This is a genomic window from Bacteroidales bacterium, from assembly GCA_013141385.1.
Taxonomy (GTDB): Bacteria; Bacteroidota; Bacteroidia; order Bacteroidales; family Tenuifilaceae; genus UBA8529.
On sequence record JABFRB010000043.1, the window covers coordinates 1 to 57,671 of the forward strand.

At 36.2% G+C, this 57,671-nt stretch carries 52 protein-coding genes; 10 read left to right on the plus strand and 42 right to left on the minus strand.

Going from position 1 to position 57,671, the window contains the following annotated elements:
• Positions 1-525 precede the first annotated feature (525 nt).
• The 14 genes from HOO91_19690 to HOO91_19755 form a co-directional block, all read right to left on the minus strand.
• A complete protein-coding gene (locus HOO91_19690) occupies positions 526-720 on the minus strand; it encodes a hypothetical protein (GenBank protein ID NOU19785.1) in 195 nt (64 codons plus the stop codon).
• Between the two features lie 92 nt (positions 721-812).
• Positions 813-1,055 (minus strand): hypothetical protein, encoded by a 243-nt coding sequence (locus tag HOO91_19695; protein ID NOU19786.1) that lies wholly within the window; start codon positions 1,053-1,055, stop codon positions 813-815.
• Positions 1,056-1,261: 206 nt separating this feature from the next.
• Positions 1,262-1,681 carry a putative toxin-antitoxin system toxin component, PIN family gene (locus HOO91_19700; protein ID NOU19787.1) on the minus strand — a complete coding sequence of 140 codons (420 nt, stop codon included), beginning with the start codon at positions 1,679-1,681 and terminating at the stop codon, positions 1,262-1,264.
• Positions 1,662-1,889 carry a hypothetical protein gene (locus HOO91_19705; GenBank protein ID NOU19788.1) on the minus strand — a complete coding sequence of 76 codons (228 nt, stop codon included), beginning with the start codon at positions 1,887-1,889 and terminating at the stop codon, positions 1,662-1,664. The genes HOO91_19700 and HOO91_19705 overlap by 20 nt, the downstream gene beginning before the upstream one ends.
• Before the next feature lie 369 nt (positions 1,890-2,258).
• Entirely contained in the window at positions 2,259-3,425 is a 1,167-nt protein-coding gene (locus HOO91_19710) for a VCBS repeat-containing protein (protein ID NOU19789.1), read from the minus strand.
• Positions 3,426-3,624: 199 nt separating this feature from the next.
• Positions 3,625-4,479, minus strand: a complete 855-nt coding sequence (locus HOO91_19715) for a class I SAM-dependent methyltransferase (GenBank protein ID NOU19790.1) — start codon at positions 4,477-4,479, stop codon at positions 3,625-3,627.
• 981 nt (positions 4,480-5,460) lie between these two features.
• Positions 5,461-5,895, minus strand: a complete 435-nt coding sequence (locus HOO91_19720; protein NOU19791.1) for a toll/interleukin-1 receptor domain-containing protein — start codon at positions 5,893-5,895, stop codon at positions 5,461-5,463.
• 57 nt (positions 5,896-5,952) lie between these two features.
• Complete coding sequence (locus tag HOO91_19725; GenBank protein NOU19792.1) at positions 5,953-7,614, minus strand: tetratricopeptide repeat protein; 1,662 nt, start codon at positions 7,612-7,614, stop codon at positions 5,953-5,955.
• A 10-nt stretch (positions 7,615-7,624) separates the two neighbouring features.
• The gene (locus HOO91_19730; protein NOU19793.1) at positions 7,625-8,671 is read right to left on the minus strand and encodes a radical SAM protein; all 1,047 of its coding nucleotides are present in this window, start codon (positions 8,669-8,671) and stop codon (positions 7,625-7,627) included.
• A gap of 221 nt (positions 8,672-8,892) precedes the next feature.
• Entirely contained in the window at positions 8,893-10,911 is a 2,019-nt protein-coding gene (locus HOO91_19735; GenBank protein NOU19794.1) for a helix-hairpin-helix domain-containing protein, read from the minus strand.
• A 328-nt stretch (positions 10,912-11,239) separates the two neighbouring features.
• Entirely contained in the window at positions 11,240-12,115 is an 876-nt protein-coding gene (locus HOO91_19740; GenBank protein NOU19795.1) for a hypothetical protein, read from the minus strand.
• A gap of 1 nt (position 12,116) precedes the next feature.
• On the minus strand, positions 12,117-12,629 hold the full coding sequence (gene purE / locus HOO91_19745) for a 5-(carboxyamino)imidazole ribonucleotide mutase (GenBank protein ID NOU19796.1): 513 nt from the start codon (positions 12,627-12,629) through the stop codon (positions 12,117-12,119).
• 304 nt (positions 12,630-12,933) lie between these two features.
• A complete protein-coding gene (locus HOO91_19750; GenBank protein NOU19797.1) occupies positions 12,934-13,083 on the minus strand; it encodes a hypothetical protein in 150 nt (49 codons plus the stop codon).
• Complete coding sequence (locus tag HOO91_19755; protein ID NOU19798.1) at positions 13,056-13,640, minus strand: transposase; 585 nt, start codon at positions 13,638-13,640, stop codon at positions 13,056-13,058. The genes HOO91_19750 and HOO91_19755 overlap by 28 nt, the downstream gene beginning before the upstream one ends.
• Before the next feature lie 139 nt (positions 13,641-13,779).
• Between HOO91_19755 and HOO91_19760 the strand changes: the two genes are divergently transcribed.
• Positions 13,780-14,385, plus strand: a complete 606-nt coding sequence (locus HOO91_19760; GenBank protein ID NOU19799.1) for a GNAT family N-acetyltransferase — start codon at positions 13,780-13,782, stop codon at positions 14,383-14,385.
• A gap of 374 nt (positions 14,386-14,759) precedes the next feature.
• Here HOO91_19760 and HOO91_19765 read toward each other — a convergent pair whose 3' ends face one another.
• From HOO91_19765 to HOO91_19775, 3 genes are read right to left on the minus strand one after another with little or no spacing between them, the layout of a single operon-like run.
• Entirely contained in the window at positions 14,760-15,908 is a 1,149-nt protein-coding gene (locus HOO91_19765) for a cytochrome d ubiquinol oxidase subunit II (protein NOU19800.1), read from the minus strand.
• A gap of 5 nt (positions 15,909-15,913) precedes the next feature.
• Positions 15,914-17,479 (minus strand): cytochrome ubiquinol oxidase subunit I, encoded by a 1,566-nt coding sequence (locus tag HOO91_19770; protein NOU19801.1) that lies wholly within the window; start codon positions 17,477-17,479, stop codon positions 15,914-15,916.
• A gap of 9 nt (positions 17,480-17,488) precedes the next feature.
• A complete protein-coding gene (locus tag HOO91_19775; GenBank protein ID NOU19802.1) occupies positions 17,489-17,707 on the minus strand; it encodes a DUF4492 domain-containing protein in 219 nt (72 codons plus the stop codon).
• Between the two features lie 225 nt (positions 17,708-17,932).
• Here HOO91_19775 and HOO91_19780 point away from each other — a divergent pair, with 225 nt between their 5' ends.
• Positions 17,933-19,285 (plus strand): hypothetical protein, encoded by a 1,353-nt coding sequence (locus tag HOO91_19780; GenBank protein ID NOU19803.1) that lies wholly within the window; start codon positions 17,933-17,935, stop codon positions 19,283-19,285.
• Between the two features lie 51 nt (positions 19,286-19,336).
• Here HOO91_19780 and HOO91_19785 read toward each other — a convergent pair whose 3' ends face one another.
• Both HOO91_19785 and HOO91_19790 read right to left on the minus strand, forming a co-directional pair.
• Positions 19,337-20,248: a proline dehydrogenase gene (locus tag HOO91_19785; protein ID NOU19804.1), complete on the minus strand. Its 912-nt coding sequence runs from the start codon at positions 20,246-20,248 to the stop codon at positions 19,337-19,339.
• A 146-nt stretch (positions 20,249-20,394) separates the two neighbouring features.
• Complete coding sequence (locus HOO91_19790) at positions 20,395-21,162, minus strand: 1-acyl-sn-glycerol-3-phosphate acyltransferase (GenBank protein NOU19805.1); 768 nt, start codon at positions 21,160-21,162, stop codon at positions 20,395-20,397.
• A gap of 68 nt (positions 21,163-21,230) precedes the next feature.
• Here HOO91_19790 and HOO91_19795 point away from each other — a divergent pair, with 68 nt between their 5' ends.
• Positions 21,231-21,569: a hypothetical protein gene (locus HOO91_19795; GenBank protein ID NOU19806.1), complete on the plus strand. Its 339-nt coding sequence runs from the start codon at positions 21,231-21,233 to the stop codon at positions 21,567-21,569.
• Positions 21,570-21,677: 108 nt separating this feature from the next.
• Positions 21,678-22,259: a hypothetical protein gene (locus tag HOO91_19800; protein NOU19807.1), complete on the plus strand. Its 582-nt coding sequence runs from the start codon at positions 21,678-21,680 to the stop codon at positions 22,257-22,259.
• 253 nt (positions 22,260-22,512) lie between these two features.
• Here the strand turns inward: HOO91_19800 and HOO91_19805 are convergent, their stop codons facing one another.
• The 21 genes from HOO91_19805 to HOO91_19905 all read right to left on the minus strand — a co-directional run bounded on the left by HOO91_19805 (position 22,513) and on the right by HOO91_19905 (position 46,129).
• On the minus strand, positions 22,513-23,424 hold the full coding sequence (locus HOO91_19805) for an MBL fold metallo-hydrolase (protein NOU19808.1): 912 nt from the start codon (positions 23,422-23,424) through the stop codon (positions 22,513-22,515).
• Positions 23,425-23,700: 276 nt separating this feature from the next.
• The gene (locus HOO91_19810) at positions 23,701-24,681 is read right to left on the minus strand and encodes a lipoate--protein ligase (protein NOU19809.1); all 981 of its coding nucleotides are present in this window, start codon (positions 24,679-24,681) and stop codon (positions 23,701-23,703) included.
• A 110-nt stretch (positions 24,682-24,791) separates the two neighbouring features.
• Positions 24,792-25,355: a phosphatase PAP2 family protein gene (locus HOO91_19815; GenBank protein NOU19810.1), complete on the minus strand. Its 564-nt coding sequence runs from the start codon at positions 25,353-25,355 to the stop codon at positions 24,792-24,794.
• Between the two features lie 4 nt (positions 25,356-25,359).
• Entirely contained in the window at positions 25,360-26,352 is a 993-nt protein-coding gene (gene obgE, locus HOO91_19820; GenBank protein NOU19811.1) for a GTPase ObgE, read from the minus strand.
• 32 nt (positions 26,353-26,384) lie between these two features.
• Complete coding sequence (locus HOO91_19825; protein ID NOU19812.1) at positions 26,385-26,957, minus strand: adenylate kinase; 573 nt, start codon at positions 26,955-26,957, stop codon at positions 26,385-26,387.
• 31 nt (positions 26,958-26,988) lie between these two features.
• Positions 26,989-27,528 (minus strand): hypoxanthine phosphoribosyltransferase, encoded by a 540-nt coding sequence (hpt, locus tag HOO91_19830; protein NOU19813.1) that lies wholly within the window; start codon positions 27,526-27,528, stop codon positions 26,989-26,991.
• Positions 27,529-28,402: 874 nt separating this feature from the next.
• A complete protein-coding gene (locus HOO91_19835; protein NOU19814.1) occupies positions 28,403-29,665 on the minus strand; it encodes a cation:dicarboxylase symporter family transporter in 1,263 nt (420 codons plus the stop codon).
• Between the two features lie 306 nt (positions 29,666-29,971).
• The gene (locus HOO91_19840) at positions 29,972-31,231 is read right to left on the minus strand and encodes an Nramp family divalent metal transporter (protein NOU19815.1); all 1,260 of its coding nucleotides are present in this window, start codon (positions 31,229-31,231) and stop codon (positions 29,972-29,974) included.
• A 6-nt stretch (positions 31,232-31,237) separates the two neighbouring features.
• On the minus strand, positions 31,238-32,515 hold the full coding sequence (locus tag HOO91_19845) for a CBS domain-containing protein (GenBank protein ID NOU19816.1): 1,278 nt from the start codon (positions 32,513-32,515) through the stop codon (positions 31,238-31,240).
• A 386-nt stretch (positions 32,516-32,901) separates the two neighbouring features.
• Complete coding sequence (locus tag HOO91_19850) at positions 32,902-33,297, minus strand: VOC family protein (protein ID NOU19817.1); 396 nt, start codon at positions 33,295-33,297, stop codon at positions 32,902-32,904.
• Between the two features lie 29 nt (positions 33,298-33,326).
• Positions 33,327-34,403 (minus strand): Fic family protein, encoded by a 1,077-nt coding sequence (locus tag HOO91_19855; protein ID NOU19818.1) that lies wholly within the window; start codon positions 34,401-34,403, stop codon positions 33,327-33,329.
• Positions 34,404-34,565: 162 nt separating this feature from the next.
• Positions 34,566-34,958, minus strand: coding sequence for a hypothetical protein (locus HOO91_19860; protein ID NOU19819.1), 393 nt, complete (start codon positions 34,956-34,958; stop codon positions 34,566-34,568).
• Positions 34,959-35,344: 386 nt separating this feature from the next.
• Positions 35,345-35,815, minus strand: a complete 471-nt coding sequence (locus HOO91_19865; protein NOU19820.1) for a hypothetical protein — start codon at positions 35,813-35,815, stop codon at positions 35,345-35,347.
• A gap of 99 nt (positions 35,816-35,914) precedes the next feature.
• Positions 35,915-36,799 (minus strand): hypothetical protein, encoded by an 885-nt coding sequence (locus HOO91_19870; protein NOU19821.1) that lies wholly within the window; start codon positions 36,797-36,799, stop codon positions 35,915-35,917.
• Between the two features lie 34 nt (positions 36,800-36,833).
• Entirely contained in the window at positions 36,834-37,718 is an 885-nt protein-coding gene (locus tag HOO91_19875) for an FRG domain-containing protein (GenBank protein ID NOU19822.1), read from the minus strand.
• 203 nt (positions 37,719-37,921) lie between these two features.
• Positions 37,922-38,596, minus strand: coding sequence for a tetratricopeptide repeat protein (locus HOO91_19880; GenBank protein ID NOU19823.1), 675 nt, complete (start codon positions 38,594-38,596; stop codon positions 37,922-37,924).
• A gap of 17 nt (positions 38,597-38,613) precedes the next feature.
• Positions 38,614-39,984 (minus strand): citrate synthase, encoded by a 1,371-nt coding sequence (locus tag HOO91_19885; GenBank protein ID NOU19824.1) that lies wholly within the window; start codon positions 39,982-39,984, stop codon positions 38,614-38,616.
• Positions 39,985-40,002: 18 nt separating this feature from the next.
• A complete protein-coding gene (gene icd, locus HOO91_19890) occupies positions 40,003-41,274 on the minus strand; it encodes an NADP-dependent isocitrate dehydrogenase (GenBank protein NOU19825.1) in 1,272 nt (423 codons plus the stop codon).
• Between the two features lie 151 nt (positions 41,275-41,425).
• Positions 41,426-43,699 carry an aconitate hydratase gene (locus HOO91_19895; GenBank protein ID NOU19826.1) on the minus strand — a complete coding sequence of 758 codons (2,274 nt, stop codon included), beginning with the start codon at positions 43,697-43,699 and terminating at the stop codon, positions 41,426-41,428.
• Positions 43,700-43,915: 216 nt separating this feature from the next.
• Complete coding sequence (locus HOO91_19900) at positions 43,916-45,238, minus strand: FAD-dependent oxidoreductase (protein ID NOU19827.1); 1,323 nt, start codon at positions 45,236-45,238, stop codon at positions 43,916-43,918.
• 192 nt (positions 45,239-45,430) lie between these two features.
• Positions 45,431-46,129 carry a hypothetical protein gene (locus tag HOO91_19905; protein NOU19828.1) on the minus strand — a complete coding sequence of 233 codons (699 nt, stop codon included), beginning with the start codon at positions 46,127-46,129 and terminating at the stop codon, positions 45,431-45,433.
• A 403-nt stretch (positions 46,130-46,532) separates the two neighbouring features.
• Here HOO91_19905 and HOO91_19910 point away from each other — a divergent pair, with 403 nt between their 5' ends.
• From HOO91_19910 to HOO91_19935, 6 genes are all read left to right on the plus strand, one after another.
• Complete coding sequence (locus tag HOO91_19910; protein NOU19829.1) at positions 46,533-47,675, plus strand: acyl-CoA dehydrogenase; 1,143 nt, start codon at positions 46,533-46,535, stop codon at positions 47,673-47,675.
• 120 nt (positions 47,676-47,795) lie between these two features.
• Positions 47,796-51,167, plus strand: coding sequence for a methylmalonyl-CoA mutase family protein (locus HOO91_19915; protein ID NOU19830.1), 3,372 nt, complete (start codon positions 47,796-47,798; stop codon positions 51,165-51,167).
• A gap of 98 nt (positions 51,168-51,265) precedes the next feature.
• Positions 51,266-52,363 carry a butyrate kinase gene (buk, locus tag HOO91_19920; GenBank protein ID NOU19831.1) on the plus strand — a complete coding sequence of 366 codons (1,098 nt, stop codon included), beginning with the start codon at positions 51,266-51,268 and terminating at the stop codon, positions 52,361-52,363.
• Between the two features lie 394 nt (positions 52,364-52,757).
• Positions 52,758-53,738: a BtrH N-terminal domain-containing protein gene (locus tag HOO91_19925; protein ID NOU19832.1), complete on the plus strand. Its 981-nt coding sequence runs from the start codon at positions 52,758-52,760 to the stop codon at positions 53,736-53,738.
• Positions 53,739-53,988: 250 nt separating this feature from the next.
• Complete coding sequence (locus tag HOO91_19930; GenBank protein NOU19833.1) at positions 53,989-54,366, plus strand: SRPBCC domain-containing protein; 378 nt, start codon at positions 53,989-53,991, stop codon at positions 54,364-54,366.
• Between the two features lie 198 nt (positions 54,367-54,564).
• The gene (locus tag HOO91_19935) at positions 54,565-55,089 is read left to right on the plus strand and encodes a GNAT family N-acetyltransferase (GenBank protein NOU19834.1); all 525 of its coding nucleotides are present in this window, start codon (positions 54,565-54,567) and stop codon (positions 55,087-55,089) included.
• Positions 55,090-55,140: 51 nt separating this feature from the next.
• Here the strand turns inward: HOO91_19935 and recJ are convergent, their stop codons facing one another.
• Both recJ and lipB read right to left on the minus strand, forming a co-directional pair.
• A complete protein-coding gene (gene recJ / locus HOO91_19940; protein NOU19835.1) occupies positions 55,141-56,907 on the minus strand; it encodes a single-stranded-DNA-specific exonuclease RecJ in 1,767 nt (588 codons plus the stop codon).
• A gap of 55 nt (positions 56,908-56,962) precedes the next feature.
• The gene (gene lipB, locus HOO91_19945) at positions 56,963-57,643 is read right to left on the minus strand and encodes a lipoyl(octanoyl) transferase LipB (GenBank protein ID NOU19836.1); all 681 of its coding nucleotides are present in this window, start codon (positions 57,641-57,643) and stop codon (positions 56,963-56,965) included.
• Between the last annotated feature and the right edge of the window lie 28 nt (positions 57,644-57,671).

Consider the following 57,671-nt stretch of genomic DNA (forward strand, 5'->3'; position numbering starts at 1 on the left):
AAGGGTAGCTGCAATTGAGCTACCCCTAGATAACCTTTGGCTTAACTTTTGCCGTCGGTCGTTATTTGGCAACACAAAAATAATTATTCTATTTTACTTGCATATGTCTTAGAATGCTGAGCTCACTACGTTCGGTTCGCAAGCTCAGTTCTAACTATTCAAAACATTATAGTTGTTGAAAAGTTCCTCGTCATGTTGATATAAAGTCTTGTAAATATTGGCTTTTGAAAAAAAAATCCTTCAGATTTTGAATTTGCTGAATCCATTAAACCTGAAGGGTTATGAAAGATAAAGCAATGGCAATTTACATTTTTATCGATGATATTCTGTTTCAAAAAGATGAAGTCGAAGACTTGCCTAGCGGAGAATAAAACATCATCTCTATAAAAAACGAAAACCCTGAAGTATGCCGAAGCAGGGACAACAGGGAATAACACCGCAAGTATATAACATGTTTTGATAAAATATAGCATATTATAGACCTATTTTGTATTATTTTGCATAAAACATCAGGTCAACATGAGATTAATACCTCTTTCTTTTTGGATGTTGCCTATTGTCGAAGAAGTTTAACAGAATGATTTTATCGTCCTTGATTTTATAAAAGAGAGTTATTTGCTTAACAATTACAAAACCTCGAATATTCCTTTCCGCATGTTCCAAACTTCCGATTTCTGGGAATTCAATTAGAATATCAAGAAAATCATATACTTTTTTCACAAAAGCTTTTGTTACAGCCTTACCCCATTCCTTCTAAATATAGTCAATAATTTTATCGAATTTTTTGTCAGCTCTCTTAGACCAATAAATGGTTAAAGCCATTTCTTATGCTTTTTTTGGATTTCGGTATGGGAAATTAGATTCGATGGGTCGTTTGATTCAATATCTGCCCGAATGAGTTCTTCTTGCTCCTCTTTGGTGAGTCTTCCCCAAAGTTTTCCATCGGCTCTCTCATTCGTTCTTGCCATTATTGCATAGAACTTCGATAGTATATCATCATTGTTTATACTATCTATAAGGTGATGGAAATTATTTTTCAGTTCTATGGTAGTCATGTTTTTTTTCCAAATATACAAATCTTGGTTAAAAAAGGCAATTGATATCAGTCATTCAATACGCATTAGCCCATGCTAAAGAGTACTTGTAAACTTAGCACCTACACGGATGCTTGTTTTTATTTGAATTAGTGCGGTTTAAAACCGCTATTTAGAGAAGACAAAGTCGCAGATTTCGCCTAACGAGGAGTTGTGCGTTCTCACATTTATTCTATCATATAGTCAGTCCAATAATCTTTAGGACATAAAATCTTAGTTCCCTTGTATTCATTCATGGTAAAGTCATTGGTATTACCTGTAATTAGAAAATCAGCGTTACAGGTTTCTGCAAGTTCCAGAAGTTTGTTATCGTCGGAATCGCTTATTATTTTTAATCGAATTGTTGGATAATATTTGGTTGCTCTTTTCTCAATATCTATAAGTAAAGCCTGAGCATTTGAGATAAAATCAGGAAATTTTGAGAATTTCTTTCTATTCAGCACATTATAATACTCTGCGAATAGTTCATCAGAAAGGCAAAGTTGAATGTAGTCGTTAGAGAATAATTCCTGAACAATGTGATAAGGATAACTACGCTGAATTAGCGCAGAAACAAGAACATTGGTGTCAACTACGATTTTTTGCATTTTTCCTAACCGCTTTAACTTCTTTAGTGATTTCATCCATTGTCATTCCTGAAAGCCCAAATTTTTCTGCAAGCTTCAAACTTTCATTAAGTCTTTGTTTCGACAACTCTCTGCTTACAATATCCAAAAAGTCAGAAAATGAAAGACTTGACTTTAAACCGAACTTATCGAATTCAAGGTCTGATACTGAAACATTTATTGTTTTCATGATTAAAGCAATTATCGTTATCTTCTAATCCCAAATATACAAATTTTTCAAGATCCTTAATTATTTTGAAAAGCAAGCTTGTGAGTTTAACCATCATATCCAACTACAACCTGCCCCAATAGTACGCCACAGGTGCGCTCCGCTAACCTATGCCAAACCCAATGATTTTTGTTTTAGTTACTTTTAGCCTCTGGCGAACGGGGGGTCTCAACGAGTCTCTTGTAAATAGAAATTCCCTTCAAAACCATAAAAACACTTGTAAAAAGCATTTTATTGTTTTGAGGGGAACCCTTAAAGTTAAACTTACCGTCCCCTAAAAGGCATAACTTTCTATGTATTTCGGCTTGGTATTAACTCTCATTGAACTATTTATTGCCTGCAATCAAGAGAATAGGTACCATCACCTAGCGATTTGGCTGAAAAAGCATATCCCATACCTGATCTGTACATTATAATATCACTATAACCGTCGTTGTTGTAATCTAAAGAAATAATACGATCTCTTAAGTCATGTAAATCAAAACCAGCAATGCCTTCATTATGGTAAACAGTGGTAAACGTTCCATCACCATTTGATTTTAATAGGTAGCAGGCTGAGCCACGAGGCCGATAACACATTATATCGTCTTTGCCATCACCATTATAATCTAACGCAATAGCTTTATCTTGTATTTGGTCAAAATTATAGCCTCCTATACCGTTACCATTTTTATAAATATTTGTAAATGTTCCATCTCCATTAGATTTTTGAATATAAACTGTTGGCTTGCTTCCAGTCCTATAACACATTACATCATCTTTGCCATCGCCATCATAATCTAATGCTATAGCTAAATCCTGAACTTGGTCAAAATTAAAACCAGCCAGACCATTACTACTTTTTAATATTGCTTCGAATGTTCCATCACCATTCCCTTGTAGCAAATATACAGCTTTGTTACCAGGTCGAAAGAACATTAGATCCATCTTTTTGTCTCCATTAAAATCTAATGCAATAGCTCTATCACAACGATAGGTAAAATCATAACCACCCATACCATTATTACTTGTATAAGTGGCTGTAAATGTTCCATCTCCATTCGACCTCTCCAAAACCACTTTTCTTGACCCAGGACTATAGCACATTAAATCGTCTTTACCGTCTCCATCAAAATCAATAGTTATAGCCTGATCATCACTAATAGTTGAATTACCATAGTAATTTGCAAAACTAAAGCCATCTAAACCATCCTTGAGAAAAAATACATTAGTAAAAGATCCATCTTTCAGACTTCTATTCAAACAAACCCTACCCAGGCCCGGACGAAACAATAATATGTCTTTTATACCGTCACCATTATAATCCAGCGAAATTATTTGGTCATTGTCAGCCCATAAAGTAAATGGACCTGAAATTATTCCATTAACATAAGATGATTCGTCTACGATGCTCTTTAACATACGATTGTTCTTAGGGACTTGTTGTAAATTCGGATCTTTTGCACAACTAAAGAAGGTAAGAAAAAAAATAATCCACAAAAAATCCAATTTATTCATACATCAAAATTTAATAAAGTACCTACTCTTACGATTTTTGGTTTTCTCGTCTTACTCTTTTAAGGATTTTCAGAAACCTCCCTTATTCTATGTTAGACTGAATTATTCAAAGGTTAAAAAACATCAAAACGCTAACTTCAAAGTTAGTTCTGAGGATATACTGTGTAGTATCAATTCTAAATGCTCGCTTATTTAATCACTACATTATTTTTTCGAATGATTTCGACACGCAATCAAGGCTAAAATCAACATCATTCAATTCCGTTTCTTTCTCAAATATTACAAAGGTGTGTTTGTTCAATAAATTCTTAGGATTAATATTGGTTTTTAGAAGTTCGGCATATACTTTTCGCTTATATGATTTAGGTATTTCTTTATGCTTTTTAATGTTTTTAAAATATCGCACATAAGAACTTATAAAGATGATAGGGTAGAAAAACAGAAAGAGTAACAGGGAACTCTTACTTAACCGTAAATATTTAATTTCCTTAATCTTAAACCCTGAGAGTTTTGCAATTACTCTTAATTTTTGTAAACCTACTAGGAAAATGTGTCCGTAATAAATTTCCTTAGTTACATTTTTGTCTGACATCCATATATCATCTATTTCGTTTGGCGGCATTAGTTTGGTGTTTTCACTTTCAAACAATAAATAGCTGAATTTGGATGCTAAATTGGAATACGAGGGTGTTGTAATTAGAAGTTTTCCATTCAGTTTCAAAACGCGGTTAAATTCTTTAAATGTCTTTGTTTGATCGCTAAAATGTTCAATGCCTTCTTGACATATTAGCATATCAGCATAATTATTAGTTACAGGAATTTTATCAACAATATCAGCACGCTTACACTCTATATCTTTTAGCATGAAATACTCAGGGAACAAATCATAAGCCTCAACTTTTGCACCATTCTCTAATAATATTTCGGTTGTAGCACCATTTCCCGCTGGTACGTCAATTACAATACGATTTCTTAATTCTTCCCTTATACCATCCAAATATTTTTTTACATAAAATTTTGGACTTTTGGGATTGTTCACATAGTTATCAATCATTTTTTAAACATTTTAATATGAAGTTAATTGTTTTTCTGATTATACAAAACCAGAAGTTGTTTTTTGTCGACTTATAATTTGTTAAAAAAAGTTAATTTAATTGATTCTGCTTCTTAACTACCTCAAAACAATAGGCATTTTATATGAACTGTTAGATTGAATCAATTATCATAAACTTACGCATACTCATTACAACCACCTCGTTATGGGTGCAGGAAAAACAAATTCAATTCTATTCAAAACTGCTAATTTCTGAATTGATTGAAATTTTAGGAACCCATCAAAAAATTTAATTGTTTTTTTGCTATGGTGATAGTCAATAGTTAACCAATAAATTTAGAAACGAACTCTGCATAGCGAATTGCTTTTGTATTCGTTTCCAAATTTTTTAAGCGATAAATTAGAAAATAAAGTTGCAACAACGAATATCATTTGTAATAATGATACTATTCAATCACCACTAACTACCAGATTGGTTGCCTTGTGCAAATGTATATAATTATTCATTAAAACCTCACCCTTATCATCACCCTCAAATCATTCTTTTGGTTGCTGCTGATTAGGTCGAGGCCTTGGCCTATTTCATTAACATCGGAGTAGTAGGTTTGTGACCAACGTAGCCAGCAATCGATACGGCTTGTTGGGCTTTATGTAATAAGAGTTTTTTTATTAACTCGGGTTGGATATCTTTGTTAAAAAAATAAAGTCTCTGTTTTCATTTAGCAGTTGTATTGAAGGTCTTGAGTTATGGCTCAGCCTGCCACAATAGAACGATGCAGATATGCTCCGCTAACCTATACCAAACCCAATGATTTTTGTGTTAGTTGTTTACAGTCTCGGGCAAACGCAGTATGGCTTGTTTTTTTGAATTAGTGCGGTTTAAAACCGCTATTTAAAAACGACGAAGTCGCAGACTTTGCCTAGCGGGGGCGAATTTATGCTCCGCTAAACTTTGTCACAATTGGACTTTATTCTTTATCGTTAAAATATTAAGCATTTAATCCCATTAACAACATTTAACCACCCTTCATCAATAATATTCCAAGTAATAATTGGTTTGCCATCAATTGGTAATGCCTTTAATATACCAAACGGTGCAGTATGCCAATCACACGGTCTAAGAATAATAGGAATTACTCTTGCTTCTTTATTTTCATGCCTCTTCATCGCAATTTCCATTTCAATACCCCAGCAAAAATCAGAATTAATAAAATTTACACTAATTAGTAAGATAATAATATTTGCAGAATTTATATTATCCAAAATGGATTGTTTCCATTCATCTCCTGAATCAATCATTTGATCATGCCATTGAAATAATTTTCCTTGACGTTCAAGTAATTTAATATGCGAGATAAAGGAGTCTTTAAAGTCGCTGTCCTTATGAGAATAACTTATAAATAATTTACTTTTCATTTTACATACTAAATATTTCAACATGAAAAAATATTAATTAGTATTGATAAAAAGCTATTACGGTGTAATAATTTTTGCAATTGCCTCATATTCAAAATATTCTCTTGTAATAATATTCTTTGAAAGTAGGTCATCAATATAAAATGACACCCTTTTTCGAATTTCAATATTTTTATTATCATCGAGATTCTTCTCTTTGGAGCTAATTAAAAGCTCAATTTTTTCAGCCCACCATTTTGCCTCAACCAATTTATAAAGACGTTTAGCCACTTCATAATAATAGTATGTTTCTTGACCATTCTTACTTCTCATAGTGGCAATCCACTCATGACTTTGGGCAATTCGAAAAAAATCTGAAGTGGAAACACCATCCATCATTGCAGAAAAAAAGAATCTTTCTGCATCTTCAATTTGTCCCAATTGAAAATAACACTGACCAATACTTAATGAAATTGAAAAGATTTCTCGAATTTCATCTGCTTCCTTAGCTATGTTTGAAGCTTCTTTTAGCAAAGGCAGAGCTTTAACTGGAAATTTTAAAGCAAGATAAACTTGCGCAATTCTATGTTTTGCATAACCAATACCTCTTAAGTTATCATATTTCAATGAAAGTGACAATCCTTCTTCTGCATGTTTAAGTGCAGATATATAGTCATTTGAAGATATATTACAACTAGAAAGGCTTCCTAATGCTATTCCTAGATGTCGATTAATTTTATTCTTTTCATCTTCATTTTTTTCATATATAGCAAGTTCTCTTAATCCTATTGTAGATTCTGAAATCAAAGTTGTCGCCAAGTCAAAGTTGCCAATTCTCCTATAAGTAGAGCCCAAATTTATTTTTAAATTACATTTGGCTATGATATTAGTTATGTCAATAAGTGCTAAAGATTTTTCATAATATTTAATTGCTTCACGCAGATTACCTTGTTCTTTAAAAATATTTCCAATGCAACTTAAAGATAAGGACAAAAATGTTTTATTGTTATTCTTCTTTGCAATATTGAATGCGTTAATATAATTCTGATAAGCAGCCGTTTGTGCTCCAGTTTTTTGTTGACATTTACCAGTCTCTATTAATAAGGAACATGTTGTATCTTCATCTTCGCTGACTTTTGTTCGTAGTAAACTTTCCAGATAAAACCTTGCAAGTTTATTTTGTCCAATTTTTATAAGTTCCTCTATTTCTGTTTTTTTTGATTTTATATTTAACAAATCAGAAGGCGAGTAAATTTCTCGAATAAAATTTGCACGTTTAACAATTTCCTCTCTAATAGATTTGTATAAATTATTTTTTCGACCATGATCATTAAAATCACTATATATACTTAATCCATAAGGTGGAAAAAAATTTAATCTTCTGAACCAAGAAGAATCATCAATGCTACAATTATAAGCTAAAACAGGAATTATTTCAAGTTTATTATCTTTAAACTTTTTTTCTATTATTGGAAATAGATGTGTCGTAACAAAATCTGAATCCAACCAAAACTGACTAACAATTAAAACTAAAATTCTTGATTCTTCAATAAATCTGATTATAGTCTTAATCTCCTCATCTCCCGGTTTAATATCATTCTCAGAATTTACATTGATTCCTTGAAGTTTAAGTCCTGAAAGATAACCAAGTAGTTCATCATCATTTAAAAAACATCTTTCCGATGAATGACAATGAAAAAATAAATTAATACTACTTGATTTGTTTTTTAATAGATCCATATTAAAAATCTTAAATAAAATCAAATACAATTTCATCCCACACACCATTACTAACACCACCAAGAGGATTTAAAGTTGTTTTAATAAATGGGCAAACGGGAAAAAATTCTTTATATTGAGTATTATATCTTTTGATAATAATTGGGCACATCCCATTGCAATCCTTATTTTCTTCAAACAGGGACTTATCTTTGGGTGATTCACTTAATATGTTTTGATTTTTAATGTTCCATGCAAAAATATTTTCATTTACCAGAAGAGGGCATCGGTAAACATTGCCGGAAGGGAATAAATTAAATGTATCATAATACTTTGAAGGACAATCTATGTTTTTATTTTTAATTTCTAGCACATATTTTAAAGGCATAAAACTTATCGGTGCTCTTAAAAATATTTTTGTCTCTTTTGCAACTGTAAGCCAATCTTTAAATTGAGTAATCCATTCTTCGGGAGATAAAGAAATATTTTTAACATTTTCCGTTTGATGATTAAGAATTTCAAGTCTATGAATATTTATTAAGTTAATATTTTTAGTCTCTGCAAACCTTACTAAAGGGTAGATGTCATTCATATTTTCTTTAGTAATAACTGTTGAAATTCGTATTGGTAAATTAAAAGATGAAGTTTCATCTATTTTCCTTATAACTTCTTCAGTTGCTCCTTTGAATCTATTTGTATCATTTATTTTTGGGTCTAATGAGTCTAAACTAAAAGATATATATACAACTCTTAGTTTGGTCAAATGAAACAATTGTTCCTTAGAAAGTGAACCATTAGTATGAACTATTAAATTGAATCCCAAATCTGAGATTGTTTGCGTAATAATATTAAAATTCTCTAATAAGGCGGGTTCTCCACCAACAAGAGTAACATATCCAACATTTAATTTTTTAAAAATAAGGAGATATTTTACCAACTCATTTAATGGAATGGAATATTTGTTTTTCCTACTCTTACTTGGTAAATAACAATAACCGCAAGATTTGTTACACAAAAGGGATGTACTACAAAACAGATGCTTTATTTCACTAAAATGTGCTCGCGATAGATCATTCATAATCCAATTTTAAAACTAATTACAATCAGAGATTATATTTTAGTTATTTTTTCTTTAAATAATTAACTCATTTATGACCTCACCAAGAGCACGACAGTATAACTAAAAACATATGTTAAACTCCACCCTTGGTCTCATTTACTCTCAAATATAAAGAATTAATCCTAATAATCAAAGGATTGTTTTTCCCCTATCTCCTTGATATAGATAACAACCACACCCTAAAACCTCACCCTTACCATCACCCTAAAATCATTCTTTTGGTTGCTGTTGATTAGGTCAAGGCCTTGGCCTATCTCTTTAACGTCGGAGTAGTAGGTTTGTGACCAACGGAGCCAGCAATCAATGCGGTTTGTTGGGCTATAGGCCAGCATTATGTAGGTGCGGATCCCCTTGGAGGAATAGGCAGGAACGGAGAAGGTGTAGAGCATATCGCTCTCGTAGCTGTAAATTCGGGTGTTCCACGAGTCGGTATCGAATATTGCAAACCGAAACGATACGGAAATTGGGTATTTGGGGTGGGTGTAGCCAATATCCTGCGAAAGGGCATAGCCACGTTCACGACCTGTGCTATCGTTACTAAATTCTGTGAAATCGAAGCGACTCCGAAGCATTAGCCGCTTATCGGGAGCGTAGGTTAACTGAACCCTTGCGGATTGTGAGATTTGGGGAATAACAACCACCATCCTATCGCATTCTGCGATATAGTTCTGCTCCGCTCTCTTTAATCTATAGCGTATCTGCCCTGTAAGCGTTGCGCTAAAGCGATATTCGGATTGTACTAGGTACTCGTGCCCTGTGGAGGGCGCATTTACCCTATACTTCAGCCATGGGAACGAGAAAATATCAACATACCCCGATAGGGTTAACCGTTTAATTGGAAACAGTGTAATGCCTGTGAATATCCCCTTCTCGTTGTATGCCCCGCTGCCCTCGGCAAATGCTGATGTGTAGATATTTGTATAGCCTCGGGTGTAGCTCCTGCCAAGTACCGAGAATTCTACTAATGGTGATAGTTTAAACAGCCCACCAATAAGTACAGCGTGTTCAGAGGTTTTTGGTTCTATGGCTGCTTCGCCAAAGAGGAGGTGATTTTTAATGTATCGCTGGAGGTTGAAGCCAATATTTGTTCTGCCTATGGGCGATGGGCTGTAGAGTTTGTACAGTGAACTATCAACCCTAAAGCCACCATCAATCCTAACATGCGAGATGGTTATTCCGCCATTTATCTTTCGCCCTTTGTAGGATATGTTACCTCCGGCAATCAGCTCGTCCAGTGCGCCCTTGCTCAATAACTCCTTTGGGGTTCGGTGCAACCCCGATTGGGGTAACGAGGTGAAGTATTTTTGACCATCAATTAGAGTATCCTCAGGGCTTGCATCAATTTTTTTGTATGAACCGAAGATTGTAAAATCAAACTTTTTTATTGGAATAGTCACACCAGCACCTCTCAGAAATATATTTTCATTCGCCGAGGAGTGCTTTACCAGCCCACGGGGTCGTTTTCGTATGCCTAGAGGGTTGGATGATTTCCCGGCAGACAGATTGCTCCAAAACGTTAATCCTTGCCCAAATTCGGCATCAAAATCGCCAACAACGAGTTTTTTTATCACCCCAACTTTTGAAAGGGTAAAATAGCCCGATAGGTAATCGAATCCTTTCTGATTTGCGCCCTTAAAGAATTGCTCTCCTGCATCCTTCTCCACTATCAACCCAAACGCTATTCTATCCTTGGCCTGAAAACCATAGCGAGTGTAAAGGGAATATTTACTTCCCAAGTATCTTGATGCTTCGGGTGTTGAAGGGTTTTTATAACCAGCCTGATTTTCGAGGATTGTGCTTGATTTTACACTTACCTCGTGTCTTCCATTTCTTAAAAGATATTTAAGCGGCTCTAAATCGTTAGGGTTACCCAGTTTAATGAATGGGGCAATTCGTTGTATATCCTCACGCTCAAAACCAAATATCAGCTGTAGCTCGTAAATACTCAATAAATTTCCGTTTGTTTGAATATAATCCCAAAGGCTCTTTACCTGAAAATCGGAGAGAAATGCCAATTTGGATAGATCCTCGATGCTGCACTGGTTAATGTTTAGTGGATTTTCGAACAGGTACATCAAATCCTCAACAATTGGAGTATAATCAATCTCCTGATCCGTTTTTGATGACATATCCTCAATAATATCGGATATCAGCTGCTGCGGATCAACCCCAACGCCCTGTGACCAAACCTTTTGCATAGCAAAAAGGAGAATCAGGATAAATGCGATTTTGTATCTATTCAGGCACATAACTTAGTAGTAGTTCCTTTTGGGAGAAAAATATTCGTGTTAGTTTCGATTTAATAGTTCACGCAAAGTCGCAAAGTTCGCGAAGAAGAAAAAACTAAAAGTTTTTTCCCTTTGCGTTGATTAATTGTCAACATTATAAGGTTCTCAATTTTTTCGATAAAACAATATTAGTATGTTTTTACTACTACTTTTCCTATAACCTTTAAAGAGGAAAACCTTAATTTCTTTGCGGCTTTGCGACTTTGCGTGCAAATCTGCTCTATTTTTAATCCAATTCTCATTTCTCAGGCTTATCCTGTTTGCTGGTTTTGCTATTGAATGTATAGGAAACCGATAGGAACGGGGTATACCCCAAAACTTCGTGGTAGGAGAATGCCAAATCGAAATCTACTGATTTTACCTTCCACCCAAGCCCGAATGCCAACGACATAGGATTCGAGGACATCCCCGCCCGAAAATATAAGTTTTTAGCGGGCGAATACTCAAGTCCCGTTCTGAAAACTGGGCTGGATTGGGTGTTGTCGTCACCTTGAAGGGTAATAAGAATGTATTTGGATGGTCTGTATGTCAATCCAATACCAAAAAAAGTAGCGAGTTTCTGATTATTCCCAAGCGACGAATGTGTTGGATTAAAAAGGTAAGCCCCAATCGCAACTTTTTCGAGAGGTTGATAGATGATTCCCCCTTCGGCGGTTAGGCAATTCGAACTGCCGTATCCTCCTGCTAATTGCACCGTGTGATAGTTAAACCCAACACCAGCAGCAATAGTCTTGGTAAGCATCATTCCATAAGAAAGTCCAAATCGTGATTGGCTGTACTGGCTGTAGCCAAAATGGGTAATAGCAATCCCAAAAGTTCCCGGTTTTACAGGAATACAACCACCCAACGAGCTATAATTGAGTTCCTTTACAAAATATCTATTCTCGTGGTAAACGCCAGCCCAGTAATCGCGCTGCCATCCCAACCCAGCCTGATTATTGAATATCGACCAAGAGTCCGTTAGGGCAATTGCGCTATTCCCCAAACCAGAAGCCCGTGCTCCAATAAGCTTATCGGGCTCTGATGAATATGAAAGTAGTGGAAAAAGTAGTGGGATTAGAAAAAGTTTGCTTGTATTGATAAAATCAAAAGGCTTAAATCTGGAAAAAATCATGCTAATTCACTTTATACTCAAACTTAACTTTAGATAATTCCTGATTTGCAGATATTACCTTTTTTGCAAGACTTTGCTTGAACTCAATCATTTGCTTTTGAACCTCGGGTTCGCCAGTTCCAATAATTTGGATGGCAAGAATACCCGCATTGCGAGCACAATCTAGAGCTACCGTTGCCACTGGAATTCCTGATGGCATCTGGAGAATAGAGAGGATTGAATCCCAACCATCAATCGAATTTGACGATTTAACAGGTACTCCAATTACTGGAAGTGGAGTTAATGCGGCAATAACACCTGGAAGGTGAGCGGCTCCGCCTGCTCCAGCAATTATCACTTTAATTCCACGGGTATGAGCATTGCGGGCAAAATCCAAAACCTGATCGGGTGTGCGGTGTGCCGATAGGGCATTCATCTCAAATGGAATCTTCATCTCATTCAGTATCTTTGCAGCCTCTTCCATAATAGATAAGTCGGATGCACTACCCATAATTATGCTTACTTTAGGATTCATTTTATGTTTTTTTAGGATTTTAAGATACAGATTTGTTAACAAACCACCAAATTTCAAAAAAAATAGTAATTGGAAGAATTTTTAAAAAAATGCAGAGTTCGTGCAATTTACATAAAGCAAAAAACCTGAATAAATTAGTATTATAACTGTTTAATTATCATAATGAAACAAATTAGATAACTCCTCTCGATTTTTATTTTGTCCATGAGTACAATAGTGCTTTTTTATTTAATATAACTAGAGTTTTATTCTGCAAATGGCACACACATAACATTATTGTTCAAAACATTTGTCAAAAAAGAAATTACAATCCATTCAAAAAGTACTCTTTGGTTACATGAAACCGATTAAAGACGATAGCTGCACTCGGAAGGTTTTCATTCACCCCAAGGATGAATGCCGGAGACATATCGCAAGAAATCTGTGTTATGCTTTCAGGTGTGCCCTTATGCAGCTTAAGGTCTTCATGAACGCTTCAACCACCTCATGATCTCTCCCCAGGGTGACAAAGAGCGTTCTCTTCTCTTTAAGGTCTATGAAGAGCGTAGCGTAATCATGACCCTTGCGAGCCGATGTCTCGTCAACACCGATGCTGGTTACCTGAGAGTAGTCCTCCAGATCACGGCACGTCCAGGTATACAGCTGCAGCATGTTCCATACCTTCTGATCGTAAGTGCTCATGAGTTTGCTTGCTTGGTGGATGGGCATTTGCTTGACCAGCTCAAGGATAAGGGCTTCGAATAAAAGGGTAAAACTGCTACTTATGCCCTCCCATGGTGTTTGAACCAAGCGTACATTCCCTTTTTCAACCCTAACTCGCGGCTCCCATGCGGGTAGGTAATACTGGTACTGGAAGAAGTTTAAGTGTTGCCAGATTTTTTTCACGGTATCGTAGGCTTTATAGCTGCCTTCAATGCCGTTCTCTTTGTTTTGGTAATAGAATGATGATCCCCGCTCAAAATCTATCCAGATGTCCAGTTTGCCTTGCTCTAAATCAAATTGTACTTTCATGGACGAATCATGGCTTTCCAATCATCAATGCCTTCGCAAATAAATCTTTCTGTGTCATTTGGGTATGAATCAAGTGTTATGTAAATTTACAAATAACATTTACCCATTCATTTTTATAAAGAACCAAAATCATTTAGTTATGGCAAAATCATTTATTGATAAAGATTTTTTGAGTCAATTAACATTCGAACCTTTAAACCCCAATAATTGGATGAAGTTTGTTCAACTTTTTGGGGCAAAGGGGGCTTGTGGGAATTGTTGGTGCATGTATTATCGCCTTAAAAAGGTGGATTTTGTTGAGGGAAAAACGGATGAAGGGAATAAAGAGGCGATGAAAAAACTTGTGATGGAAAATAAACCAACAGGAATCCTTGGCTTTTACGACGGACAACCAATTGCATGGTGCGCATTTGCTCCCAGAGAACACTTTTTAAAACTCGAAAAGTCACGAGTTCATAAACGTATCGACAATAATTCCGTTTGGTCAATACCCTGCTTTTTTATTGATAAAAAATTTAGGCGAAATGGCATTTCAGTTGAACTTTTGAAAGGCGTTATAAAGTATGCCAAAGAGAATGGTGTTAAAATTATAGAGGCATATCCAACTATTCCAACTAAAGAAGGTCTTCCCGATTCATTTGCATGGATCGGATTATATAAATCCTTTGAACGTGCAGGTTTTGAGATTGTAGATAGAACATCTAAAAACAGACCAATGGTTCGCTATTATACAGATAAGCAATAATTTCAGCAGGGACTTTTAAAATCAATAGTTCGTTAAAGTTTTATTATTGATTTGTAACATATTGTTTTTGTGATATTTTGTGTTTTCGTGATTTGGTGGCAAAAATTTTATAATAGCCACAAAATCACCAAGTCACAAAAATTCACCAAAAAGATTACCGAACCATTGTAAAATATTATAGCCAATTTTTACTTGCTTGATGAACCGTTTTTCTCTTTTGTTTCATAATATCTAAGGGCTAAAATAGAAATCCTGTAGCTGATATAAATTAACATTGGCCATGTTAATAACCAGAGTATTTGAGGTAAGTATATCATAAGTTTAAGGATAAATAATTTGAAATCAGATTATAACTTTTCATTATTCATTTTCCATTAATAAACATGTCCTTCGTTTTTCATCTCATCAGCATCAATCTTTTTACCATTGATTAACCTCCATGTATGCCATATATAGGCCAATACAAACGGAACAAGCAACGAAACAAAACTCATTACCGTTAGGGTAAACTTACTTGAGGAGCTGTTGTAAATAGTAAGCGAATTCTGCAAATTGAATGTTGATGGGTAGTACGCTGTATTATTATAACCTGCAACAAGAAATATCCCTAAAACAGTAAGAACAGTTCCAATGCCCGAGAACCAAATTCCTTTGGTGTAATTGGCTACTAATGATTTGAAAATTCCCCAAAGTACAAGCAGAACCCCAGTTAGGAAAACCGCTAAAACTATTGGCATTGCCAATAAATTGTGAAGATATTTGAATGATTCCATAGAAACATTCCCGTTTGTTGGATCCACCGCAAATCCATTGCGAAGAATTAACCAAATAACAAAGGTTAAAAAGAATACTAAGAATGGAATTGTGTTGATTAGTAATTGCTTTTTTGCTCTTGAAAAGATGCTCTCGCTACTAACGCTATTCATAAAATACAGAATTGCTAAAACCCTAGCAAGAAAAAAAACTGCTAATCCAAGCGATAGGTTATGAAGATTAAGCGCAGCCTCTAACCCATGCCATGGGGTTTGCCATGATGAGATTACGGGGTTTCCAATATTTGTTAAATTCATCTTTGTAACTGAGAATAAAGAACCCGTAAAGAATGTTGCCACCGCTGTTCCCAGTAGAATTGTTCCTAACAGTCCATTGATAAAAAGGAATACCTCAAAAGTGCGTTGTCCTAAAAAGTTGTTAGGTTTTGTACGATATTCATAGGATATAGCCTGAATTATAAAGCAGAAAAGTATTGCAATCCATACCCAGTAGGCACCACCAAAACTTGTGGAATAAAATAGCGGGAACGATGCAAAAAACGCACCACCAAAGGTTACAAGCGTTGTGAAAGTAAATTCCCATTTACGTCCAAGTGCATTTACAAGCATTGTACGTTCCGATTCGTTTTTACCAAGAGTGTAAATCAACGTTTGTCCTCCCTGAACAAAAAGAAGAAATACAAGCAGTGCTCCAAGCAGAGAAACAATAAACCACCAGTAATGCTGTAGTATGATGTACGTACTATCTATCATGATTAGTTTCCTCCCTCTTTTGGTCCAAGTTTAATTTGTTTAAACATAATTTTTAGCTCCGCTATAAGTAGAATTGTAAAGATTATAAAGAAAAGGAAGAATGTAACCTGTACCGCTCCAACTCCAATATTCGATACGGCGGCAGAAGTGGGCAGAATATCCTGTATAACCCAGGGTTGACGACCAACCTCAGCAACAATCCAGCCTGCTTGACTGGCAAGGTAGGCTAGGGGTATCATAAAGATTGAAGTTTTTAGTAGCCATCGTTTTTGTTCAAGATTCTTTTCGAGAATCAAGAATAAAATCAGACCAAAAAAGACAATAAATAGTAATCCTAGCCCAACCATCATCCTAAAGCTGTAAAAAACCAGAGGGACATTGGGAATGGTACTAGATGGGTCTTTAAGATAGCCGTATCCAAAATATTCAAAATTTTCGTTAAGGATATTCTTGTGGTAAGCCATCATCTCCTTGTTTCCTTCTGCTGATGAGGTTGTATAATCGGCAAGAGCCTGAATGGCTAACTTTCCTTTTTCAATTTTCTGAGCAGCGGAAGGAGCAACAACCTCTTTGCCATTTTTATTCTTGTAAGTGTATCCACCCTCAATTATATCTGTAATACCTGGGACAAAGGCATCCTTATCATGATATCCGAGAATTGAAAGCATCTTAGGAATTTGGATTTTAAAAATATACGGATCTTTATTGTCGTTATAAACCTTACCAGGTGTGGGAGCACCAATTACAATTAGCCCTACCCCTTCACTTCCTTTGTAAAGCCCTTCCATGGCTGCAAGTTTCATGGGTTGCTTGTGGGCAACCTCTATTGCTGAACCATCGCCAGTAAATCCTACAAATACTGATGAAATAAGTCCAAAAACCGATGCAATTATAATACTTCGCTTTGCTAAAAGGATGTGTCGCCCTTTTAACATATACCATGCGCTTATTCCAATTACAAAAACCGATGCAAGTAAAAAGCTAGATGTAATAGTGTGTAGAAATTTATTCACTGCCACAGGAGATAATAAAACCTCCCAGAAATTAACCATCTCATTTCTCACCGTGTCGGGATTGAAATGCATACCAGCAGGGTATTGCATCCATGCATTGGCAACTAAAATCCATAAAGCCGATAGGTTTGCGCCTATAGCAACAAGCCATGTTGAGATAAGGTGAAACCTCTTACTGACCTTATTCCAACCAAAAAACATTACTGCTATAAAAGTAGTTTCCATGAAAAATGCCATGATACCTTCAATGGCCAGAGGTGCTCCAAAAATATCGCCAACAAACCACGAGTAGTTGCTCCAGTTGGTTCCAAACTCAAACTCAAGGATTATACCCGTTGCAATCCCAATGGCAAAGTTTATCCCAAAGAGTGTCATCCAGTATTTTGTAATCTTTTTCCACTCCTCGTCCCCTGTTTTGACGTAGAGGGTCTCCATAAAGGCAATTATAAATGCCAACCCAAGGGTTAGTGGAACGAATATCCAATGATACATGGCTGTAAGCGCAAACTGGGCTTTTGACCAGTTGACTAGCGAAAGTTCCAAACTTTCAATCATATTTGATAACTATTTTTTATTCGTTAGCTGTTCAAGTACGTGGCGACTTCTATCTTCGTCGTTTTTAAAGTTCTTCTTTAATAAATCAGGAAAAAAGAAGAGTTTGAGGATAAAAAACATTATGAAAAGTTTGATGATTATGATTGTCCAAAGGGTCTTCCCAATGGTCATGCTTTTAAAACCATCATAATAAAACCGAATTATGGATTTGATTGGATTGTTCGACATTTTACTGTTATTTATATTATCAAAAATAAGGTTTTTATAAATACCATGGGCTAAAGGATTGTACTAAAATTATTGTTTAAACAACAAATGAAAGGTTAAAATGATTAGCAGGGTTAGAAATAAATTCAGAAAAGTTGATTCGGGGTAGCGGTTTGGCAAATTGAAAAGAAATAATCATTTTTACAATCGCTGATTTAATAATGTATTCATTGATTTTATTTTACTATGCCTACAGATAGAGAGAGAATTGAGCAATGGTCACTTGGTTATCACTTGTTGAAATCGTATCACGATTTTTTTTTCAAAATCTACTTTAATACAACTGTTGTTGGTATTAAAGATATTCCATTTGATAAAAGTTTGATACTTGCAGCTAATCATCAAAATTCGTTGGTTGACGCATTAGCAGTGCTCAGCTCCCGTAGATGGCAACTCGTTTATTTGGCAAGGGCTGATGTGTTCAAAACATCAACTTTAAGGAAAATTCTGACTTTCATTAAAATTATGCCTGTATACCGTATTCGTGATGGGTATCAGAATCTACAGCTAAATGATGATATATTTCGAAAAACTTTAGATGTTCTAAAAAACCATCGAGGTATAGGCATTCTACCTGAAGGTAACCATTTTGGACAACGTAGACTTCGTCCGCTAAAGAAGGGGATTGCCCGAATTGCATTTCAAGCCGAAGATGCTTGCGAGGGTAAACTGAATATTCATATAATTCCTGTTGGCCTAAATTATAGTAATTACGTTAATTTCAGGAGTAAACTACTTGTTCGTTTTGGTCAACCCATTGATATCAGCAAATATCTCGATTTATATCGCCAAAACCCAGCTCTTGCCTATAATGCCCTTATAGAGGAACTTGAGGTTGGGATGAAGGCTGAGATGATTCAGATTGATGATGAGGCGTACTATGATGAGTACGAGATGCTCAGAGAGATATTTACCCCAATGCATATCAAAGATAAAAAGTTGCCTAAACACCTAAACTCTCAGTTTGAGGTAGACAAAAAAATGATTGCTGCCGTTGATAAATTCAAAACAAATAGTCCTGGGCAATTTCAAAACCTAATGGACGAAGTTAAATCCTACTCAAAGCTGATATCTGAAACAGGTTTATCGTCCAATTCGATTCAAGCAAAAGGTATTAAACTTTGGAGTTTGCTGATAAAACTTCCATTACTTTTAATCACTCTCCCTCTATTTGTTGGTGGGTTTGTAAATAATATAATTCCTATTGCTGTTACTAACAAAGCCAGTAAAAAAATTAAAGATGTTCAGTTTATCAGTTCTATTCGGCTTGTAGTGGGAATGTTTATTTTCCCAATTATGTTTATAATTCAAACTCTAGTTTTTTGGGCAATATCAGGAAATGGGATTTATTCATTGTGCTATTTAATTAGCCTTCCGTTGGGAGCAGTTATGGCTTACTTATGGCGTAAATATGCTTTAAAGGCTATTGAAGATATTAAATGGGTTATTTGTAAGTTTAGAAATCCCGAAAAGACAACAAGGTTGATTCAACTTAATAATTCAATTTACAATACGATATCACCATCAATAGAAAAATAGTATCATTCCAAAATAAAAAAGAGACTTTAGTTGAAGTCTCTTTTTTTATTTTTATCCCCTAAAAAACAATGCTTTTATTATGAGGCTTGCCATTTTGGGATTCTCCTTTAAACGACGTGTTGAGTAGCCAAACCATTGCTTGCCGAATGGAACGTATACTCGCATTGTATGTCCTTTGCTTAATATAGATTTTCGTAATTCAGGGGTTACACCATAGAGCATCTGGAATTCATACAAGTTTTTTGGTACACTATGCTTTTGGATGAGTTTATATGCGCCATCTATCAAGGGTTTATCATGCGTGGCAATTCCGGGATAGACACCATTCTTAAACATAAAATCAAGATCCTCAAGGTAATGCTCATTCACCTCCTCGTATTTCTTATATGCTATTGCAGCGGGTTCAACGTATATGCCTTTACATAAGCGGTAGCTGAGGGGAACTTCTCTAGTATGGATGTCCATTAAGTCCTGAAGATCTTGCAAGGTGCGTTTAAGATACGCCTGTACAACCAACCCCACATTTTTAGGGAATTCTACTTTCAATCTACGATAAAGTTCTATCTCCATATCGGTACAAGGCGAATCCTCCATATCAACTCTAATAAAATTGCCATACGATGCAGCCTTCGCAACAATCTCGCGGATATGATTGTAGCAAACCTCCTTGTCCAAGAGCAATCCGAACATGGTTGGCTTTAATGAGTAATTCCCATCAATATTCTCCTTCTGAATTTTATCTATTAGTTCAATATACTCAACCTTATTCCTTTGAGCTTCATCAAGGGTTTTTATGAATTCGCCAAGGATATCAATGGTTACTTTAATTCCTTGAGCATTCAGCTCCTTAGATGCTCTAATTGCATCCTCAACACTCTCGCCAGCGATATATCGCTTCGAAAAAATCCAGATTAGTTTCTTAGGGAAATAGGGCAACATTGCTGCAATCATCTTATTAAACATCCCTATCAATTTAAATAGTTTGTAGTCAAATTCAAAAAATTTTTCCGTGCCGATACTTTTAACAACGGAAGGCAAAAAAGGTTTCAAAAACTTTATGATAGAAAATAATAAAAATAGCTAGTATGATAGATTAATTTAGAAATGTGCTAACTGTAATACTTCGGGGCTATCTTCTTATGCTCTTCTGTAAGTAGCTGATGCATCTCTTTCGAAATATCTGCAAGACTTTTATCCTTAAATGAATCGTAAGGTATCTCTGGTAGAACATGTATTACAAAAGTTTGACGGCCTCCAACCATGCCGCTTTTAGGAAGCGTTTCTAGCGTTCCGTTAATAACCACTGGAAGAATGGCAACCTCTGCTCTTTTTGCTATTATAAATGCCCCATCTTTAAATCGTTTGATAACTCCATCTTCCGAACGTGTTCCTTCTGGGAAAATAAGGATTGAACTACCCTGATTCAAATGGTTAACGGCTTTCTGCATCATCTCTAAAGCACTTTTAGGGCTATTCCGATCAATTGGGACATGTTTGTTAAGTCTTAAATTCCAACCTACAAAGGGAACTTTAAAAAGTTCACGTTTAGCTATCCATTTAAAATGGGTTAGCAAGCGATAGAGCACTACAATATCCATAGCGCTTTGATGATTGGAAATAATCACATATGTTTTCTTTTTCTTGATGTTTTCACCCCCCTTTATATTGATCTTCCAAAGTGGGTTTAACCAAACATATATTAACGCCCAGAAAATAGAATACCTATGTAGAACCCAGGTTCGTTTATCCCACCAAAAAGTCAAAAGCCAGATAATAAAATCAACTATAAAAAGAGGAAAACATGATATGATCATGAATGACCAAACTATTATTGAGTAGATTATCTGAACTATTTTGAGGAACGGATTTGTTCTCATATCAATGATTTGCTATTTTTGAAAATTAGATGCAACAAAAATAAGATAACAAAAAAAACTAAACAAGTATGCAGCCATTCAAATACGGACAAGTTATTGCCATGTGGTTACTCCGAATAACCCTAGCACTTTACTTATTCCTCAGCTATATTAACAAATTAAGTCCAATTAATTTTGAAAGCATTCGGTTTTATATTGCATTGGCATTTGTAATTTTTGCGGTTCTGCTGCTTATCGGAGGATTTCTATCAAAGCCTGGTTTGACCGTGATATCAGGCCTAATAATTTTCTTGCTCTCGGTTTATCAAATAGTTATTTCGTTTAATGGTCGAATTGATATAGGCTTAGCGATGTATCTTTTCCCTCTTTCAATAGGATTCTTTTTCTTATGTCAAGGGAATAAATAATTGTAACTATTTTTCTCTTTGATTCGTTATGCCTATATGTTAAATTTAGATTTTAATTAATGGGTACTTGGCATTGACTTTGTGTATTTATAACAAAATCATACTATTATGTTTAAACTATTCAAAAGGGTTAGTATACTAAAGCATATTTTACTATTTCTCTTTATTATGCTTTTGGCATTTTCAGGATGGAGCCAGAATGCCACAGAAAAAGCGGACACCATAATTCTTGTTAGCGGGAAAAAACTTTTGGGCAAAATTCACGGAGTATCTTCCTCAAAAGTCTCATACTACCCATTAAATAAATCGAAGATGGAGGAGTTGGCTCGGAAACAAATTCACAAGATCCGTTATAGTACAGGTAGAGTTGAGATGTTCAATAAACCAGCCTTTGAAATGGTTGCGGTGGGTGATTTTAAAACCATTGTTTTAACTGATAACCCAGAAGAGGTAAATGGTTTATATGAATTAGGTAAAGTTGATGCCCAATCATCAAAGAATGCTAGGGATGCCAAATCGGCACAGCAAAGTGCAAACATTCGACTCCAGAAAAAGGCAGCCAATATGGGTGCATACATGGTACTAATTAAGAAGAGAGAATCAAAGGGTGGTTATGGTGAAGTTCCCACACATCTCGTTGAGGGTGTTGCCTATGGTCTGGAGCCACCCAAAGAGCAACCGAAGAAATAGAGTGACTTTTTCATGCTACTCACTCTTTAAAGCATCAAAATATTTCTCGTAAAAACATAAACAAAGAGGCTGTCCAAGAAGTCAATTAACCGCAAGGTATTATAAGATTTCGCAAAGTTCGCAAAGAATGTATTGTTTAATGATTATTTGCGCTCTTTGCGTTTTTTTCTTCGCAGGCTCTGCGGTTAATAGTTAATCTTTTGGGACAGCCTCTTTTATTTATATCAAGAAAATGCTTTGTCTAAAAGTTAAATTATTTCTCAACAGGTATTGTAACAAGTGCATCCCCATTCCTTTCAATACGAACCATTTCTGGCAAATGTGCTGCGGCAATAATAGCATGTGATATAGCCGCACGGCTAAAAAAATCGATACGTGTAGCAATTGCCATTTTACCATCGCTGTCGAATGCAACACCAGCCGATGGGTGCTTGAACTGAACGGCACCAAAATGGATTAAATCGCCAATGCACCAAAGCTCACTGCCTTTCGATGAAAACGAAAATACCGTATGCCCGGGAGTATGACCGAACGCAGACAGAGCCTTAATGCCATCGCCAAGATCCTCGCTGGGTTGAAAAGTTTTGTATGAGTTTGCCGAGAGGTATGGAGTCAATATAGCCTTAATTTTTGCTGCCCGCTGGCGTAAATTTGCAGGTATCAAAGAAGAGTCTTGCATCCAAAAATCACTCTCCGTTTGCGATGCACGGACAATTGCATTTGGGAATAAACGTTTTCCATCAGGCGAAACCAATCCGCCGATATGATCAAAATGGAAATGGGTGATAAGTATAAGATCGATTTTGGAAGGATCAACCCCTGCATTTTTCAGCTGTTCCAAAAGATACCCCGAATCCTCGCCGGGATATTTTCCAACCCCAGCATCAACTAAAACTATATGGTTTGGGGTTTGCACAAGATAAGCATTCACTGGAGTCCATGCCGAGTCAACGCCCCCCGTTAAGCTAAGCGCATCTTTTTGGTCAATTCCCGAAAGGAGGGATAGCTTAAGGTACATTTGAGCATCCTGAAGCGTGCGAACTTTAACATCACCAACCACTATATCATGGTTCATATACTTAATTTGTCCGGTTGATATTGAGGTGAACATTACTATAGCCATAGCAGATAGAAATACATCTCGGGAAATAGTTTTTATACCCATTTTAATTCCTCCTTTAGTTTTTAATAGATCTAATTTTGATACAAAAATACAAACATTTTTGTGGCGAAAAATGTTTGGTGATTTAAGCAGATTGTCATAGTTAGTGTGAACTTGATGTAAGCATAACATATAGATCCTGACCATAGTGATAGATTATTACTTTGTCATGCTGAACGGAGTGAAGCATCTAAGATCCTTCGCTTCGCTCAGGATGACAGTTTACATTGAACTTACGTTAAAATAACAATTCTTAAGTAAACAACATTGATTCAGAAATCAGAATAACCCCATTAAAATCCTATCTACAGTTAGGTTTGGATTGATTTTTTCTAACCCAGCGGTTGATATTTTTTCTGCAATAGCATCAATATCATGAGGGCAATCAGTGAGCGTTTGCTCAATTTTTAAAAGATATTCTTTATTCAACAAATTTCCATTCAGCTTAACTTCACGAATTATTCCCTTATCAACGCTAATCATAACTCCTAAAATATTCTCCCCAATAAGAATTTCTTTATTCAATGTATAAGTAGGGGAGTAGCCAAAATTCCATTCCCATGTTGAGTACTTAGTATCTACTAACCCATTAATTATATTGATATCGTTGTTGCTAAGTTGATAGCTTTTGCTGCTCTTAAAGACTTGTTTTATATGGGTGGCAATTAAGTCGGCAAATTCGGTAATGGTAATTGGTTCTTTTAAAAACTCGGAGATGTTCGCAACTTGGCTTCGGATAGATTTTACCGCCTTATCGGAATAGGTATTCGGGTTGATTTTAATAGATTCATTCAACTCATCCAGATTCGAGGAGAATAGCAATGTTCCGTGATGAAGAACCCTGTTTTTATAAACATGCTCCGCATTTCCCGATATCTTTTTATCACCAACCCTGATATCGTTTTTACCTCCCAGTTTAGCACCAATGCTCAGTTTTTGAAGTACATCGATAATTGGCTGTGTGAACTTTTTGAAATCTACCAGATTTCCTTCCGAACCGTTAGCAATGAAGGTGTAGTTAAGGTTGCCTAAATCGTGGTAAACAGTTCCACCACCCGATAATCTACGGATAACATTAAGTTTATTCCTCTTTACGTATTCAAGATTTATTTCAGCCAGAGTATTTTGATGCTTCCCAACAATAATGGATGGTTCGTTACGATAAAGAATAAAAATGTCATCGGAAAATTTTTTTAGCAAATATTCCTCTGAGGCAATATTGAAGTAGGGATTTGTTGATGTTTGTTGAATTAGGAGCATATAAAAGTGCCTAGAGTTAAAAGTGCCTAGAGTTTGTAGTGTGTAAAATATAAAGTTTTCAAGTACTCCAAACTTAAGGCACTTTCTAACATGAATATTAAAGACCTAAATTACTCCAACCTCTTACGGTTGATGAAATGGCTTGCAGGTAACCAAATACTTATTCCAATCCCAGCACCAACAATTGCTCCGCATAGAACATCTCCTGGGTAATGAACACCTAAGTAAATCCTGCTATAAGAAACGAATGCAGCCCAGAAAAGGAGACCAATGGTAGCCCATCTGTTTTTGAAAAGAAATGATAGGAATACAGCAACACCAAATGTATTAGCAGCATGTGATGATATAAACCCATATTGACCCCCGCATTTTCCAACTAAATGCATTAATCCTTGCAAATCGGGATTATGGCAGGGTCTTAATCGGTGGAATCCGTTTTTAAATATACCCGAAGAAATTCGGTCTGTTGCTACAACAACAATAGTAATGGCAAGTAACCACCATAGCGTTTTCCATCCATATTTACGGGCAATAAAGTAGATTAGTAGCAGATAAAATGGTAACCATTGAATTTTCCCCGATACAAAAAGCATAATGGGATCCCAGAATGGGGAATTAAGACCATTTAGGAATAGGAATAGTTGAGTATCCAGATGTTGAATTATATCAACCATGAATTTATTCGTTATTGAGTTGCTCCCAGAGCAAATCCTTTAATTCGGTTATTCCAATGTCAGTTAATGCTGAAATAAAAACAGTTGGTAATTTAGGTAGATCTTTTTTAATGCCTTTCTTGAGTTCATCATCAATCAGGTCGCATTTGGAAATAGCAAGCACCCTTTTCTTATCCAACAGCTCGGGGTTATACATTTTTAGCTCGTTAACCAGTATGTCGTACTGTTTACGAATGCTATCGCTATCGGCAGGTACCATAAATAATAGCATTGAGTTTCGCTCAATATGTCTAAGGAAACGAAGTCCCAGACCTTTTCCCTCGTGTGCACCCTCAATTATTCCCGGAATATCAGCCATTACAAACGATCTGCTATCGCGGTAGGATACAATTCCAATGTTGGGAACCAGGGTTGTAAATGGGTAATCGGCAATTTTTGGTTTTGCTGCTGAAACTACTGATAGTAAGGTCGATTTTCCGGCATTAGGAAATCCAACTAGCCCAATATCGGCAAGTATTTTTAGTTCAAGAATAATGTGCCCTTCAATTTCCGGTTCTCCGGGTTGTGCAAATCTAGGGGTTTGTAAAGTGGCTGTTCTGAAATTCCAATTACCTTGTCCGCCTCTTCCCCCTTTCATCAGCATAACCAATTCATCTTTACTGGTGATTTCGCAGATTACCTCATCAGTATCGGCGTTTTTGGCTACAGTACCAAGTGGAACCTCAATGATGATATCCTTAGCATCAGAGCCAGAACAGCGAGCACCGCTCCCCGATTGACCACTTTCAGCAATGATATGCCGTTTATACTTGAGGTGGAGTAGTGTCCACATCTGTTCGCTACCCTTTAGGTAGATATGACCCCCACGGCCTCCATCTCCGCCATCGGGACCTCCTTTGGGGATGAATTTCTCCCTGCGGAAGTGTACACTTCCTGCGCCCCCTTTACCCGAACGACAGTAGATTTTTACGTAATCAATAAAATTCGATGATGCCATGGTTTCTTCCCTACAAATCTCTAGTAAATCAATTATAACTCTTTAATCGTCTTGCAAAGCCTTTCGAATATTTCATCGATGCTACCCATGCCATCAATTGCTTTAAATTTATTCTGTGCTTTGTAGTAATCAGCAACAACTTGGGTGTATTCGCTATATATTTTAATTCTATTTTCAATTACAGTTTCATTCTGGTCATCGGGGCGGGCCGAAATAAGCCCTCGGTTAAGCAATCTTTTAACCAATTCCTTATGATCAACCTCCAGAGCCATCATAAGGGTTATGGAAATGCCTTTGCTACTCAACATTTCATCGAGTTTTTGTGCCTGAATTGTAGTTCTAGGAAAACCGTCGAAAATAAACCCTTTCACATTTTTATGAACATCAAGTTCCTTTGCAATAAGGCCGATAACAGTTTCATCGGGAACTAGTTCGCCTTTATCAATGATTTTTTTTGCTTCCAGCCCAAGTGGAGTTTGGTTTTGAATTGCTTTACGTAAAATATCTCCGGTTGATAGGTGTTTTAAGTTGTATTTCTCTATCAATTTTTCGGATTGCGTTCCTTTGCCCGCACCAGGAGGGCCAAATAAAACGATATTTAGCATAGGGTAATTATTAGGATTTATTACTTTTGATTTATTCAACTATGGTGTAAATATCGGGTAAATTCCTTCCCAACCCATCATAATCAAGCCCGTACCCTACAATAAAATCATTTGGAATGGATTTGCCAATATAATCTACTTTAATGCTACCCTTGTAAGCATCTGGTTTAAATAAGAGCGTGGCAATAAGTAATTGTTCTGGATTTTTTTTTGTTAGTTCTTCGTATAGTTTTTGGAGTGTAAGACCAGTATCTACAATATCTTCAAGAATAATAACAGTGCGCCCTTCAATAATATCAGTTAGCCCAATAATTTCTTTGATTGTACCTGTTGAAGATGTTCCTTCGTATGAGGCTAATCTAATAAACGAAATCTCGCAAGGGAATTGAATACGCTTCATCAGATCAGCGGTAAACATAAATGCTCCGTTAAGAATTGACAGAAATAATGGAGGATTAGTGTTTTTAAAATCGTGGTTGAGTTTGGATGATAATACATCAATGTCCGATTGAATTTCTTCGGAGGTATAGCATAGCTTAAATTCTAAATCTTTTATTCTCACATTCTTCATAGTTGCATTTGCTTACATTCAGCAAAGGTATAAAATAAAGCGATTTGGCAATCGATTTTGGATTTGTTGAGATAGGAATTCATGTGTTATTCAGAATGTTTAATAGATATCGCACCTTTGGATATGGGCTTTGACGTTTTAATGAGAGAGACAAAAGACTAGTTGTATGTTAGAAACTTTAGGAATAAACTGATATTTCCCTGCAAATTTTAAGAAACGACTCAAATTCTTATAGTTTGATATTTAAAACTATTAAGTTTTATTTGGTGAAGAAGGATTTGGTTATGCCAAAGAATTTATCCAAATTCGTCTTCAAGTTGTGCATAGGTAGAATAATGAATTGATATCTATTTTTAACTAAAACATTATTATGCATTGTGTTATGCGATTTTTATTCCATTTTTTCAATGGTACAACACGTTAGGGAAAATTAAAATACGACTTAGTTTCTAGTAAATTAATTGCGGTATATTATTGGCGAAATTGTTTTGACATATGTCTTTAATAGAAATAGTTAGCAATATTTTGAAATAATTCAAAAATAATTATTTGTTCAAAGATTAATTTAACTCTCCCTTGCATCTATTCATTAGATATTATACCGATTAGATTGTAATCATGCTGATTGTTAGTGCTAAATATTACTAACTGATGCCTAATCTATATAAAATTTAATGTAAATACTAAAACACTATTGCCTTTATGGATGAACTGAGAAGTGATGGTTAATTTGTTTCGTTATGATAACGAAGCATTTAATACAAAATGATTTTTATACGACTATCAGCCCATTATTAAATCTACTAAAAGTAGACCGATCATCATAAATAGGTGCAATTGTTTAGTGATTGAAAACAGTAAAAAAGTAAAACCTTTACTCTACGGTTTTGGGGTTTGGATCAAACTCCCCTTCCCAACGAGCAATAACGGCTGTGGCAAGACAGTTCCCAAGTACATTAACGGAGGTTCTAGCCATGTCCATCAGTTCATCAATCCCAAGGATAATGTAAATAGGCCATGTTGGCAATCCGAAACTAGCCGCAGTTCCAAGTAATATAACAAGCGATGCTCTTGGAACACCCGCAACACCCTTGCTGGTAAGCATCAATGTAAATACAATTAGCAATTGTTTATCGATTGAAAGGTGTATCCCACAAACCTGTGCTACAAAAACAGTTGCAAGGGAAAGGTAGAGCGTAGTACCATCGAGGTTAAAACTATACCCAGTAGGCATTACAAATGCAACAATTTTACGAGGAACTCCAAATTCCTCCATACGCTCCATGGCAATAGGCAAAGCAGATTCTGAACTGGTTGTTGCGAAAGCAATGGTCACTGGTTCGGATACGGCTTTAATAAATCCACGGATAGGAATCCTAAAAAGTAGCGCAATAGGCAATAGAATTCCAAGCACAAAGATTGTAAGCGATACGTATAGCGTTGCCAACAGTTTAAATAGGTTAAAAAGTATATCGAGCCCCATGTGTCCAATGCTGTAGGCAATTGCAGCAAAAACAGCAAATGGAGCAAAGTACATAATCACTTGGGTGAATTTGAACATTGTCTCAGCAAGTGATTCGGTGAATCGAATCATCGGATTTTTGTGCTTATCTTTCAGCATAGCAACTGCAATACCAAATAGTATGCTGAATACAACAATTTGCAGCACCTGCCCTTCGTAAATCGATTTAGCAATGTTTTCGGGGAAAACATGTAGGATAATATCGCTACCCGTTACGGCTGGCACTTCTTGAATATTGGCCTGGTTTATTGCTTCTGGAATCTTAACACCTACACCTGCCCCACTCAAATTAATAGCAAAAAGCCCAATAATCAGTGCAAGTGTAGAAACAATTTCAAAATAAACTAACGATTTCCATCCCATTCGACCAACCTGTTTTAGGTTGGAATGACCAGCAATTCCAACTACAATGGTTGCGAATAAAAGAGGGGCAATAATGGTTTTTATTAATCGGAGGAATATCTTGCTAACAACCTGCATATTTATTGCTATCTGGGGTAAATCGTGTCCAAATTCTGCCCCAACAATCATGCTTATAAGAATCCAAGTAGTCAACGATTTACGGAATATAGCATAACCTACAATACCTATAATTGCTATCCACCGAAAAATCATAAGAACAGTACTATCTATACTGATAATATCATAGTGATTAACTAGAGTAAGAATTGAAACTACGAATAAAATCGATAGTAGAATAATTATATAGTAAGCTGGCACCTTACTATTATCCAATTTCTTTATATCGAGATTAGGAGAATTATTATTGTTTGTCAATTTGTTTAAATTTTAGTTTAACCTCAATTGCAAACATACTTAATAATTTTATTCGAGCAATTATTGAACCGTCCCAGTAATTTAATGAGAAATTATGTTTTGGGTTAAAATAAAAACGATTTCCGATTATTGCAATTACTATTGTTAATGCAATATTCTACTAATCACTGGCATTAGTAATAACATTAACGATAGACCAACCAGAATACCAATTGTGGACCAGCCAATGATATTGTTGATGGGTTTATTCACGTATTGCCCCATTATTTCTTTTTTATTTACCAATAATATCATACAAACTAAAACTACTGGTAGTAATAGCCCATTTAGCACTTGTGACCAGAGGGATATTTGAATTAATGGTGCATTTGGGAGAAGGATGATTCCAGCCGCAATAACAAGAATACTTGTGTATAAGGTATAAAATTCAGGTGCTTCTTTCCACTTTTTATCAATCCCCGCTTCAAATCCAAAGGCTTCGGAGATGTAAAAAGCGGTGGCTAAGGGTAATATTGTAGCAGAGAATATTGAAGCTATAAAAAGTCCAAATGCAAATACTTGAGAAGCAATTCTACCTGCCAACGGTTTTAGTGCTAATGCAGCATCCTTTGCCTCATTAATCTGAATACCATTTTTATGAAGAGTTGAAGCGCAAGCAACTACAATAAAGAAGGCAACAACAACAGTAGCCGTACATCCAACAACGATATCAATTATGGTGTACTTATAATTCTTCATCTTAAGCCCCTTCTCAATTACGGACGATTGCATATAGAATAGCATCCATGGGGCTATGGTTGTACCTACGAGTCCAATTATCATCGCAATACTGTCCCCATTTACTTCGAACTGAGGACGAACTATTGCATTGCCAATTTCACCCCACTCAGGTTTACCCATTAATGCTGAAACAACATACATCAAGAGTGAAATGCTAAAAAGCAAGAAGATACGTTCGGCAATTTTATAGGTTCCTTTTACAACTAATAGCCACACAAGCATTGCAACAATGGGTACGGAAATATACTTGCTTACCCCTAAAACCTGCATACTACCTGCAACTCCAGCAAATTCGGTGGTTGTATTTCCAATATCACCAATTAGAAGGCCAAAAAATATAAAAAAGGTAATCTTTACACCAGCATTTTCACGAATTAAATCGGCCAAACCTTTCCCAGTAACAACGCCCATTCGTGCATTCATCTCCTGAATAACAATTAGGACAATAAACGAAGGGATAAGAGTCCATATTAGGTTATACCCATAAATTGCACCCGCAACAGAGTAGGTGGTGATTCCTCCTGCATCGTTATCGACACTCCCTGTGATTATTCCTGGGCCTAGAATTGCAAGAAAAACTGCTAGTCTCCTGAAAAATCTTTTATTCTTTATCTCTAATGTCATCCCCTTTTACCTTTTGAAAGTTCTACGCTTATTCACCAAATCCTCAACAACGTCATCAATAACAACCATTCCCTGTAGGATGTTATTTTTATCAATAACAGGAATTGCAAGGAGGTTGTACTTCGAAATAATCTCAGCAATATCATCAATCCCTTGATCATCATAAAGGTATATGGGTTCCTCTTTCATAATCTGGTTGATTGTTGTCTCTGGTTCGGAGACAATCAAATCGCGAAGCGTAAAGAAACCAATAAGCTCATCATTAGCATCGGTAACAAAAAGATTATATAATTCAACAGCCTCAGGTTTTCTGTGACGAATCTCCTTTATAACATCATCTACAGTTTTTGCTGGGTTGTATGCAAGAATTTCGGTTGTCATAATACTGCCCACGGAGTCGTCCTCATATTCAAGCAGTTCGCGCACCTCTTGTGACGATTCTGCCTCCATCTCCTTTAGCAAACTTTCGGCCTTATCATCTTCTAATTCATCAAGGATATCGGCAACCTCATCGGCGGGCATCTTCTCAAGAACGTCGGCAACTTTGCCAATTGGCAAACTTTCAACCAGATGGATCTGTGCTTCAGTTTCAAGTTCTTCGAGCACATCAGCAGCCTGTTCCTCATCAAGTGCATTGAAAAGGGTTTCGCGTGATGGTCTGCCAAGCTCCTCCATAATATCTGCTAAATCCGATGGGTGGAGGGTATTAAGTTTTGAGTAAACCTTGGATAGTTTAATGCTATGACTGGAGAAATCGATGGCCTGCACATCATCCCATAGGATGAATTTTGCTGGTATGCTGATTCCTAAAAGTGATAGGATGAACTTAATGGGTTTTTCAATGTCAATTCTACGGAGTAACCCTTCAATCCCAATATCAACGGCAATGGCAAATGTACCAGCAGGTAAATCAACTAGTCTGATATCGTTAACCCTTACAAGTTTTCGCCCGTTGAGGTCGACAATCTGTTTGTCCAACATTAATTGCGCCAGGGAGAAACCGTTGTTTCTTACCTCCTCGGTTAATTCAACCAGATTATTGCACTTAACGGTAAGTCGCCCCTCTATTCTAAACACATCGAAAAATTCGAATGAAAAGAATTTCACGCCCTTTTTTGTTTTGACTTTAACGCCAATAACCTTGGGCTTATCGGGAATATCGTTAGGGTTGGCTGTAAGAGTATCAACCATTAAATCCTTTACAATACCAATTTTTTTACCTTCGGCATTGTAAACCCTTTTTCCAATAATACGGCTTAAATAAAAAGTTGAAAGATTTGCCATATTCACCTCCTAATTTTTTACACACAGAAGGCGGATTGGCTTAAAGCAAACTACCTGCCTGTATGCGGGTTAATAATTTGTATCGCAGGGTCGTCGTCCATATAAATTTTAATACTGATTAGCGTTGCAAAAGTAGGTCTCTCTTTTTATTATCCAAAAAAAAAGCGCAAAATTTTGTTAAGAAAAATGAACAGTAAAAACGGGAAGTATATGTTTTTAATTTGTTTGCTGATTAAACTAACAGGTGTTCAATTTTATCGGAAAAAATAAATCTATTTCTAACTGTTTTTATAGAACAAGATTTATAAAATAGCACAACCCATTTATTCAACAACCATCATTTAAACAGTGAATATTCAAATAGGTTCTAATTTATTTCCGTTAATCTACAGATCATTTGGTTGTATTAAATCCCATTTATTTCCATAAATATCTTTGAAAACAGCAACTCTTCCGTAGGATTCATCGGATGGTTCCCGTTCAATAACGATTTTTTGTTCGATTAAATTTTTATAATCCCTCTCGAAATTATCAGTGAATAGGAACAAGAAAACTCGCCCACCAGTTTGGTTGCCAACTCTATCTATCTGCTCTTTGTCCGATGCTTTTGCAAGAAGTAAGCAACAATCGCCATTTCCATTTGGTTTTATTCGTACCCATCGTTTTGTTTCGCTCAGTTTGGTGTCCTCAACTAATTCGAAATTTAGTTTTTTAGTATAGAACTCAATTGCTTCATCATAATCTGCCACTAAAATTGAAATATATGCTATTCTCTGATTCATCGTTTTTTTTAGATTAAGTATTGTGTTTATCATCGTTTGGATAGAAGTTCAAACAATGGTTGATTAATATAATAATTCCCTGTTCCTAGTTTTTCTTTTCGTAACAGTCCATCCTCTGATAGCTTATTTAAATAATTCGCAGCTGTTATTCTTGAAACATTTAGATCCTTAACAACAAACTCAATTTTGGTATAGGGATGTTTAAAAAGGTTATTCAGTAAATCTTGACTATAAAACTTGTAATTTTCTCTTAATGTGTGCTTGTATTTCATCATCAGATCACGGATTTGAATGATTAATGTTATGGTCTCTTTTGATGTTTTTTCAACTCCGTGAATCATAAAAAGCAGCCACTCCTCCCAACTATTTTCGTCTCTAACCTGCTGCAACAACCTATAGTAATCAGTTTTATTCTTAATTATATAATTGCTCAAATATAAAATTGGTAAATTCTGAAGGTCTTGAATAAGTAGGTATAGTATGTTAATTATTCTTCCTGTTCTCCCATTACCATCATAGAAAGGGTGAATGCTCTCGAACTGGTAATGAATTATAGCCATTTTTACCAAGGGATCGTAATCGCACAATTCATTTTGGTTTATAAATTGTTCCAAATTTGTCATTAAACGACTTATTTCGTCAAAATCTTGTGGTGGTGTATAAATGGTTTCGCCAGTTACAGAACTTTTCAGAGTAGTTCCCGGCAGTTTTCTAAAACCAGCTTTATTGCTTTCCAACTCTTCCTGGATTTCAAGAATAATTCTATTGGTAAGAAGTCCATTTTCTGTAATCAACTCAAATCCCTTTTTTAGAGCAGATATGTAGCTCTGCACCTCTTTTGCATTTAAAGAATTAAAACCCTCAAGATTTAATTCAGATTTATACAAATCATCGTGCGTAGTTATAATGTTTTCAATTGCTGAGCTGTCCTTTGCTTCCTGTAATCCAAGAGTATTTAGTAGGATAACCTGATTCGGAATGGTTGTTGCAATTCCTTTCAACTCTGCCAATGCGGCATGAGCCGAAGGTAAAGATTTCAACACTCTTTTGGTTTCTATATCAATCTTTAATGGAAGTTCGGCTAATTTCCAATCTTCGTTTTTCATTATGTAAAGATTTTTATCATTTCTTTACAAACATACACCTATTTGTAAAGAAAATCAAATTTTCTTATCATAACATCCTTGTAATGTATAATTTTTAGATTTTTTTATACAGAGTATGTTAAAGACAAATCTTATTGGAGGTAGTCTTTCGATGAAAGGATACTATCTTTTCCTTGCTTTTGTAAATGGTATTAGCATTGGCACTTCGCGTTGATATGCGATATATGAATCGCCAAATTCTAAGATAAGTTTATCCTCTTCGAGTTTTGTTCCAATAATAACGTAAATGGTAAGTATTGTATTCGCAACCACATCGCACATTCTATGTGTTTGGCACCACAAATAAATGATTAAAGCAAGATACATCGGATGTCGCATAATGCCGAGCAAGCCGTGCTTTTTTATTTCATTGGTTGAATCTGTTTTTGCTTGTTTACCGAAATTCAATATTTGGCGTATTCCAAAAAACGATAATGAATCATAATCGATGAAAAAAGCCCAGAAAAACAATAACAACGAACCAGTAGTGAGTACATATCGAATAATACTTAACACGGGGGTGTAGGCTATAATTACTTCACTCTCGAATTGTGTAGAATAGTTAAAATGGAATAAGCAGAATTATTGAAATGAGTATGTAAAATAGCCGATAAAAAGCGTAGTACTTTTTTAATAACCTACTCATCAGATTGGTAAACCTGATGCTGATTAGATAGCTATGAAGTGCACAGTATGCTATCCATAATACTGAAAACATAAGGTATTTCATATCTAAAGTTTTAGTTTGTTGTAATGTTTGATTATCCTGAAATCTGCATTATTGGGTTTTAACCATTCAGTTGTACGATTATTTCGTACAACTTAGAAAACCCTTCTGAATAAAGTTTTTTTTAAGATCACTCCAGTACCTTTAGGGGTTTAGCTCTAGGTCGACACACATATTATTTTTTCCTTATCCCTTTAACTTCATATTTATCATACATACCATTTAACCCTAATTCAATTTTTATAATAATTGTATCTAATCCAACAAAATAACCTTGAAAAAAATTACGCCCACCCAATGGATAATTTGTCTGTGATAAAACTCCATCCAATGAAACAACAGGGTACATTGTTTGTGTTATAAAAACATTATCTACTTTACCCATTGTATCGTTTCCGAACTTAATGGCTAATCTATTGGTATCATATAACCCAATATTTGAAGTAGTTGTTTTAGTACTAAGAATTGTATTTCTCCATCCATTTATACAATCCGAGGATAAATCATAACACATGCCAACACTGCTTTTAGTTGTTGTGAAATTGAATAATCCAGTATACTGTTTTCTAAAATTCCCATTATCGGAATCATTCTTTTTATCACAACCAAAAAATAAAAAAGGAATTAGAATTATTAATTTTTTCATATTATATAAATTGGTATTGCTTTTTTGGTTCTACTCCAGCACAGGCTAAAAATCTGCGCTAGCTGGGGGTGCATTGGTTGCTGTATTTTATTGTATTTTTCATCTTAGTTTCTTTAAATCTATTTCACCTATTTCAATATCATGTTTTCTATTTGTAGGGAAACTAGTAAAACCAGGCCTTACAATATCAGTTCTAGTCTCATGATGATATGCAGATAAAATCCCAGTTATTAAAAATTGAAGTCCAAAATGAAATTCATTTTCATCCGAATGATTAAAACCCAAATATTTTGCTTTTTTGTCAAAGTTATCCTCACTATTTGGTCGCTTTTTAAATATTGAAAATGAGTCCAATGAAATTATCTGACCTATACACCTATCGAAATAATCATCTGTATGAATTTTCTTTATTTTGGCAAAAATCCATTTGCATCTATCGTCAAAACTCTTGTCTATCTTAATTTTATTTGAGAATGAAATTAAACAAGAATTAGGACTTCTAACTATATTTTTTTCTCTGTTTTTAAAACTACATAATTCAACTGCTTCTGCTAAAGATTTTAATTCATCTTCAAGTTGGCTCTCATATAGATTTTTCTTAACCGAGATTATTGAAATAACACCCTCAGGTGGAACAATTACAAATTCCTCAAATTGCTCATAAATCGGATAATTCGTTGAATCATATACTATAATATCAAGTTGAGAACTATGTCTGTCTACTTCATCATTACGTCGAGTCCTATCATGGTCTCCTACTTTTGTAGCTGGTCTCAAAATGAATCCAGAATATGCTCTTAAGTTTTTTGGTAAATGTTTATTCAGGAATGACCTTAAAATACTTTCAATATACCGACCTTCCTCCGCAACATGATCAGAACCTGTCTTTTTCTGAGATGGAATCAAGGTTTCAATATTTTTGTAAATCGCAAGAATTGATTTTGTCTCTGCGTTAAAAAATTCTCTAACTCTTTCTCCTTTCATGATGCAGTGAGTGTCTTGTTAATATTACAATAAACTAACCGTTAGCGGTTGGCATTTTGGTTCTTCTATGATGTGTTGTTTCAAATTTCGAAAATTGTCTCCTTAAATATTTAGCCTGATTCTCTATTTCAGGAAATAAAGTACTTTCATTAATTCCAAGTGCATCAAGATCATCAAGTAATTGCCTTTTACATTTCTTATCCGTTTTCAGGTTAATTCCGTTTACTTCTAAATTCAAAATCCAATCACTTGGAATTGTGGCTGGGTCTTTCTTAGAACCATTTATACCAAAAATTAAAAATGCTCCATTCTGTTTTAATATTCTATTGTTATTGAGTTTAACTTTAACGGCTACAACTCTTGCAAAGTCCTGATGATAAATTACTGGAAGAAATTGTGGCTTTTCTTCTCGAATTTCATGTAGCAAATATTGTATTGGGACTTCATTGTTAAATGCTTTCGTTGTTGACTTTTCAAGAGAGTCGATTTCAAAATCATAAGGTCGCTTTGAAATGTTTGCAAGTATGCTAACGGTGTCGCTGTCATAGAATTTTATGTCAGTTTTAGGTATTTTGAAAACTAAAACTTCACCATCTGCCTTATCAGCTAACTCATTGCATGCGAAGTAAAGTGCAACAAGCGGATTAGTTGTAATATCAAGAATCCTTGTTGGAATACCATAATGCTGCATTTTTACTAATTTTTCCAACGCTGTTTTTTCGTTAATGAAGTCATTGGGTGTTCGAAGAATGATTTCTTTAAAAAACCTATCTTCATTTCGAATAAATCTTCGTCTATAAATGCTTGGTTTTAGTTCAAAATCCTTATCAGAATGTCCACGATAATAATATTCGTAGTTATTGGATTTCGAAATCTTCTGCAGTTGGGTGATAAAATCGAGTATTTTTTCTATAGCCATTATTGATGTTTTAAAATGTGATAAAGGTTCATTTCTTTTGAACTTAATATGCTTGCCCCTAACTCTTCAGACCCATAAACCCAAATTAAAAGTCCAAGTCCGATATTCCAATCCCCTTTACGAAATTATAAATAATTGTTAAACAACCAAATAAAAAAGGGTTGGAAAATTCCAACCCTTTTTAGTTATAGAGATTAGTGATACTACAAATCCATAAGGAATTCGTACATCTCCGAGGCGTTTTTGTTTTCGGGATCGAGTTCCATGGCTCTTTTGAAATGAACTTTGGCTTTTTCGTAGTTGAAGTTTTTCATGTAGGTGCGGCCTAAGTGGTACAGCGCGGAGATATGCTGATCACAGGTGGAGCAGCTGCTCAAAAGCTTCTCGAAATGATCAATTGCTTCATCGTATTTTCCTGCCGATTTTAGGGCAACGCCCATGTAGTAGTTAGCCATTTGCGTTTCGGGGCAGTATTCGAGTAGCTTCCTATACGATTCAATGCTCTGCTCCTCCTTCCCTAGGTGGTAATAGCATAATCCTAGCCAGAGGTAGGTCATTGGTAGGTATTTACCCGAATCGATGATTTTATTAAATACTTCAGTTGCTTCGATAAAAAGGGTGGATCTGTACAGAACAACTCCCATCCTATACAAAACATATGGACTGTTAGGTTTAATATCGAGCACTCTTTTATAGCAGCTGATTGATTTAACCATCTCGCCAAGTATGTAGTAAATATTGGCTAACTCCATCAAAAGATGGATGCTATCGGGATGCTCTTTCAGGTTTGCCTCAAATTGTTCTGCTGATTCTTTTAAATTACCCTCGAGTAATAAATCGTATGCTTTTTCAAGTCGTTTATCTAAATATTGGTTCATAGTTTTTGTATATTAGATTAAGTTAATTCCTGACGGTTTACAATTGGAACATAATCCTGTTTTCCGAAAACGCTCTTAAATGCAGGGCGTATAATTCGCTTTCCAGAGAATGTTAACTCTTCGATACGGTGTGTACACCATCCAGAAATTCTCGCCATTGCGAAAAGAGGCGTGAATAGCTCCTTGGGTATATCGATACAGGAATAAACAAAGCCAGAGTAAAAATCAACATTTATACATACAACTTTAGTTGATTGTTCGCCCTTGAATATTCTAAATACCTCTGGTGTAATACTATCGACCAGTTCATAGAGTTGGAATTCGTCCAACCTGTTTTTCTCAATTGCCAGCTCCCTTGCTTTCTCTCTTAGGAGTGCAGCACGAGGATCGGAGATTGTGTAAACCGCATGGCCTATGCCATAAATCTTCCCAGTTTTATCGAATGCTTGTTTGTTCAATATCTTCAAAAGGTACTGCTCAACCTCTTTTGTGTCTTTCCAATTGGTTACATTCAATTTTATATTATCCATCATGTCCAAAACCTTCAGGTTGGCACCACCGTGTAAAGGCCCTTTTAATGATGCAATTGCCGATGTAACTGCTGAGTATATATCCGTTTCGCTTGAGCTGGTCACCCTCATTGTAAAGGTTGAGTTATTCCCCCCACCGTGCTCTGCATGAAGAACAAGTGCTAGATCGAGCAAATCCGCTTCAAGTTTGGTATACCTTGAGCATTCCCCTTTTACCATATATAGGAAGTTTTCGGCAACGGTAAGATCTTCGCGTGGATATCGGATAGATAGTGTTTTCCCTTGGTAAGCATGGCTAAACGCTTGATATGAGTAGGCAATAATTGATGGAAATTTTGCAATGATATTCAGGGTTTGCGTAATCATGTTGGGGAGAGAGATATTATCTGCCTCGTCATCGAGAATGTAAAGTCCTAGAACAGAACGGGCTAACATGTTAAGCACATCCTTCCCTTTCATCGAGAGTATCATATCCTTAATAAACGAATCAGGAAGCGCTCTTAGGTGAGCCATGTGAGCGGAAAACTTTTTGAGTTCCTCCTTGGTTGGGAGTTTTCCTGTTAGGAGCAGAAATACCGTTTCGTCGAATCCATGGCGATCCTCTTTCTGAAATCCTTGGGTTATATCCTCAATATTAATTCCTCTATAAAGCAACCTTCCAGGGATAGCCACAACCTTATCATCCTCCTTCTTGTACCCTACAACATCTCCAATATTGGTTAATCCGGCTAATACACCTGTACCATCTCTATTCCTAAGGCCTCTTTTAACGTCAAACTTCTCGAAAAGTTCTGGATCAATTTTGCATGATTGTTTAATTGAATCGCTTAGCTGAGATAAAAACTTTGTGTCTTCCATAGTACAAGGGTTTGAATGTTATGATTTGATGTGAGATATAATAGCGTCTGCAAATTCAGAGGTTTTAAGCAGGGTGGCATTATCCATTAATCGGTGAAAATCGTAGGTAACTTTTTTGCTTAGGATTGCTTGCTCAAGTCCGCTATAAATTTTCTGAGCAACTTCGTTCCATCCAAGGTATTCGAACATCAATGCACCTGAAAGGACTACTGATCCTGGGTTTACTTTATCCTGATCGGCATATTTTGGGGCAGTTCCATGGGTTGCCTCAAATATTGCATGACCCGTTTCGAAATTGATATTTGCACCGGGGGCAATGCCAATACCGCCAACTATGGCTGCAAGGGCATCGGAAATGTAATCGCCATTGAGATTCAGAGTGGCAATAACCGAGTACTCTGCGGGTCGGGTAAGGATTTGCTGTAGGAAGGCATCAGCAATTACATCTTTTATAATCACTTTGCCCGAAGTTTCGGCTTGTTTTAATGCATCATTTGCGGCTGATTCGCCTTTTACTTCGGCAATTCTCTTATGCTGATTCCAGGTAAATACCTGATTGCCAAATTCCTTTTCGGCAAGGGCATAACCCCATTTCATGAAAGCTCCTTCGGTATATTTCATGATATTCCCTTTGTGAACAAGGGTTACAGAAGGTAGTTTTTTGCTGATAGCGAATTTTATTGCCTGCCTAACTAATCTCTCAGTTCCCTCAAGCGATACTGGTTTTATCCCAATTGATGCGGTTAAGGGAAATCTAATCGATTTTACCTTCATCTCATCAAGTAGAAATTTCTTTATTTTCTCGGCTTCGGGTGTGCCGTGCATGTACTCAATTCCAGCGTATATATCTTCTGTATTCTCCCTGAAAATATGCATGTTTACAAACTCAGGATGCTTTACAGGGCTAGGAACTCCTGCAAAATACCGAACGGGCCTGTAGCAGGTATACAAATCTAATTCCTGACGCAGGGCAACATTCAACGAGCGCATTCCACCACCAATGGGTGTTGTTAATGGTCCTTTGATACCAACCAAGTATTCCTTGAAATCGGATAAAGTCTCCTCTGGCAACCAACTTCCAGTTTTATTGAAAGCTTTTTCACCAGCAAGAACTTCTCTCCACATTATCTTCTTTTTCCCTTTGTACACATTTTCAACGGCAGTATCGAATATTCGTACGGATGCTTTCCAAATATCAGGTCCTGTTCCATCCCCCTCAATGAAAGGAATTATTGGGAAATCGGGTACAGTTAAATTACCATTGTTTACTTTTATTTTTTCTGCTTGCATAGGGTTAGGATATTTTGTTTTTTTATTGCTTTTTGCTTGTGTTATATTGAGGTAAAAGGGGCTATAACAGAGTGGTGTCGTGGTTTCCCCTCCTTTTTTAAGGAGGGGGTAGGGGTGGTTTGATATTAGTTTTTATAGTTAACATACTCGTTCACAACTTATTTTCACTTGCCTCTCTTATCAAATTCAAAGCACTTCCTGCCTTAAACCACTCAATTTGCGATTCATTATAGGTATGGTTTGCAAGGATTATCTCCTGCTTTCCATCTGAGTGGTTTAAAACAATTTTGAGCTGATTTCCTTCCGAGAAATTGGCTAAGCCAGTAATATCGAGCCTATCGCCTTCCTGAAATTTGTTGTAATCATCCTTATTTGAGAATGTGAGTGCAAGAACGCCCTGCTTTTTCAGGTTTGTTTCGTGGATACGGGCAAACGATTTCACTAGCACCGCTTTAACATTTAAAAATCGGGGCTCCATTGCAGCGTGCTCTCTCGACGATCCTTCTCCAAAATTCTCCTCGCCCACTACAATAGAACCTAAGCCCGATTCTTTATAATACCTTGCAACCTGAGGCACTGCCTCGTATTTCCCCGATATCTGATTTAAAATGCAATTTGTTTGATCGTTAAATGAATTTACTGCACCAATCATGTAGTTATTCGAAATATTATCGAGATGTCCTCTGTATTTTAGCCAAATACCTGCCATTGATATATGATCGGTGGTGCATTTCCCCTTGGCCTTAATTAGCAATGGCAAACCTATATAGTCCTTCCCATCCCATCTCTGAAATGGTTCGAGAGCCTGTAAACGCTCGGAATTTGGATCGATTTTTATTGATATATTACTTTTATCCTTTGCAGGATTTTGGAATCCGCTGTTGATATTTCCGAAACCTTGAGGGGGAAGATCAAACCCTTTGGGTTCACTTAGTTTTACCTGTTCTCCTTCGGCGTTGATTAGGGTATCGGTTAGTGGGTTGAATGTTAAATCTCCAGCAATTGCAAGAGCAGTAACTATTTCGGGCGATGCAACAAATGCATTGGTGTTAGGGTTTCCATCGGTTCGTTTTGCAAAATTCCTGTTGAATGAGTGTATTACAGTGTTTACCTGTTTTTTGTCAGCACCTTCCCGATCCCATTGCCCAATACAAGGTCCACAGGCGTTAGCGAATAGTTTTCCGCCTATTCTTTCAAATGTGTTAATAAAACCATCGCGAACTGCGATAGATCGAATTTGTTCGGAACCTGGGGTGATTGTAAACCCTGCCTTTGTCATTAATTTTTTTGTTATGGCATCCCGTGCTATTGATGCTGCACGTGAAAGATCTTCGTATGATGAGTTGGTACACGATCCAATAAGTCCATACTCAATTTTTGTAGGCCAACCGTTCTTCTCAGCAGCCTCTTTCATCTTGGATATTGGGGTTGCCAAATCGGGTGTGAATGGGCCATTTATGTATGGCTCCAGCTCCGAAAGGTTAATTTCTATAAGTTGATCATAGTATTTTTCAGGATCAGCATAAACCTCTGGGTCGGCAATTAAATGTTGTTTGATATTCCCTGCCAAATCCGCAACCTCTTTACGACCAGTTGATACTAGGTATTTCGACATTGCCTCGTCATACCCAAATATTGAGCAGGTTGCGCCAACCTCGGCACCCATGTTGCATATTGTGGCTTTGCCAGTGCATGAAAGCGATTCAGCACCCTCACCGAAGTATTCAATAATACATCCAGTTCCCCCTTTAACCGTTAGGATTCCGGCCACTTTTAGTATGATATCTTTAGCGGTAGCCCATCCATTCAATCGCCCGGTTAGCTTAACTCCTATAAGGTTAGGGAATTTTAGTTCCCATCCCATACCCGACATTACATCAACGGCATCGGCTCCGCCAACACCAATTGCTATCATGCCCAATCCGCCTGCATTCACGGTGTGCGAATCGGTACCAATCATCATTCCGCCAGGGAATGCGTAGTTTTCCAGAACAATCTGGTGAATTATACCTGCTCCTGGTTTCCAAAAGCCAATATCGTACTTATCGCAAATTGTGCTAAGAAAATCGTAAACCTCTTTATTGGTAATGTTTGCTGTGTTTAAATCGGCCGCAGAACCTTCCTTTGCCATAATTAGGTGGTCGCAATGAACGGATGTTGGTACTGCACTTTGATCCTTTCCTGCCATTATAAATTGGAGTAATGCCATTTGAGCTGTTGCATCCTGCATGGCAACCCTATCGGGAGCAAATTCCACATAATCAACTCCTCGCTTTAATGGATGATAGCTATTTTTTGTGAATAAATGGCTATACAGAATCTTCTCGCTCAAAGTTAAAGGTCTACCAAGATCTTTCTTAACTTTTGAGATTATGAGGGGTAGTCCATCATAAAATGATTTTATCATCTGGAGGTCGAATATCATAAAATGATTATTTTTATTTTATTGATGAAAAATGTTTTATCAAGGCATCACTGAAAAACCTTGTATGTGTTATGAAACATTAAGGAAGGCGTTTTGTTTACTTTTCAACAAGAAAAAGCTGCTCGTTTTTTAGCTAAAAATCCTTTTCTGGAAAATATCATCCCCGAAGGTGCATTTTTATCACCAAAGGGAATGATATATCATCCTAAACCAAGCCTACAATACAAGATCTTTTTCGAATTGCTCCTTGTCAAACTTGTATTTATTTCCAAGAAATTCCATCAATTTTAAGGTATCCTCAAATGCATTTCCTAAACAGGTTGATGCCCCGGGCGAAGGGGTAATATTGAAGATGATATTTTCTCCAACTATCTTGGCCTCACCCATTTCAAGTTTTTTGGTGGTATTATTTATAATCTGAGGTCTTGTTCCTCCAATACCTTTTGCAAACTTTATTTCATCAAGTTTGATATTAGGAACAATCTTTTTAATCTCTTTTAAGAACGCACGTTTACCAATTGACGGTAAATCGTAAATAACGTTTTTAATAAGATAATTGAATATCACCTTATCAAATGTGATATTCAAAATGCTAATTATAGGTTTAATGCCAATGCCAAATGTTTTCCAATATTCGAAAAAGGTTGAGTTATTATACCTTTCAAGCAATAGAATTGGTTTTGCGGTAGGTCCAAACCTTGTAACATTCTCATCGTGTACTTCGGGATCGCCATGAATGGCGGCAAAAGGAAGTTTTGCAACCTGCATGGTATAAACCTTTCCGTTGAGTACCTTGGGCCCTGTGTAAAAACTTCCCGACATGGAGAGTATTGAGAAATTTTTACCATAACCAAGCGATTTTGCAATCTTTAAACTATGGCTACCAGCGGCAATTACAACGGCATTTGCCTCAAACTCGCCTTTATTGGTAAACAACTTGAAAGAATTGCCCTGCTTAACAATTTTTAAAACTTTTGTATTAAGATGAAATGATATATCTGGGTTTAGCTCTTTAGCATGGTCAACAAAGCAATGGCTTAACCTTCCAAAATCAACGGTATAACCATCTTCAGTGACTAAAGCTAAAAGTTCCTGACTTGGATCTCGTCCCTCTAAAACCCTTGGTTCAATTCTACCAATCTCCTCCTTACCAATCATCCTGAGATTAGGAAAAAGCTGGCTGAATGTTTTATACCGTTCTCCTAATGTTTCAACCTGTTCCTTCCCAACTGCCAGAACCATCTTAGGAACCTTGATAAAGTAATTACACTTACAATCCCGAAATTTTTCATTTTCCAGATATTTCATCACCATATCAGCCATACGCTTAACCTTTTTGGCTTTTTCGAAGGTGTAATTGGTTTCAATATCACCAAAATGAAGGGTTTGGCTATTCATAGTAGAAGCAGAATTTACCAAACCAAAATCTGAATACTTTTCAATTAGGCCAATGTTTTTTACATCAGTGTATTTGCTTAAAGTGTAAAGAAGGGCTGTTCCACTTACTCCGCCCCCAACGATTAAAACATCATGTTTCATATTTGATTAGAATAAACAAGGTTAATATTCAAATTTTTATTTAATTAACTTAAAACCATTTATTGTGCTTTCCCATCATATTATCTTCACAATTAATATTTCTCTAAACAGAAAGACATTTCTTTATTTCTACTATTTATCAATTGTCTTCTTTAAATCATTCAAGGGGTCTTGAAGGCTTCTTGAATGATTTTACTTCTTTTTAATCATTGCCTTTTCGTATGCCTTCATGTCTTTATCGATTAACTCATTAGTATTTTCAATTAAAGAAGTTTTGAAGGGTTCGGCTAATGACTTAGCGGGAAAGTTTTGTACAAAACATGCATAATCATCGCATTTTTGAGTATTAATAGGCTCTGTGTGCTTATATGATAACATTATTTGATCATACATTTCTATTTTCCCATCTTTAAGGTAATAAATGGTAAGGTATGATTGAATCGCCTTAGAGTTCTGTTTACCTGTGGGAGTCATATCAACAACATACTCACCCCATGTAGAGACAAAATTTTTTAAAGGTTTACCTAATGCAACCCAATCAGGTTCTTTTTTTAGGGATACTGATGTTCTTACTGGAACTTTAGAGAAATCACCAGCAACAAAAGCAGTGGTATTAAAGTCTTTATTTAGAAGTTCAAGTAACCCATTAACCGCATTAGTATATTCTATAGGTAATGGGGTGGTTTCACTAAAACTCTCACAATTCGTACTAGGTAAATTACTACCAACTTGAGGTATGGTATTTGGGTTATGGCCAATATTGTCATATTTGAAATAAACTTTAACTTCTTTCGCCAACTCTATCCTTTCCTTCAAGGTTTGTCCGAACACATAAAACACTGTGCTCGATAAAACTATCAGGGCAAATGCAAACTTTATAAACTTTTCCACAGTCAAACAGGTTTAAAAAATTCTCAAAACAGTTAATAATTATGCGCAGAATTCAATTTATAAATACACCCTTTTGGTTAGGCAATTTCGCATTAAATGATCCATTATGCTATTTTATTAATATGACATTTATCATAAACAGGAATGATTGATCATGCAATTCAAGCCTTTTCTTATCGCCATTCTGTTAGATTCTTAAATATTAACTTGCTTTCAACATTTCTAATCTAAAACAAAAAAGACAGTTAGCTACATTACTTAATTTATTAAACATAAATATTTTGGCTTTGTTTAAACATCAAGAATTTATTTTTCCGCCCATCAATTTTATTCAGAAAATCTTATGAAGATTAAACAATTTCAAATAATATTGTAATTTATTTACCATATTAAATAAAATACAATGAACCTAGAATTTACAGAAGAACAAAAAATGATTCAACAGTCTGCTAGAGACTATACTCAGAGAGAACTCCTAAAAGATATTCTTGAAAGAGATGAAAAATGCATTTTTCCTGCGGAGCATATTAAAAAACTGGCTGAACTAGGATTTTTAGGCATGCTAGTTAGTACAAAATACGGTGGCAGCGGGATGGATACCATTTCATACGTATTGGCAATAGAGGAGATTTCTAAAGTTGATGCTTCCGTTGGGGTTATCATTTCCGTTAATAATTCATTAGTTGCTTATGAATTAGAGGAGTTTGGTACAGAGGAGCAAAAACAAAAATATTTAGTACCTCTAGCTACAGGAGAAAAACTAGGTGCTTTTCTTTTATCGGAACCAGAAGCTGGTTCTGATGCAACTTCCCAGCACACAAAGGCCATTGATATGGGAGATCATTACCTCATGAATGGTACTAAAAACTGGATTACAAACGGTGGTTCAGCTGACACTTACATTGTTATTGCACAAACCGATGCATCAAAAGGGCATAAAGGAATCAACGCATTTATTGTTGATAGGAACTCAAAAGGGATAACCATTGGGCCACACGAGAATAAAATGGGCATGCGTAGTTCCGATACCCATTCAGTAATGTTTAATGATGTTATTGTTCCAAAGGAAAATAGGCTGGGTGAAGACGGTTGGGGTTTTAAAATAGCCATGAAAACCTTAGAGGGTGGTAGGATTGGAATAGCGGCACAAGCACTAGGTTTGGCTTCTGGAGCCTTAGAACTTGCAGTTAAATATGCAAAAGAGCGAAAAACTTTTGGGACTGAAATAATCAACCACCAAGGCATTGCCTTTAAGCTAGCCGATATGGCTACTGAAATTGAAGCGGCTAGGTTTTTATGCCTAAAAGCAGCTTGGCTTAAGGATAATAACAAACCCTATGGTACTGAAAGCGCAATGGCTAAACTATTTGCTGCTGAAACAGCAATGAAAGTAACTACAGAGGCTGTTCAGATACATGGTGGGTATGGGTATGTAAAAGAATATCACGTTGAAAGGTTAATGAGGGATGCCAAGCTAACCCAGATATATGAGGGAACTTCTGAGATTCAGAAAATTATTATTGCACGAGCTTTATCTGGAAAATAAAGTTTAATAACTCACCGCAAAATTTCAAAATTCAAATTGATGGATTCCTGCATGCGTAGGAATGACAATAAAGATTATTTTTGTAGCTATTTTTAACATTGATTTTAATTAACGCTTTTTATGACTACCACCGATCCTTATAAGCCAAAAAATCAAATTCGGATTATTACTGCAACCTCTCTCTTCGATGGGCACGATGCTACAATCAATATCATCCGAAGAATTATACAATCAACAGGTGGCGAGGTAATTCATCTCGGACACAACCAATCTGTTGACGATATTGTTAACTGTGCAATTCAAGAAGATGCTCAGGCAATAGCAATAACATCTTACCAAGGGGGACACATGGAGTTCTTTAAATACATGTATGATCTCCTCAAGCAGAATGGCTGCGGACATATAAAAATTTTTGGTGGTGGCGGTGGAGTAATCCTTTCCGATGAAAAGGAGGAGTTACTAAAATATGGGATTGCTGGTTTATACTCGCCCGATGATGGCCGAACCATGGGCCTACAGGGGATGATAAATGATCTTTTACAAAAATCAGATTTTCCCTTAGGTGAAAAAAAGATCGATCTGAAAAAGGTTAGCAAAAAGGATCACTACGAAATTGCTTCGTTAATATCAAAAGTTGAGAATTTCCCTGAACTTGCAAAAGAGTTCCAACCCCTATTAGACGAACAATCCAAGAAATCAAAAACTCCCATTATAGGAATAACAGGAACAGGTGGTGCTGGCAAGTCTTCGCTGGTTGATGAACTCGTACGCCGATTTTTTGATTTATATCCCAATTTAGCCATTGGAATTGTATCTGTTGATCCATCGAAACGGAAAAGTGGCGGTGCGCTTCTCGGCGATAGAATTAGGATGAACGCTATTAACCATCCAAATATCTACATGCGCTCCCTTGCTACCCGGCAGGCTAATTTAGCACTATCAACACATGTTCATGATACAGTAAATATTCTGAAATATGCTGGCTATGATTTAATAATTCTCGAATCATCGGGCATTGGGCAGTCAGATACCGAGATTGTTGATCACAGTGATATTTACTGCTACGTGATGACACCTGAGTATGGTGCTCCTTCTCAGCTTGAGAAAATTGCTATGCTCGATTATGCCGATATTATCGCTCTAAATAAATTCGATAAACAGGGTGCTTTGGATGCCATCCGCGATATTAAGAAACAGTATCAGCGAAATTGCAAACTATTCGATATAGATACTGAAAATATGCCTGTTTACGGCACTATTGCATCCCAGTACAATAACGAAGGCTTGAATATCTTTTTTGAGAAACTAAAAGATATTATCACCAAAAAAACTGGTTTTACTTTTCCCATAACCCATCATACTCTTAGGCTAAATAATCATACCGAACACATAATACCAAGCAGTAGGGTCAGATACCTAGCGGAGATTGCTCAAACAGCCCGTGATTATAACCAAAAGGTTGAAGAGCAGGCAGAATTGGCTAATAGATTGCAAGCATTAACCCAATCTCTGAAGGAATTCAAAGATTATCCAGATGCACAAATCCTTATTAGACAAATAAACGAAAAGATATCCTCGATTAAGGATGAGATTAGCAAAGAGAACATATCAACTATTGAGAACTGGGAGCAAAAGAAGAAACGATACAGAGATGAATACTATGAGTACGAGGTAAGGGGTAAAAAGATAAGGGTTGAAACCCACGTCAAAACCCTTTCAAACTCAATAATTCCTAAAATTGCCATGCCCTCATATACATCTTGGGGCGATATCCTTAAATGGACTTTAAGAGAAAATGTTCCCGGAGAATACCCTTACGCAGCAGGTGTATTCCCATTTAAGCGGGAAAACGAGGATCCAACCCGAATGTTTGCCGGAGAGGGTGGCCCCGAAAGAACCAATAAGCGATTCCACTACCTCTCTGCTGGACAAAAAGCAAAGCGGCTCTCAACCGCCTTTGACTCGGTTACCCTGTACGGTGCCGATCCAGATATTCGTCCCGATATCTTTGGAAAAGTTGGTAATTCAGGGGTTTCAATTGCATGTTTAGATGATGCAAAAAAACTCTATTCTGGTTTTGATTTGCTAGATATTTCCACATCTGTATCGATGACCATTAACGGCCCTGCACCAATTATGGTTGGGTATTTTTTGAATGCCGCTATCGATCAGCGGTGTGAGAAATATATTAAAGCGAATGGTCTTGAGAGTGAGGTAAATGCTAAAATCGACAAGATTTTCAAACAAAGAGGAATAAAAAAACCTGAATATCAGGGTCAATTACCCGATTCAAATAATGGTTTAGGTTTAATGTTACTGGGTGTTACAGGCGATCAGGTTCTACCAAAAGATATATACGATAAACTTAAAACCGAAACTCTTCAAACCGTAAGAGGTACAATACAAGCGGATATCTTAAAGGAGGATCAGGCGCAGAATACCTGCATCTTCTCTACCGATTTTGCCCTAAAAATGATGGGGGATATTCAGGAATATTTTATCAAGCATTGTGTTAAGAACTACTATTCTGTTTCGATATCCGGCTATCATATTGCCGAAGCGGGCGCAAATCCAATTTCCCAACTTGCGTTTACGCTTGCAAATGGGTTTACCTACGTTGAGTACTACCTATCAAGAGGAATGCATATTGATGATTTTGCACCAAACCTCTCATTCTTTTTCTCGAATGGAATAGATCCTGAATACTCCGTAATTGGTCGTGTTGCTAGGATTATCTGGGCAAAAGCCATGAAACATAAGTATAAAGCAAATTCTAATTCTCAGAAACTTAAATATCATATTCAAACATCGGGAAGATCTTTACACTCACAGGAAATTGAGTTTAATGATATCCGAACAACCCTTCAAGCCTTATCAGCAATTTACGACAACTGTAATTCGTTACACACAAATGCCTACGACGAGGCTATTACAACTCCAACCGAAGAATCTGTTCGTAGAGCAATGGCAATACAGATGATTATTAACCACGAGTATGGTTTGGCGAAAAATCAGAACTCGCTCCAGGGCTCATTTATAATCGAAGAGTTAACTAATCTTGTGGAGGAGGCAGTACTTCAAGAGTTTGAAAGGATTACAGAAAGAGGAGGTGTTCTTGGGGCAATGGAAACCATGTACCAACGTGGTAAAATTCAAAGCGAATCCTTGTACTATGAGACAATGAAACATAGCGGAGAATTGCCAATTATGGGCGTAAATACATTTTTATCGTCAACGGGCTCTCCAACTATTGTTCCTAAGGAGGTAATTAGAGCCACCCAGCAGGAGAAAGACTATCAGGTAAGTATGGTTAAATCAATCCATAAAGCCAATAGGGATATTTCAACTGGTCTTCTTTCCGACCTAAAGAATGCTGTACTTGAAAACAAAAATACATTTGATTATCTACTTGAGGCTGCTAAGTATTGTAGTATTGGGCAGATAACCCAAACACTTTACGAGGTAGGTGGGCAGTATAGAAGGAATATGTAGCAAAGCAAACATTACATTAAAACAAGAACGATTCAACCTGTAACAAGTAAATTGATCAAAAGATCAAAATTGTTTATTTTTATTAATAATTTGCAGTCATGAACTATAAAGTAAGTTACTCACAATCGAACCTAATCCTTGCGATTAACCCTAGATATCCGTTCACCAAAATTGGCGTTTATAACAATAATAAATTGATCTTTCTTAAAAAGGTAAATCATTCTGAAGACAATTTAAGAATCTTTAAAGATTGTAGAAAACTAGCTATTATTAGAAAAAATGCTGTTTTAAAGGAGTTGGTTGATAACAATATTCCTTTGAATGATATAAGAGTTGTTATTACACGTGGTGGGCTTACAAAACCTGTTAAATCGGGGGTGTATCATATTAACGAAAATGTGGTAAAGGATCTTGGCGACTGCAAAATGGGTAAGGATATTGTAAACATTGGGGGTCTAATTGCATCCGCAATATCTAAAGAACTCCTTAATGCTCATGCTTTTATTGCCGACTCCGTTGTTGTTGATGAATTTGATGATCTTGCCCGCGTAACTGGTTTACCAGAACTACAACGACGATCAATATTTCATGCCCTAAATCAAAAAGCGGCTGCACGTAAATACGCCCTGTCCATTGGAAAAAAATACGAAGATCTTAATCTGATTGTTGCATATCTGGGAACAGGTATTACTGTTAGCGCTCATAAGAAAAGCTTAGTTGTTGATTCTAATACAGGATTCGATGGCGATGGCCCCTTTTCACCAATTAGAGCCGGTAGTTTACCCACGGGAGATTTAATAAATCTCTGTTTTAGCGGGAAATACACTCAGGATGAGTTACTAACAAAAGTAAGCATTGAGGGTGGGTTGTATGCACATCTCGGAACATTTAGCGGAGAAGAGGTGGATTCTAGAGTTCAAAATGGAGATCAGAAAGCCGCTTTTATTTTTGAAGCAATGGCATATCAGGTTTCTAAGGCGATAGGTTCAATGTACCCTGCGCTTAATGGAGAAGTAGATGCAATTATTATTACTGGCGGTATTGCCCATAGTCAATGGTTTGTGCGTAAAATAACTGAACGGGTAAATAAACTAGCACAGGTAATTGTTTACCCCGGAGCCGATGATATTGAAACTCTGGCAATGAGAGGTCTTTCGGTTATAAACGGGGATGAAGAGGTGCATGAGTATGAATAAAGAATGGAATAATGGAAAAGAATGTTTAACACTCACAACTCCAATATTCTATCATCCCATTTAAAAACAATTGTTGAAATCTTGCCGCTCTACTTTTGAGCCACACTCTTAATAGTATCCTCAATATACTTATCGGATACTTGAATCGCAACCACTTCGCCTTTAACGGTAATCCCGCTAGGCAAAATCTGCGACTTCGTCTTTTTTAAACAGAGATATCCTGACCGCACTAATTAAAAAAAAATTATACTAGCGTATAACTCAACAAGCCATATCGATTGTTGGCTATCTTGGTTGCAAAACTAATACCCTATCGATGAAATTCTCAGATGCTGCTGACATAGGGTTGACACTAATGGGTGTTTAATTTGCTTGAAAATTGAAATAGTAAATTATGATAATAGAAAACTTTAGGCCATTTGACGGTCAACACTGTGAAACAACAGCAACTGGGACTTTATTGCGACAATTAAATATTGATTTGACAGAACCAATGCTTTTTGGTTTGGGCGAAGGGCTCGGTTTTATTTTTTGGAACATGAAAACGATGGACTTTCCTTTCATTGGCGGTCGAGTAAAGCCAGATGCAATAACTCATAATATTGCTAAAAACTTGAACCTTGAGTTGATAGTTAAAGAAACATCATCTCAGCAAAAAGCGTGGGATAATGTAAAATGGTTTATAGACAGGGGGCAAGTTGTTGGGTTGAAATTAGATTGTTATCATCTTGAATATTTTTCAAGACCTTTTCATTTTGCAGCCCATTATGCTGCTTTATATGGATATGACAATGATACTGCATATTTGGTTGATACTATGCAACAAGGAGGTAAAGTAAAAACATCGTTGAAGAGTTTAGCATTGGCAAGAGCAGAAAAAGGATCAATGTCCTCCAATAGTTTGTATTACACTATTAATAAATCTGACAAATCCATAGATTTAAGAAATGCTGTAATGACGGCAATTAGAAACAATGCCAAAGAATATCTTAATCCACCAATTACAAACATTAGTTACAAAGGAATTTTAAAGACAAGTTCAGAAATAATAAAATGGTTTCATCGCAGCAAAAATATTGAAAACGAATTTCAAACCACCGCTATGCTTATGGAAAAAGCTGGTACTGGTGGGGCATTGTTTCGAAATCTTTATCGAGATTTTTTAGGTGAAAGTTTTGACCTGCTTAAACTTGATAAAATAAAAGCTGGACATGTTGCATTTACAGATATTGCATCTCTTTGGATTTCTGTGTCTGAACTATTTGAAATGACGGCTAAAACAAATGACATAAAATATCTAAATAAAGCATCGGATATAATGAAAGATATTTCAGCGAAGGAAAAAGGTGCAATGGAAATACTTATAACAATATAATCAGCACATAACATACTAACAATCAATGATTCAGTATTCGAAGAAAAAAAATTAGAGGAACTCCATCAAATAAAATAAATGGAGTGATTTTTAATTACATTATTCCATTGCATAAAGCATGTTTTCGGTATTTTATTCACTCCTTAATAAGGATTAGATTATTGTTCTTATTCTCTGGAAATATTTGTTTGATGAAAATAATCAAATTCTAATATTTACAGTATTATCTTGCAAACAAAAAATAACTACTATGTCATCAATAGACACAACTGACAAAATTATTGCCATTACAGCTATTTTAAATTGCTCGGCTGATACTGCATTTAATTACTTTGTTAGCAATGCCCATTTGGAAAAATGGCTGACAATAAAAGCTGATGTTGAGCTAAAGGAGAGCGGGAAATACGAATTGTTTTGGAGTCCAGACGATCCAGACAGGACGAATAATAGCACTTTCGGTTGTAAGATTTTATCTTTTGAAAAGCCTAACTATTTAAATTTTGAATGGCGAGGCAATTCTGAACAAAAGGAATTTATGAATAATGTGAGACCACTTACCAATGTAACAGTGATTTTCTCCAAACTTGATAAGGAAAAAACAAAAGTTACTGTATTACATACTGGTTAGAAACAGGATGAGGATTGGGAAAAGGCACGTCAATATTTTATTAGGGCATGGACTGGTGCTATAAAACAACTTGAAGTATTAATAAACCATTAATAGTACACCCTGAGTTTCTTTAGCCGTAACGCATTAATAATTAAATGCTTTGTACGAATAAAGTTAAACAACTCCTAACAGAATTGATGTTAAAATACTTTACTTATGAGCAATGAAGATTACACTATACGCAATGCAAAGCCTGGTGAATTTGAAGAAATAGGAAAACTTATGGTTTTGGTCTATTCACAATTAGATGGATTTCCAAAAATCTCCGAGCAACCAGAATACTATAAAATGCTTGCCAATGTTGGAGAATTGACAAAGAAGCCCGAAACGGAGCTTTTGGTAGCTGTTTCAGGTGAAGGAAAAATTGGAGGATGTGTTGTGTATTTTGGTGATATGCAGTATTATGGCTCTGGAGGTACTGCAACTCAAGAGAAAAATGCCTCGGGATTTAGGCTATTAGCAGTAGATCCTTCAATTCGAGGGAAAGGACTTGGTAAACTTTTAACCATCGCATGCATCAACAAAGCGAGAGATAAAAATCAACCTCAAATGGTTATTCATACAACAACGGCCATGCAAACCGCTTGGAAAATGTATGAAAAACTAGGTTTTAAAAGGTCAGAAGATGTAGACTTTATGCAAGGAAAACTTCCTGTATTTGGCTTTAGATTAATGCTTTAGTATAGGTCAAGAACATCCATGATAGGTTAAATGATTCGTTAAAATTGATTCTTAAAGAAGATAGCTCTCCTTCTTTTTTGGTTCATCGAATTTATCGGTTTGGTACATTTCGAACTTAATGTCTTTTACCCTAATTTGAAGAGTTGTTTCTCCTCTAAAAATATTCTCAGTAATGGTATAACAAACATCAAAGGGTTTTCCTTCGTGAATAGTTCTGTAATGCTCAGCAAGTTGAAATGCAATAGCAGGATAAGATTTTGTTTTATCGGTATGAACCAAGGATAGTTTGATATGCTCCTTATCAGGACCAACTAGGCGACCATCACCATTATCAGTAACGTTTTCGGTAACGAATACAGGCGACATGTTACCTGGACCAAAAGGTTGAAACTGTTTGAGAATCCGAAAGAATTTATCGTTGATATCATCAAGCGATAGCTGCGCATCAATATCAATTTGAGGGATTAATAGCTCAGGGGTGATGGTTCTACTAACAATATCTTCAAACCTATCCATGAATTGTTGAACCTTACTAACTTTCATGGTTAAACCTGCTGCGTACATGTGTCCTCCAAAACTTTCGAGCAAATCGGAGCACGATTCAATTGCTTGGTATAGGTCAAATCCATTAACCGAACGAGCTGAGCCAGTGGCTACGTCTCCCGATTGTGTAAGTACAACAGTTGGTCGATAGTAGGTTTCAATCAACCTTGATGCTACAATGCCCACAACCCCTTTGTGCCATGATGGGTTGAAAAGCACCGTTGCATTTCTATGTTGTGCCTTAGGATCTGATGCAATCATTCGGAGTGCCTCGTGGGTAATTGTGCGGTCTACGTTTTTGCGATCGTTGTTACAGGAATTTATTACCGATCCCATCTCAAATGCAACAAGATCATCACATGCACAAAGAAGATCAACAGCTGATTTCCCCGATTCCATTCTACCAGCAGCATTTATCCTTGGGCCAATTCGAAATACGATATCATCAATGGCAATCTGTTGCTTTTCAATACCTGCAATTTTTATAATAGATCGAAGTCCACGGCTTGGATTCTCATTCAATTTTTTTAAGCCGAAAAATGATAATACTCGATTTTCATCAATAACAGGAACAATATCGGATGCAATGCTAACCGCAACCAAATCGAGGTATTGGTAAAGTTCCTCCATTGGTATATTATTCTTCTGACAATACGCTTGAAGTAGTTTAAAACCCACACCGCACCCCGAAAGCTCTTTGAATGGGTATTTACAGTCGAGTCGCTTAGGATCAAGAACGGCAATAGCTTGTGGTATTAGTTCACCGGGTAAGTGGTGATCGCAAATAATAAAATCGATTTTACGGAGATTGGCATAAGTTATTTTTTCGTTGGCTTTAATGCCACAATCAAGCGCAATTATTAGACTATATCCATTCTCGGCAGCGTAATCAATACCTTTTAGAGAAATGCCATACCCTTCGGTGTACCTATCGGGGATGTAGTATCCAATTTTTGAGTATTTTTTTTGGAAGAACGAGTAGATAAGTGCAACAGCAGTTGTTCCATCTACATCATAATCACCATAAACCAAAATCCTCTCATTGCCGCGTATTGCCCTCTCTATGCGCTCTACAGCAGCCTGCATATCCTTCATCAGATATGGATCGTAGAGATCTTCAAGGGCAGGGCGGAAGAATTTTTTTGCCTCGTCATAGGTTGATATTTCGCGCTGAACCAGTAGCGTTGCAAGAACTCGTTCAACCCCAAGCACCTCTGCTAAATGATTGATAGTGTCAGGGTTTCCCTTATCCTTATATACCCACCTTTTTTCCATGTTCTAAAAATACGTTTTTTAAAGCTAAACTCAAACGGAAAGAATGAAGCAATTTTTATTTTTTATAATTAAAGTCAAATTCACTGACAAAGAGTTTTTTAAGGTCGTTTTTTACTGCCAACATGTCAATTTGTCTCCCAATCTCTTGTTGCAAAGAGGTTACCCCTTTATCCATAAAACCGCAAGGGTTTATATAGCCAAAATAATCAAGGTTTGTATTGATATTAAATGCTAACCCGTGCATTGTAACAAAACGGCTTGCCCTTACACCAATAGCACAAATTTTGCGCTCTCGACCTTTAATACCAACATCTAGCCAAACACCAGTTGCTCCTTGAAGTCTAGTTGCTTTTATACTATAACTCTCAAGGAAACGAATTATTACCTCCTCAAGTTTATGAATATAATCCTTAAGGGTAATTCCAAATGCTTCCAAATTGAGGATTGGGTATATAACTATTTGCCCTGGGCCATGGTAGGTAATATCACCTCCTCTATTGATCTTGTAATATGTGGCGTTGATTTGCTTGAGCATCTCTTCGCTGATGAGTAAATTGGATCTCTCGCCACTTTTGCCGAGTGTATACACATGTGGATGTTCGCAGAAAAGGAGGTAGTGCAAATCACCTTTTGCGGTCATTTTTTGTTGTATCACCTTCTCGAAAAGTTCCTCCTGATAATCCCAAGCCTTTTTATAATCAATTAATCTAAGATCTTCAAAAATTACTTGTTGCATTTATATTGTTAACTTTATTTATATACAA

Bases quoted from the DNA above. Each gene is read 5' to 3' on its own strand.
- HOO91_19850 (NOU19817.1), bottom strand. From the start codon at position 33,297: ATGAATCAGAGAATAGCATATATTTCAATTTTAGTGGCAGATTATGAT.
- HOO91_19740 (NOU19795.1), bottom strand. From the start codon at position 12,115: ATGATTTTTTCCAGATTTAAGCCTTTTGATTTTATCAATACAAGCAAA.
- obgE (NOU19811.1), bottom strand. From the start codon at position 26,352: ATGGCATCATCGAATTTTATTGATTACGTAAAAATCTACTGTCGTTCG.
- HOO91_19935 (NOU19834.1), top strand. From the start codon at position 54,565: ATGAGCAATGAAGATTACACTATACGCAATGCAAAGCCTGGTGAATTT.
- HOO91_19895 (NOU19826.1), bottom strand. From the start codon at position 43,699: ATGATATTCGACCTCCAGATGATAAAATCATTTTATGATGGACTACCC.
- hpt (NOU19813.1), bottom strand. From the start codon at position 27,528: ATGAAGAATGTGAGAATAAAAGATTTAGAATTTAAGCTATGCTATACC.
- HOO91_19915 (NOU19830.1), top strand. From the start codon at position 47,796: ATGACTACCACCGATCCTTATAAGCCAAAAAATCAAATTCGGATTATT.
- HOO91_19785 (NOU19804.1), bottom strand. From the start codon at position 20,248: ATGTTTAATAAGATGATTGCAGCAATGTTGCCCTATTTCCCTAAGAAA.
- HOO91_19730 (NOU19793.1), bottom strand. From the start codon at position 8,671: ATGAATGATCTATCGCGAGCACATTTTAGTGAAATAAAGCATCTGTTT.
- HOO91_19825 (NOU19812.1), bottom strand. From the start codon at position 26,957: ATGCTAAATATCGTTTTATTTGGCCCTCCTGGTGCGGGCAAAGGAACG.
- HOO91_19710 (NOU19789.1), bottom strand. From the start codon at position 3,425: ATGAATAAATTGGATTTTTTGTGGATTATTTTTTTTCTTACCTTCTTT.
- HOO91_19805 (NOU19808.1), bottom strand. From the start codon at position 23,424: ATGGGTATAAAAACTATTTCCCGAGATGTATTTCTATCTGCTATGGCT.
- buk (NOU19831.1), top strand. From the start codon at position 51,266: ATGAACTATAAAGTAAGTTACTCACAATCGAACCTAATCCTTGCGATT.
- HOO91_19725 (NOU19792.1), bottom strand. From the start codon at position 7,614: ATGGATCTATTAAAAAACAAATCAAGTAGTATTAATTTATTTTTTCAT.
- purE (NOU19796.1), bottom strand. From the start codon at position 12,629: ATGAATCCTAAAGTAAGCATAATTATGGGTAGTGCATCCGACTTATCT.
- HOO91_19815 (NOU19810.1), bottom strand. From the start codon at position 25,355: ATGGTTGATATAATTCAACATCTGGATACTCAACTATTCCTATTCCTA.
- HOO91_19695 (NOU19786.1), bottom strand. From the start codon at position 1,055: ATGACTACCATAGAACTGAAAAATAATTTCCATCACCTTATAGATAGT.
- HOO91_19715 (NOU19790.1), bottom strand. From the start codon at position 4,479: ATGATTGATAACTATGTGAACAATCCCAAAAGTCCAAAATTTTATGTA.
- HOO91_19900 (NOU19827.1), bottom strand. From the start codon at position 45,238: ATGAAACATGATGTTTTAATCGTTGGGGGCGGAGTAAGTGGAACAGCC.
- HOO91_19875 (NOU19822.1), bottom strand. From the start codon at position 37,718: ATGGCTATAGAAAAAATACTCGATTTTATCACCCAACTGCAGAAGATT.
- HOO91_19775 (NOU19802.1), bottom strand. From the start codon at position 17,707: ATGTCGAACAATCCAATCAAATCCATAATTCGGTTTTATTATGATGGT.
- HOO91_19700 (NOU19787.1), bottom strand. From the start codon at position 1,681: ATGCAAAAAATCGTAGTTGACACCAATGTTCTTGTTTCTGCGCTAATT.
- HOO91_19865 (NOU19820.1), bottom strand. From the start codon at position 35,815: ATGAAAAAATTAATAATTCTAATTCCTTTTTTATTTTTTGGTTGTGAT.
- HOO91_19770 (NOU19801.1), bottom strand. From the start codon at position 17,479: ATGATTGAAAGTTTGGAACTTTCGCTAGTCAACTGGTCAAAAGCCCAG.
- HOO91_19810 (NOU19809.1), bottom strand. From the start codon at position 24,681: ATGCTCCTAATTCAACAAACATCAACAAATCCCTACTTCAATATTGCC.
- HOO91_19845 (NOU19816.1), bottom strand. From the start codon at position 32,515: ATGGCAAATCTTTCAACTTTTTATTTAAGCCGTATTATTGGAAAAAGG.
- HOO91_19925 (NOU19832.1), top strand. From the start codon at position 52,758: ATGATAATAGAAAACTTTAGGCCATTTGACGGTCAACACTGTGAAACA.
- HOO91_19720 (NOU19791.1), bottom strand. From the start codon at position 5,895: ATGAAAAGTAAATTATTTATAAGTTATTCTCATAAGGACAGCGACTTT.
- HOO91_19790 (NOU19805.1), bottom strand. From the start codon at position 21,162: ATGAGAACAAATCCGTTCCTCAAAATAGTTCAGATAATCTACTCAATA.
- HOO91_19800 (NOU19807.1), top strand. From the start codon at position 21,678: ATGTTTAAACTATTCAAAAGGGTTAGTATACTAAAGCATATTTTACTA.
- HOO91_19885 (NOU19824.1), bottom strand. From the start codon at position 39,984: ATGGAAGACACAAAGTTTTTATCTCAGCTAAGCGATTCAATTAAACAA.
- HOO91_19755 (NOU19798.1), bottom strand. From the start codon at position 13,640: ATGAAAGTACAATTTGATTTAGAGCAAGGCAAACTGGACATCTGGATA.
- lipB (NOU19836.1), bottom strand. From the start codon at position 57,643: ATGCAACAAGTAATTTTTGAAGATCTTAGATTAATTGATTATAAAAAG.
- HOO91_19930 (NOU19833.1), top strand. From the start codon at position 53,989: ATGTCATCAATAGACACAACTGACAAAATTATTGCCATTACAGCTATT.
- HOO91_19760 (NOU19799.1), top strand. From the start codon at position 13,780: ATGGCAAAATCATTTATTGATAAAGATTTTTTGAGTCAATTAACATTC.
- HOO91_19855 (NOU19818.1), bottom strand. From the start codon at position 34,403: ATGAAAAACGAAGATTGGAAATTAGCCGAACTTCCATTAAAGATTGAT.
- HOO91_19795 (NOU19806.1), top strand. From the start codon at position 21,231: ATGCAGCCATTCAAATACGGACAAGTTATTGCCATGTGGTTACTCCGA.
- HOO91_19705 (NOU19788.1), bottom strand. From the start codon at position 1,889: ATGAAAACAATAAATGTTTCAGTATCAGACCTTGAATTCGATAAGTTC.
- HOO91_19870 (NOU19821.1), bottom strand. From the start codon at position 36,799: ATGAAAGGAGAAAGAGTTAGAGAATTTTTTAACGCAGAGACAAAATCA.
- HOO91_19835 (NOU19814.1), bottom strand. From the start codon at position 29,665: ATGATTTTTCGGTGGATAGCAATTATAGGTATTGTAGGTTATGCTATA.
- HOO91_19840 (NOU19815.1), bottom strand. From the start codon at position 31,231: ATGACATTAGAGATAAAGAATAAAAGATTTTTCAGGAGACTAGCAGTT.
- HOO91_19910 (NOU19829.1), top strand. From the start codon at position 46,533: ATGAACCTAGAATTTACAGAAGAACAAAAAATGATTCAACAGTCTGCT.
- HOO91_19880 (NOU19823.1), bottom strand. From the start codon at position 38,596: ATGAACCAATATTTAGATAAACGACTTGAAAAAGCATACGATTTATTA.
- icd (NOU19825.1), bottom strand. From the start codon at position 41,274: ATGCAAGCAGAAAAAATAAAAGTAAACAATGGTAATTTAACTGTACCC.
- HOO91_19780 (NOU19803.1), top strand. From the start codon at position 17,933: ATGCCTACAGATAGAGAGAGAATTGAGCAATGGTCACTTGGTTATCAC.
- HOO91_19735 (NOU19794.1), bottom strand. From the start codon at position 10,911: ATGCAAAAGGTTTGGTCACAGGGCGTTGGGGTTGATCCGCAGCAGCTG.
- recJ (NOU19835.1), bottom strand. From the start codon at position 56,907: ATGGAAAAAAGGTGGGTATATAAGGATAAGGGAAACCCTGACACTATC.